General features: G+C 62.8%; 56 protein-coding genes, 1 tRNA gene and 1 pseudogene (1 of these 58 running past the window's edge). 49 read left to right on the plus strand and 9 right to left on the minus strand.

Annotated elements, in window-relative coordinates:
* The 28 genes and pseudogenes from E1809_RS18850 to E1809_RS26810 all read left to right on the plus strand — a co-directional run.
* Positions 1 to 172 (plus strand): annotated as a pseudogene (locus E1809_RS18850) (IS110 family transposase); the annotation flags it as partial.
* A 223-nt stretch (positions 173 to 395) separates the two neighbouring features.
* On the plus strand, positions 396 to 701 hold the full coding sequence (locus E1809_RS18855) for a hypothetical protein (RefSeq protein WP_133205777.1): 306 nt from the start codon (positions 396 to 398) through the stop codon (positions 699 to 701).
* On the plus strand, positions 670 to 2,139 hold the full coding sequence (locus E1809_RS18860; RefSeq protein ID WP_133205778.1) for a terminase: 1,470 nt from the start codon (positions 670 to 672) through the stop codon (positions 2,137 to 2,139). Before E1809_RS18855 ends, E1809_RS18860 begins: the two co-directional genes overlap by 32 nt.
* A gap of 71 nt (positions 2,140 to 2,210) precedes the next feature.
* Entirely contained in the window at positions 2,211 to 3,740 is a 1,530-nt protein-coding gene (locus tag E1809_RS18865; RefSeq protein WP_165962388.1) for a phage portal protein, read from the plus strand.
* A gap of 2 nt (positions 3,741 to 3,742) precedes the next feature.
* Positions 3,743 to 4,537, plus strand: coding sequence for a VG15 protein (locus E1809_RS18870; protein ID WP_133205780.1), 795 nt, complete (start codon positions 3,743 to 3,745; stop codon positions 4,535 to 4,537).
* Between the two features lie 69 nt (positions 4,538 to 4,606).
* Positions 4,607 to 5,233, plus strand: coding sequence for a hypothetical protein (locus E1809_RS18875; protein ID WP_133205781.1), 627 nt, complete (start codon positions 4,607 to 4,609; stop codon positions 5,231 to 5,233).
* 24 nt (positions 5,234 to 5,257) lie between these two features.
* On the plus strand, positions 5,258 to 5,653 hold the full coding sequence (locus E1809_RS18880) for a head decoration protein (protein WP_133205782.1): 396 nt from the start codon (positions 5,258 to 5,260) through the stop codon (positions 5,651 to 5,653).
* Between the two features lie 12 nt (positions 5,654 to 5,665).
* Entirely contained in the window at positions 5,666 to 6,706 is a 1,041-nt protein-coding gene (locus tag E1809_RS18885; RefSeq protein WP_133205783.1) for a major capsid protein, read from the plus strand.
* A 65-nt stretch (positions 6,707 to 6,771) separates the two neighbouring features.
* Positions 6,772 to 7,110 (plus strand): hypothetical protein, encoded by a 339-nt coding sequence (locus E1809_RS18890; RefSeq protein ID WP_133205784.1) that lies wholly within the window; start codon positions 6,772 to 6,774, stop codon positions 7,108 to 7,110.
* A gap of 2 nt (positions 7,111 to 7,112) precedes the next feature.
* Entirely contained in the window at positions 7,113 to 7,505 is a 393-nt protein-coding gene (locus tag E1809_RS18895) for a hypothetical protein (protein WP_133205785.1), read from the plus strand.
* Between the two features lies 1 nt (position 7,506).
* Positions 7,507 to 7,836 (plus strand): hypothetical protein, encoded by a 330-nt coding sequence (locus E1809_RS18900; protein WP_133205786.1) that lies wholly within the window; start codon positions 7,507 to 7,509, stop codon positions 7,834 to 7,836.
* Positions 7,836 to 8,138 carry a hypothetical protein gene (locus E1809_RS18905; RefSeq protein ID WP_133205787.1) on the plus strand — a complete coding sequence of 101 codons (303 nt, stop codon included), beginning with the start codon at positions 7,836 to 7,838 and terminating at the stop codon, positions 8,136 to 8,138. Before E1809_RS18900 ends, E1809_RS18905 begins: the two co-directional genes overlap by 1 nt.
* Positions 8,135 to 8,539 carry a hypothetical protein gene (locus E1809_RS18910; protein ID WP_133205788.1) on the plus strand — a complete coding sequence of 135 codons (405 nt, stop codon included), beginning with the start codon at positions 8,135 to 8,137 and terminating at the stop codon, positions 8,537 to 8,539. The genes E1809_RS18905 and E1809_RS18910 overlap by 4 nt, the downstream gene beginning before the upstream one ends.
* Positions 8,540 to 8,593: 54 nt before the next feature.
* Entirely contained in the window at positions 8,594 to 9,259 is a 666-nt protein-coding gene (locus tag E1809_RS18915; RefSeq protein WP_133205789.1) for a hypothetical protein, read from the plus strand.
* Between the two features lie 84 nt (positions 9,260 to 9,343).
* Positions 9,344 to 9,502 carry a hypothetical protein gene (locus tag E1809_RS26805; RefSeq protein WP_165962389.1) on the plus strand — a complete coding sequence of 53 codons (159 nt, stop codon included), beginning with the start codon at positions 9,344 to 9,346 and terminating at the stop codon, positions 9,500 to 9,502.
* A 30-nt stretch (positions 9,503 to 9,532) separates the two neighbouring features.
* Entirely contained in the window at positions 9,533 to 9,877 is a 345-nt protein-coding gene (locus tag E1809_RS18920; RefSeq protein ID WP_133205790.1) for a hypothetical protein, read from the plus strand.
* Positions 9,878 to 9,927: 50 nt separating this feature from the next.
* Positions 9,928 to 10,326, plus strand: coding sequence for a hypothetical protein (locus E1809_RS18925; protein WP_133205791.1), 399 nt, complete (start codon positions 9,928 to 9,930; stop codon positions 10,324 to 10,326).
* A 20-nt stretch (positions 10,327 to 10,346) separates the two neighbouring features.
* Complete coding sequence (locus E1809_RS18930; RefSeq protein ID WP_133205792.1) at positions 10,347 to 14,330, plus strand: peptidoglycan DD-metalloendopeptidase family protein; 3,984 nt, start codon at positions 10,347 to 10,349, stop codon at positions 14,328 to 14,330.
* A gap of 9 nt (positions 14,331 to 14,339) precedes the next feature.
* A complete protein-coding gene (locus tag E1809_RS18935; protein WP_133205793.1) occupies positions 14,340 to 15,317 on the plus strand; it encodes a hypothetical protein in 978 nt (325 codons plus the stop codon).
* Positions 15,318 to 15,328: 11 nt separating this feature from the next.
* Positions 15,329 to 16,423, plus strand: a complete 1,095-nt coding sequence (locus E1809_RS18940; RefSeq protein ID WP_205754255.1) for a Gp37-like protein — start codon at positions 15,329 to 15,331, stop codon at positions 16,421 to 16,423.
* Positions 16,423 to 17,367, plus strand: a complete 945-nt coding sequence (locus E1809_RS18945) for a hypothetical protein (protein WP_133205795.1) — start codon at positions 16,423 to 16,425, stop codon at positions 17,365 to 17,367. Before E1809_RS18940 ends, E1809_RS18945 begins: the two co-directional genes overlap by 1 nt.
* 5 nt (positions 17,368 to 17,372) lie before the next feature.
* Positions 17,373 to 17,789 (plus strand): hypothetical protein, encoded by a 417-nt coding sequence (locus E1809_RS18950; RefSeq protein WP_133205796.1) that lies wholly within the window; start codon positions 17,373 to 17,375, stop codon positions 17,787 to 17,789.
* Between the two features lie 9 nt (positions 17,790 to 17,798).
* Positions 17,799 to 18,155 (plus strand): hypothetical protein, encoded by a 357-nt coding sequence (locus E1809_RS18955; RefSeq protein WP_133205797.1) that lies wholly within the window; start codon positions 17,799 to 17,801, stop codon positions 18,153 to 18,155.
* Position 18,156: 1 nt separating this feature from the next.
* Complete coding sequence (locus E1809_RS18960) at positions 18,157 to 19,101, plus strand: hypothetical protein (RefSeq protein ID WP_133205798.1); 945 nt, start codon at positions 18,157 to 18,159, stop codon at positions 19,099 to 19,101.
* Positions 19,101 to 19,523 carry a hypothetical protein gene (locus E1809_RS18965; RefSeq protein WP_133205799.1) on the plus strand — a complete coding sequence of 141 codons (423 nt, stop codon included), beginning with the start codon at positions 19,101 to 19,103 and terminating at the stop codon, positions 19,521 to 19,523. Before E1809_RS18960 ends, E1809_RS18965 begins: the two co-directional genes overlap by 1 nt.
* A gap of 18 nt (positions 19,524 to 19,541) precedes the next feature.
* A complete protein-coding gene (locus E1809_RS18970; RefSeq protein WP_133205800.1) occupies positions 19,542 to 20,045 on the plus strand; it encodes a hypothetical protein in 504 nt (167 codons plus the stop codon).
* Positions 20,046 to 20,057: 12 nt separating this feature from the next.
* On the plus strand, positions 20,058 to 21,581 hold the full coding sequence (locus E1809_RS18975) for a hypothetical protein (RefSeq protein ID WP_133205801.1): 1,524 nt from the start codon (positions 20,058 to 20,060) through the stop codon (positions 21,579 to 21,581).
* Positions 21,582 to 21,596: 15 nt separating this feature from the next.
* Positions 21,597 to 21,767 (plus strand): hypothetical protein, encoded by a 171-nt coding sequence (locus E1809_RS26810; RefSeq protein WP_165962390.1) that lies wholly within the window; start codon positions 21,597 to 21,599, stop codon positions 21,765 to 21,767.
* On the opposite strand, the gene E1809_RS18980 is transcribed toward E1809_RS26810, so the two are convergent.
* The 4 genes from E1809_RS18980 to E1809_RS18995 all read right to left on the minus strand — a co-directional run bounded on the left by E1809_RS18980 (position 21,745) and on the right by E1809_RS18995 (position 26,255).
* Positions 21,745 to 23,847: an acyltransferase family protein gene (locus tag E1809_RS18980; RefSeq protein ID WP_165962391.1), complete on the minus strand. Its 2,103-nt coding sequence runs from the start codon at positions 23,845 to 23,847 to the stop codon at positions 21,745 to 21,747. The two genes, E1809_RS26810 and E1809_RS18980, sit on opposite strands and share 23 nt — an antisense overlap.
* A 338-nt stretch (positions 23,848 to 24,185) precedes the next feature.
* Positions 24,186 to 24,893: an SGNH/GDSL hydrolase family protein gene (locus E1809_RS18985; RefSeq protein ID WP_165962392.1), complete on the minus strand. Its 708-nt coding sequence runs from the start codon at positions 24,891 to 24,893 to the stop codon at positions 24,186 to 24,188.
* A 173-nt stretch (positions 24,894 to 25,066) separates the two neighbouring features.
* A complete protein-coding gene (locus E1809_RS18990) occupies positions 25,067 to 25,930 on the minus strand; it encodes an SDH family Clp fold serine proteinase (RefSeq protein ID WP_133205804.1) in 864 nt (287 codons plus the stop codon).
* A 73-nt stretch (positions 25,931 to 26,003) separates the two neighbouring features.
* Positions 26,004 to 26,255 carry a hypothetical protein gene (locus tag E1809_RS18995; protein ID WP_133205805.1) on the minus strand — a complete coding sequence of 84 codons (252 nt, stop codon included), beginning with the start codon at positions 26,253 to 26,255 and terminating at the stop codon, positions 26,004 to 26,006.
* A 512-nt stretch (positions 26,256 to 26,767) separates the two neighbouring features.
* Here E1809_RS18995 and E1809_RS19000 point away from each other — a divergent pair.
* Together E1809_RS19000 and E1809_RS19005 are read left to right on the plus strand one after the other, a co-directional pair.
* Positions 26,768 to 27,241 (plus strand): helix-turn-helix domain-containing protein, encoded by a 474-nt coding sequence (locus E1809_RS19000; RefSeq protein WP_133205806.1) that lies wholly within the window; start codon positions 26,768 to 26,770, stop codon positions 27,239 to 27,241.
* A gap of 360 nt (positions 27,242 to 27,601) precedes the next feature.
* On the plus strand, positions 27,602 to 28,672 hold the full coding sequence (locus tag E1809_RS19005) for a metallophosphoesterase family protein (protein ID WP_133205807.1): 1,071 nt from the start codon (positions 27,602 to 27,604) through the stop codon (positions 28,670 to 28,672).
* A 104-nt stretch (positions 28,673 to 28,776) separates the two neighbouring features.
* On the opposite strand, the gene E1809_RS19010 is transcribed toward E1809_RS19005, so the two are convergent.
* Entirely contained in the window at positions 28,777 to 30,216 is a 1,440-nt protein-coding gene (locus tag E1809_RS19010) for an MFS transporter (protein WP_133205808.1), read from the minus strand.
* Positions 30,213 to 32,393: a RecQ family ATP-dependent DNA helicase gene (locus E1809_RS19015; protein ID WP_133205809.1), complete on the minus strand. Its 2,181-nt coding sequence runs from the start codon at positions 32,391 to 32,393 to the stop codon at positions 30,213 to 30,215. Before E1809_RS19015 ends, E1809_RS19010 begins: the two co-directional genes overlap by 4 nt.
* Before the next feature lie 137 nt (positions 32,394 to 32,530).
* Between E1809_RS19015 and E1809_RS19020 the strand changes: the two genes are divergently transcribed.
* The 4 genes from E1809_RS19020 (at position 32,531) to E1809_RS19035 (ending at position 36,205) form a co-directional block, all read left to right on the plus strand.
* On the plus strand, positions 32,531 to 33,949 hold the full coding sequence (locus E1809_RS19020) for a phosphomannomutase/phosphoglucomutase (protein WP_133205810.1): 1,419 nt from the start codon (positions 32,531 to 32,533) through the stop codon (positions 33,947 to 33,949).
* A 7-nt stretch (positions 33,950 to 33,956) separates the two neighbouring features.
* Positions 33,957 to 34,445: a hypothetical protein gene (locus tag E1809_RS19025; protein ID WP_133205811.1), complete on the plus strand. Its 489-nt coding sequence runs from the start codon at positions 33,957 to 33,959 to the stop codon at positions 34,443 to 34,445.
* Between the two features lie 24 nt (positions 34,446 to 34,469).
* Positions 34,470 to 34,919: an RrF2 family transcriptional regulator gene (locus E1809_RS19030; RefSeq protein WP_133205812.1), complete on the plus strand. Its 450-nt coding sequence runs from the start codon at positions 34,470 to 34,472 to the stop codon at positions 34,917 to 34,919.
* Positions 34,920 to 35,044: 125 nt separating this feature from the next.
* On the plus strand, positions 35,045 to 36,205 hold the full coding sequence (locus E1809_RS19035; RefSeq protein ID WP_133205813.1) for a globin domain-containing protein: 1,161 nt from the start codon (positions 35,045 to 35,047) through the stop codon (positions 36,203 to 36,205).
* Between the two features lie 85 nt (positions 36,206 to 36,290).
* On the opposite strand, the gene E1809_RS19040 is transcribed toward E1809_RS19035, so the two are convergent.
* Complete coding sequence (locus E1809_RS19040; protein WP_133205814.1) at positions 36,291 to 38,117, minus strand: phosphoenolpyruvate carboxykinase (GTP); 1,827 nt, start codon at positions 38,115 to 38,117, stop codon at positions 36,291 to 36,293.
* 282 nt (positions 38,118 to 38,399) lie between these two features.
* Between E1809_RS19040 and E1809_RS19045 the strand changes: the two genes are divergently transcribed.
* Positions 38,400 to 38,473 (plus strand) — tRNA-Arg (locus E1809_RS19045).
* A 239-nt stretch (positions 38,474 to 38,712) separates the two neighbouring features.
* Here E1809_RS19045 and E1809_RS19050 read toward each other — a convergent pair.
* Positions 38,713 to 39,441: a FadR/GntR family transcriptional regulator gene (locus tag E1809_RS19050; protein WP_133205815.1), complete on the minus strand. Its 729-nt coding sequence runs from the start codon at positions 39,439 to 39,441 to the stop codon at positions 38,713 to 38,715.
* Positions 39,442 to 39,702: 261 nt separating this feature from the next.
* Here E1809_RS19050 and E1809_RS19055 point away from each other — a divergent pair, with 261 nt between their 5' ends.
* From E1809_RS19055 to E1809_RS19120, 14 genes are all read left to right on the plus strand, one after another.
* Positions 39,703 to 41,328 (plus strand): ABC transporter substrate-binding protein, encoded by a 1,626-nt coding sequence (locus tag E1809_RS19055; RefSeq protein WP_133205816.1) that lies wholly within the window; start codon positions 39,703 to 39,705, stop codon positions 41,326 to 41,328.
* Positions 41,329 to 41,350: 22 nt separating this feature from the next.
* The gene (locus E1809_RS19060) at positions 41,351 to 42,307 is read left to right on the plus strand and encodes an ABC transporter permease (protein ID WP_133205817.1); all 957 of its coding nucleotides are present in this window, start codon (positions 41,351 to 41,353) and stop codon (positions 42,305 to 42,307) included.
* Between the two features lie 2 nt (positions 42,308 to 42,309).
* Complete coding sequence (locus E1809_RS19065; protein ID WP_133205818.1) at positions 42,310 to 44,430, plus strand: dipeptide/oligopeptide/nickel ABC transporter permease/ATP-binding protein; 2,121 nt, start codon at positions 42,310 to 42,312, stop codon at positions 44,428 to 44,430.
* Complete coding sequence (locus tag E1809_RS19070; protein WP_133205819.1) at positions 44,427 to 45,245, plus strand: ATP-binding cassette domain-containing protein; 819 nt, start codon at positions 44,427 to 44,429, stop codon at positions 45,243 to 45,245. Before E1809_RS19065 ends, E1809_RS19070 begins: the two co-directional genes overlap by 4 nt.
* A 36-nt stretch (positions 45,246 to 45,281) precedes the next feature.
* Positions 45,282 to 46,199 (plus strand): dihydrodipicolinate synthase family protein, encoded by a 918-nt coding sequence (locus tag E1809_RS19075; protein WP_133205820.1) that lies wholly within the window; start codon positions 45,282 to 45,284, stop codon positions 46,197 to 46,199.
* Positions 46,200 to 46,734: 535 nt separating this feature from the next.
* Positions 46,735 to 47,673, plus strand: coding sequence for an ROK family protein (locus E1809_RS19080; protein WP_133205821.1), 939 nt, complete (start codon positions 46,735 to 46,737; stop codon positions 47,671 to 47,673).
* A gap of 44 nt (positions 47,674 to 47,717) precedes the next feature.
* The gene (locus E1809_RS19085) at positions 47,718 to 48,404 is read left to right on the plus strand and encodes an N-acetylmannosamine-6-phosphate 2-epimerase (protein ID WP_133205822.1); all 687 of its coding nucleotides are present in this window, start codon (positions 47,718 to 47,720) and stop codon (positions 48,402 to 48,404) included.
* A 60-nt stretch (positions 48,405 to 48,464) separates the two neighbouring features.
* Complete coding sequence (locus E1809_RS19090) at positions 48,465 to 49,922, plus strand: dihydrolipoyl dehydrogenase family protein (RefSeq protein ID WP_133205856.1); 1,458 nt, start codon at positions 48,465 to 48,467, stop codon at positions 49,920 to 49,922.
* 12 nt (positions 49,923 to 49,934) lie between these two features.
* A complete protein-coding gene (locus E1809_RS19095; protein ID WP_133205823.1) occupies positions 49,935 to 51,575 on the plus strand; it encodes a serine hydrolase in 1,641 nt (546 codons plus the stop codon).
* Between the two features lie 72 nt (positions 51,576 to 51,647).
* On the plus strand, positions 51,648 to 52,337 hold the full coding sequence (locus tag E1809_RS19100; RefSeq protein WP_133205824.1) for an ABC transporter ATP-binding protein: 690 nt from the start codon (positions 51,648 to 51,650) through the stop codon (positions 52,335 to 52,337).
* Complete coding sequence (locus E1809_RS19105) at positions 52,334 to 54,370, plus strand: YhgE/Pip family protein (RefSeq protein ID WP_133205825.1); 2,037 nt, start codon at positions 52,334 to 52,336, stop codon at positions 54,368 to 54,370. Before E1809_RS19100 ends, E1809_RS19105 begins: the two co-directional genes overlap by 4 nt.
* Complete coding sequence (locus E1809_RS19110) at positions 54,367 to 54,990, plus strand: TetR/AcrR family transcriptional regulator (RefSeq protein WP_133205826.1); 624 nt, start codon at positions 54,367 to 54,369, stop codon at positions 54,988 to 54,990. Before E1809_RS19105 ends, E1809_RS19110 begins: the two co-directional genes overlap by 4 nt.
* Before the next feature lie 100 nt (positions 54,991 to 55,090).
* Entirely contained in the window at positions 55,091 to 56,308 is a 1,218-nt protein-coding gene (locus E1809_RS19115; protein ID WP_133205827.1) for a multidrug effflux MFS transporter, read from the plus strand.
* A 77-nt stretch (positions 56,309 to 56,385) separates the two neighbouring features.
* A complete protein-coding gene (locus E1809_RS19120; RefSeq protein WP_235835688.1) occupies positions 56,386 to 57,003 on the plus strand; it encodes a hypothetical protein in 618 nt (205 codons plus the stop codon).
* Here the strand turns inward: E1809_RS19120 and E1809_RS19125 are convergent.
* Positions 56,976 to 57,671: the 3' portion of an EamA family transporter gene (locus E1809_RS19125; protein ID WP_205754259.1), read on the minus strand. The gene runs 267 nt beyond the window's last position; 696 of the gene's 963 nt are visible here — the last part of the coding sequence; its start codon lies off the right edge, out of view — the gene reads right to left on this strand; its stop codon occupies positions 56,976 to 56,978. The genes E1809_RS19120 and E1809_RS19125 overlap by 28 nt on opposite strands.

Here is a 57,671-nt window from a genome sequence, read left to right on the forward strand (position 1 = left end):
GTTCGCGGCGCTGAAAGACCCTGTCTCCCGGGAGTACTACGACCGCAAACGGGCCGAGGGCAAACGGCACAACCAGGCCTTGATCGCCTTGGCCAGACGCCGCTGTGACGTCCTGTTCGCGATGCTGCGCGACGGAGTGCTTTACGAGGCGCCGCAAATCAAAGCGGCCTGACAAAACCCCCACATTAGCCGGCATCCCCGGGACGCCGGTCGATACCCCGCGACCAAAACCCGGACCGACAACCGCCAAGAAAAACTGCTCCCACCCGCTTGACAAAGAACATAGGGACACCCCCCTGCCCCGGAGCTCGCCCCCCGAGGCATAGCGCATTTTCACTCATGGCCCGTTTTCCACAGATGGCTTCACCGCGTTTCGCAGCTTGGAGGTGATCCGCATGGCTGGCAAAAAGCAGCTTTCGCCTGTGCGTCTCGCGACCGCGGACGACGTTCCGGCCCGGGCAATGACCTTGCGGGAGGCAACAGAACACGGGACGCGCCTCGATGAGTTGAAGGCGATGCGCCTGATTCTCGTGACGCACATGGAGAGCGAAAACACGCTCGCCCGCGACTTAGCTGCCCTGACTCGCCAGGTACGGGAGATCTCGAAGGAGATTGACGAGCTCTCTACCTCGGCTGAGGGCGATGACTTGACCAAGGCGGCGGATACTGATGACGAGGCGTTCAACCCCTACGCTGTTTGAGTCTGCCCGGCATGTGATTGTGCCGGAAGGAATCGTCTCGACAGGCTGGCCGGCGGTCCGTGACACTCTTGGCAAGCTTGGCATTACGTTCGATTCCTGGCAGCAGGGCGCATCGCAGCTGATTCTTTCCAAGGACGAACACGGGCTGTATGCGACCACAGTGGGCGGTGTGACGATCAGCATCCCTCGGCAGGTCGGCAAGACGTTCATGATCGGATGGATCGTGTTCGCCCTGTGCATCATCTTCCCGGGTTTGACGGTCGTTTGGACGGCTCACCGGGCGTCCACCGCTGACGAGACTTTCGACGGCATGAAGTCGATGGCAGCGACGCCGACGATGCTCCCGCACATCGACCGGACACCGGACAATGGCAGCGAGCAGAAGATCGAGTTCAAGAACGGCTCTCGGGTTGTTTTCGGTGCGCGTGAGCGCGGGTTTGGGCGCGGCTTCACGAAGCTCGACGTTGTGGTGTTCGATGAGGCGCAGATCCTCACTGAGCGGTCGATTGATGACATGGTCCCGGCGCAGAACGCCTCGCCGAACGCGCTGACGATCATGATTGGCACGCCGCCGAAGCCGGTTGACCCGTCTGAGGTTTTCGAGGATGCCCGCCGGGCAGCGCTGGACGGTGACGCGCCGGACGCGCTCTACATCGAGTTCAGTGCTGACCCTAAAGCGGATCCTGACGATCGGGCTCAGTGGCGCAAGGCGAACCCTTCGTATCCTCACAGGACGAAGGAAGCCGCGATGCTTCGTATGCGCCGGAAACTGTCCCCGGAGTCGTTCATGCGCGAGGCGATGGGCGTGTGGGACGAGATTGCCAGTCGGAAGCACGCATTTACGCGCTCCAAATGGAACGACCTGGCAATCGATAACCCCGATCCGGACTGGCAAGTTGCGTCATTTGGCGTGGACATGAATCCGGAGCGCACGAAGGTATCGATCGGGGTTTCGATGTTCCCTGACGATGGCGGTGTCCATCTCGAGTTGGCGGCCGATGCCCCGTTCGATGAGGCCGGAACGATGGCCCTTGTGGACTGGTTGTGGGAGCGCGCAAGGCGACGGATTCCGGTTGTCATTGACGCCTATTCTCCCGCCCGCGACCTTCTCGAGGCTCATCTGAAGAAGAAGGGCATGAAGGTCTTCATCCTGGGCGCGCAGGAATACACGCAGGCTTGCGCTGGACTCCACGAAGCCGTCGAGAAACACCCTGCCGTCACGCACTTCGGGCAGGAGCAACTTGATGAGTCGATCCTTCACACAGTGTTTGACCAGATCAAGAACCGTCCCGGGTCTTTCAAGTGGGACAAGGACAGTTTGGAAGCTGACCTGGCCCCGACCGTGGCCGTTACTTGCGCTCACTACGGTTCCCAAAAATTCGCTCGTCGCCGCTCTGAGCGTTCCGAAAGGAAGCCTCGCGGCGCGATTGTCGCTTAGGTGGTGATGGCTTGGCCGTCAGGGTTATGAATCGCGAGCTCACCTCCGATGAGTCCTCAGCATTTAGTCGAATGTTGAAGACGGTTCGTCAGAAGGCGAACCGTAATCGGCTTCGTGATGACTATGTGGAGGCGAAGAAGAAGCTCGAGAAGATCGGTTTTTCGATCCCGGAGAACATGAAGGATTTCCAGAATGTGATCGGGTGGGCGCACAAGGCTGTGAAGGTTCCGGCGTCCCGGATCCGGCCGGATGGCTTCATTCTTCCGAACGGCTCGAGCATGCTTGACGATCTTCATGACACGGTTGACGGCCACGTGGCCGTGCTGGAGCGCATGGCCATTGAGGCGTCTCTCCAGAATTCGGCGGCGTTTGTTTTCACGACTCCAGGCGATCCCGACCTCGGCGAACCTGACGTCGTCGTGACGGCCAGGACGGCTCTTGAGGCGACTGCCGAGATTGATCCCAGGACGTGGCGGGTCACGGCGGCGCTCGAAGTTGTTTCCCAGTCGGTGGTCTTGCTGTACAAGCCGGGGATGACGCTACAGGTCGAGCGGGCTGACGGTGGTTGGCGGGTTACGCGCGAGTCCAACGGCATCCCAGACAAGGTTCCGTGCGTGCCGTACGTCTGGGGCCGTTCCCTGAAGCGACCCTTCGGCCGTTCAAGAGTCACTCGACCGCTGATGGGGTACATCGACTCTGGCGTCAGGACGATGCTTCGGCAGGAAGTCACTGCGGAGTTCTATTCGGCCCCGCAGCGGGCGCTGCTTGGCGCTGATGAGTCGCATTTCACCGATGCTCAGGGCAATCGCATTTCCCCGTTGAAGGCTCTACTTGGCGGTATCTGGGCGCTCCCCGATGTGTGGGACGAGGATGAGGGCAAGCTTGTCCGTCCGAGCATCCAGCAACTCGCTCAGGCGTCCATGCAGCCGCATTCGGAGATGCTCCGGACTATCGGGCTGATGGTGTCGAGCGAGACGACGATTCCGGTTGGCTATCTTGGCATCATCCACGATAATCCGTCGTCGGCGGATGCGATCCTCGCTTCGGAGTCCGACCTGGTTGCGATGGTTGAAGACGAGCTGGCAAGCATCAACCTGTCCCGTGTGGATCTGGCCCGGAACATTCTTGCTGTCAAGAACGGCGAGTGGACGCCGGCCATGGAAAGGGATCTGCGCGGGCTGAAGTCTCGGTTCCTTGACCCGGGCACTCCAACCATGGCCGCGAAGGCTGATGCTGGGGTGAAGTTCGCTGGTGCGTTCCCTGACGGTGACCCGGAAGTGGCCATGGAGATCTACGGCCTGGACCGGTCCCAGATCGAGCGGATGAATATCTACCGCGCCAAGCAGGCCGCAGGGTCGAGGTTGGACACCCTGCTGGCGGCCGCTAAGTCGTCGGCTGCTCCGGTGTTTAGCGACGGTTCGACTGTATCTGGTCCGGTGGATGAGCAGTTGAAGTCGGCGCAGGTCATGAAGGCCCAGGCTGATGCGCTCGGCAGCCTTCGGCGTGCTGGTGTTGATGCTGCTGATGCCGCGGCCAAGGCCGGTCTGAACGGGGTGAAGTTCATTCCGGGTAACCCGATCACGATCCGTGAGGGCGCGTAGCTGTGGTTGATCCCGCTGAGATTGACCGGTATCGGCTGGTGACGTCGGAGCTTTCGAAAAGGGTGACAGCCGAGTTAGCCGCCTATTTCGCTGCGCTTGACCTGTCGCGCCCTGAGGCTGTCCGGGATGCTCTTCTGGAGTTCTTGCCCCATCTGGTTGCCGAGTACGGGCAGGTGGCCGATGTCTTGGCCATGGACTGGTACGAGGAGCTGCGGGGCGCGTCGGGTGCGGTCGGTCGTTTCTCGGCGACTGCGGCGCCGTCGTCCGTGACGGCTGAGCGCGTGCAGAAGAAGATCCGATTCCTGTCTGACCAGCTTTGGACACCTGATCCGTCGTCGATCTTGGGCTCTCTGAAGCTGGCCACGGACAAGTATGTGAAGCAGCACGGCCGGGACACGGTCGCTTGGAACGCCGAGCGTGAGGGCGTCCGGTGGGCGCGTGTGCCGACTGGTGCCAAGACTTGCAGTTGGTGCCTGGTGCTAGCCTCGCGCGATGCTGTCTACTCTTCGAAGCAATCGGCTGGCGACAGGCGCGGCACTGGTAAGGGCGACGCCTTTCACGGCGACTGCAACTGCGCAGTTGTCCGCATAGGCAAGGCGTCCGACTACCCGCCCGGATACCTCCCGGACAACTACTACAGCATGTACTCCGACGCGCTCAATGCTGACGATCCTGAGATCGCAGCATTCCTTGCATCGTTGCCAGCCGACGACAAAAACAAGCAGCTGAAGGCTGCAGCGTTCGCGATGCGCCGCAAGTTCCCGGATGTCGTCAACGACGGTGTCCACACCCACTAGGTTCCCTTCCGTGCGATGCGGGCAGGGTCGTTCGCCGTGCGATGCGGCACTCACTAAGGAGCTTTCCCAATGAAGACTCGGGTTCACCATGACATCGATCTTTTCGCCCCGGGCGGCCTGACGGCCCTGTTTGAATTCCACCGGAAGACCTTCGGGGATGCAGTAATGGAGGACGGCGCTGACGGCGCGCAGTCGAACGACGGCGGCAATGCCGGCCAGCAAAACGGAGACAAGGGCGGCCAGTCAAACGCGGACGGCGATAAGCCGCTCGGTGAAGCTGGCATCAAGGCACTGACCACTGAGCGCGATGCTCGGAAAGCTGCCGAGAAGCGCGCTTCCGAAGCTGAAGCTGCGCTCCAGAAGATCGAGGACGCAAAGCTCTCTGACATCGATAAGGCCAACAAGGAACGGGACGCCACGGCCGCCGAGAACGCGACGCTCAAGGCAACCAACGCGCGTCTCGCCGCACTGGCCAAGCATCCGGTTCCGGAGGAATACCAAGACCTGGTGACCGGCACTGACGAGGCAAGCTACCTCGCGTCGGCAAAGAAGATCTCCGAGCTTCACGCCAAGGCCGAAGGGAAAGCTTCGAAGCCTGACCCTGTTCCGGGTTCTGGCACGGGCGACCGAAAAGGCGTTTCTGGCCGTGACGCTGGCCTGGAGCAGGCCCGCAAGCGCGGCTTCATCAAAGACTGACCAACTCAAGCTTAGGAGCTTACGATGACCGACATTTCGGTTAGCAAGTCCACTTACGCTGTCGAGAACCTTTCGTGGATGCTCGACGAAGGCGGTTACGAGGCTGAGGGCATCACGCTCGACATTTCGACCTTTACCGCCGGCACGCACTACCCCAACGGGTTCATCCCGTCCGGCACTGCGATCGGCAAGATCACCGCGACGGGACTTTACGGCCCGTACGACGACACGGCTGTTGACGGCCGCGCAGTCGCCCGGGGGTTCACCGCCCGCTACACCAAGGTTCCTAACCCCGCGAACACCGCGATCGACGCTGGCTCGGCGCTGCGTTTTGCGGGTGTCGTCAAGGAATCCAAGCTGCCCATCACCATTGACGCCGCGGGCAAGGTTGACCTTGCCTCGTGGATCCGGTTCGTCTAAGGAGGCCCCAACATGGCTATTGTTTTCGACGGTCCGGTAACCCCGGACGCCCTCACCGCGTTTGTACGTGAGGTTCCAAGCCCGGCGAACTACGTGCTTGACCAGATCCTGCCCAACCGTCTGCTCAACAAGAACACTGTTGACCTGACCGAGCTGACCCGCACCAACCGCGCCGCAAAGTTCCGTTCGTTCGATGGCCGGATTCACCGTTCGCAGCGTGACAGCCTGACCACTTCGCAGGTCAAGCTGCCCCCGCTGTCTTCGATGAACGGCGTTGGCGAGCAGGAGACGCTCGACCTTGAGGCTGCCCGACACAATGGTGGCTCCAACGTTGCGCTGATCGACCAGATCTACGACGACGCCACGAATCTTACGGGCGAAGTGCTCACCCGTATGGAACTCGCACGCGGCGACGTCCTGGGCGACGGCAAGTTCACTCTGACCGCGGAGAACGGGCTGACCCTCGAGGCTGATTTCGGCGTCCCCGCTGAACACATCGTCTCCACGGCAACCGCATGGTCCAACACGGCGACCGCCACGGTCATCATGGACATCACCGCTTGGGTCGATGTCTACGTGGCAACGAACGGCCGCCGTCCGTCTGGCATCGCGCTGTCCAATAAGGTGCTCGGCTATATGCTGCGAAACGCGGAGGTCCGGCAGCTTGCCGCGACGCTGGCTGGCGCCCCGGGCATCGTCACCCGCGCCGCGCTTGATTCGGTGCTGGATGCATTCGGCCTCCCGCCGATCAAGCACGTGTACGACACCAAGGTTGACGTGGACGGTACGACCACCCGCGTTCTTCCCGAGGACAAGATCCTCTTCATCCCCGACACTGGCGAGCTTGGGTTCACCGCATGGGGCGTCTCCGCGACCGCCCTGAAGCTGGTCAACTCCAACGCGGTCGACTTCTCCTTCGAGCAGGCGCCCGGCATCGTTGGCGTCGTCGATCAGAAGGACAGCCCGCCGTACCGCGAGGACACCTTCGTGGACGCAGTCGGCATGCCCGTCTTGCAGAACCCGAAGCTGCTGCTCGTGGCGGACGTCTACTAAGCAAACTGCGGCCAGGCGGCGTGGATTTTGTCCACGCCGCTTGGTCCCGAGTTGAGAGGATTCTCATGAGCAAGTTTTCTGCCCGCGTCGCTGTCCATAGCGAAGACGGGTCCACTACGTGGTTCAACCCCGGAGACGAAGTGCCAGATTGGGCCGAACATATCGTCGGCAAGCACTGCCTTGAACCGGAAGTCGAGCCCGACGTCCCTGACTTCACCGCTGATGCCGCTGAAGTCAGGGAGGGTGATTCGGAAGACGCTGACAAGGGCGCCGCCGAGAGTGAAGACGAACCCGAGGGCGAAGGCGACGCTGCCGCAAGCGACGACGTCGACACCGATTCGAAGACCGACGTCCCTGACTTCACCGCACCCGCTGCCCGCCGCGGCCGTCCCCGGAAGTCCTAGTCATGGCCGCCGACTACGCGACTCTTGCGGATCTTCAGGAGCACTGGTCGGCGCTGCCGGCGGAGAAGGAAACCGAGGCTCAGCAGAAGCTGCATGAAGCGTCCGTTGAGGTCCGGGCCTTGTACTCGGACCTTGACGGCCGCATCGTCTCGGGTTCGATCGACGCGGATGTGCCGCGCCTTGTGGTTTGCCGCATGGTGAAGCGGGCCTTGGAGCCGAAGGATGATAACGCGCCGCCGGCTGGGATGGAGTCGTTCCAGTTCGGTGCCGGTCCTTTCTCGATGGGCGGCAAGATGGTCAACCCTGACGGCAGCCTGTACCTGACCGCTGCTGACAAGAGGCTTCTGGCCAAGTCGAAGCGGCGCCAGGCATGGACGATCCAACCGGGAGGCTGACATGGGCATTGTGGGCATGTTCCCGAAGGCGTGGCGTACGGACGTCGTCGTGCTTCGTGGCGGCGGCCGGGATGCCAAGGGCAACCCTTTGCCGACGTCGGAGATCCCGGTGACAGATTGCTTGGTCGGCCCGCGGGCAACTGCCGAGCCGCTGGACAGGTCTGACGTCGTTGATAGCACGGCGGCGCTGTACCGGGACAACGGGTTCACGTTCCTCTCAACGGATCGCGTTCGCGTCCCTGAGGGTACGCGCATGGCCGGGGAATGGTCGATTGACGGGCTGCCCGGTGAATGGCCGTATGGCGTCGAAGTCGGACTAAGGAGGGCCTGATGGGGCTGCAACGCGTTCCGGGTTCGAGGTCCTACCGTGCCGATGATGCCGGCCTAAGGGATTTTGGCACGTCCGCGAAGGTGGGCGAGGCGACTTTGGCGGCTGCGAAGCGGTTGGCGGGCAATGCTGAGGCGGTGGGTAGCGGAACGTATGAGGCGGCGCCCGCGACGGTCACGGCCGGTTGGGGCAATGAGACTCGCGCCGGGGCCGTGGTCCGTGAGAAGTCGCCGTCCTACAAGGACGCCCGCGATTCGATCCTGCACCGGGTGATTGAGGCGATGCGGGCTGGGGTGACGCGGTGATCGATGGTCTTGTGTTCCCGGACGCGCGCGAGTGCTTCAACGACCTTATCGATGGCACGCAGCATCTCGGCGTGACCGTCCGGGCAGTCTGGCACTTGTCGGTGGACAAGTACGGCGCGCTGCAGGGCCCGTTCCCGCTTGTGCTGATCTATTCGGGTGACGGCACAGAGGGTCACGTCGATCGTGTGGACCGGGTAACGCTCGAGTGCTATGCGCCTGGTACGCAGGCCGTGAACGTCCTTGAGTCGATCAAGACGTTCATCTGCGGCACGGACATTGAGACGGCTCATGGCTTCCTTGACGAGATCAAGCCTGATCAGGTTCCGAAGGATGTCCCGTACCAGTCCGACACGCTGAACAAGGCTTTTGCGACGTTCATGATGACGTCGCGGCCTCTCTGACCCCTACCGGGGAACCAAACAATTCCTAGCCCTTGAAAGGGGTCTATTTTCGTCATGCCTACATTCGATTCCATTCGTCAGGAAGCGGACGAGCGCGCGCTCATTCGCAAGATTCAGAAGGCGGTCGGCTTTATCGCTCCGGCGGACGTCGACCTTCCGGAAACACTCTTCGGCGTCGGCGGCGCCCTCATCGATCTCAAGGCCCTCGGCTGGATGCCCATTGGCATTGTGACCAAGGACGGCTATGAGTTCGGCCGCGATGTGTCCAAGGAGGACGTCGAAGCGCTCGGCTATGCGTCGGCTGTCCGTTCGGATACCACGGCGGTGGCCCGGTCGATCAAGATGACGCCGCTGGAAACCGGCCGCAAGCACATGCAGGAGCTCGTCAACGGCACTGACCTTTCGGCGGTGACACAGGCCGCGAACGGCGAGATCGTCTTTGACGAGCCAGACCTTCCTGCCGACAAGGAATACCGTCTGCTGGTCATCGGCTCCGATGGCCCGGCCGCGGCGAACTGGATCCTCGGCCGCGGTTATGGGCGGGTAAAGCTGGTCGCTACGGACTCCGAGAAGTGGGGTTCCGGTGACCCGGTCCAGCAGCCCTTGACCTTCGACGTCTACACGGACAGCGAGATTGGCTCTCCGGTCCGCAAGTACATGGGCGGCACCGCTGCACTGGCCAACAAGACGATCCTGGGCTTCGCCCAGGCCACTCCGTAATGACTGCGGGCCGCGCCATTTTTCCGGGTGGTGGTGGCGCGGCCTGCTTCCACTCACCACCCGGCCCTTTCTTAGGAGACCAGCATGCCCCGTTTCGTTTCCAAGGACGGCAAGCACACCGTCGAAACTTCCGTCGCTACCGAAGCTGCTGAGCTTCGCCGCGACGGCTACACCGAACAGAAGGCAAAGACGGCCGCGGTCCGTGAGACCGACGCCGAGAACGCCGCAAAGCCCACCAAGTAAATCCAACCACCATCACCCGGAGGTAACACCATGGCTTCTGACAAGCCGATTGTCCATCTGTCCCTTTCCGCGCTTGAGGCTGAGGTTTCGAAGCCGGAACCGTTTGTTCTCGCGCTGTCTGGCGGGAAGCGCATCACGTTCCCTGACCTTTTCGACATGCCGGCGGATGAGGCGACCGAGTTCTTCGAGGACTTGGAACGCACCAAGCAGACCGACTTTTCGTTCCTCGAGAAGTGGCTGCCGAAGAAGGACTTTGAGGCGTACAAGGCCGAGAAGATCTCGCTTCGCGTCCACGCCGCGCTGATTCAGAGGGTCCTTGACTACTACGAGCAGACGGTCGGGAAGCCGGGGGAAGGGCGCGCCTCCGCGAGCTGATCACCCGCTACCGCCCGGAGATCCGCGCCGATTTGCTCAGTGAGTATGGCGTGGATCTCGCGGAGTGGTATGCGGCGCGGCGGTGGGTGGCATTGCTGGAGTTGATCGACATGCTGCCCACCGCTTGCAGGCTCAACGAGGCGATTGCCAACGACCCGGAGATGGCAGCGCATCTGGCGCAGCAGCGGCTTGCCCGCAAGGACGACGACGCTGATCCCTGGTCGCCGCCGCTTTCGGAGTACGACCTGAACGTCACGCTGCTGCGGGAGATCCTTCACGCGGTCAAGGGCTTGCGCCAGGTCAGCATCGCGGCGGCAGGCGGCAAGCCTGGGCATGAGGAACCGTTCCCGGCTCCCCGAACAGAAATCGATCGCGCCTTTGAGGCCGCGGAAAAGGCGTGGGCGCAGACGCTCGTCCAGCAGTTCGGATTCTCCCCGGGGGACGTCTGACAACTTCATAGGAGGTCCTTGTGCCTGTCATCGGTGTAGCCGAAATCCTTGTTTCCCCAGTGTTCAAGGACCTCCAGAAGAAGGTTGGGCGGGAGCTCGACGGCGTCGGCGAGTCGGCTGGCGCTAGCGCTGGCAAGGGCTTCGGTTCGAAGATGGTCGGTGCCGTCGGCGGGTTCCTGTCCGGAACCATGAAGGCTGCCGGTATCGCTGGCGGGCTGACCGTTGGCGGGGCCTTTGGTGTCGCCCTGGCCAAGGGCTTCGGTCGCTTGCAGGCCATCGAGGACGCCAAGGCCAAGCTATCGGGGCTGGGGCACTCGGCGGAAACCGTGCAGGGCATCATGAACGACGCGATGGCGGCCGTGAAGGGTACCGCGTTCGGACTTGATGAAGCCGCGACCGTGGCCGCCGGCGCCGTCGCCGCAGGCGTGCAGCCGGGCAAGGAGCTCGAGCGGACCCTGAAGTTGACCGGAGACGCTGCGACCATCGCCGGGGTCGGCATGGGCGAAATGGGCGCGATCTTCAACAAGGTCGCTTCCTCGAACAAGATCCAGGGTGACGTGATTGCCCAGCTGAACGATGCGGGTATCCCGATCGTGCAGCTGCTCGGCAAGGAGCTCGGCAAGACCGCCGATGAAACCCTGAAACTTGCCTCTGACGGCAAGATCAATTTTGAGACTTTCCAGCGGGCCATGGAGAAGGGTCTTGGCGGGGCCGCGCTGAAGTCGGGTGAAACCTTGCGTGGCGCCTTCAAGAACACGATGGCCTCTGTCGGCCGTATCGGCGCGAATCTGCTGTCCGGTGTTTACCCGAAAATCCGGGAATTCTTCTCGAACGCCATCCAATGGCTGCAACCGCTTGAGGCCGGGGCGAAGATCGCTGGCGCGGCCATCGGCGACTTCCTGGATAAGGGGCTAACCGGCGCGAAGGCGATTTGGGATCTCGTCGTCGGCGGGGATTTCACTGGCAAATTCCGCGAGATCTTCCACGTCGAGGAAGATTCCAAGCTGATCGACGTCATCTTCAAGATCCGCGAGGGTGCGCAGGGCCTATATGACCTGATCGTCGGCGGTGACTACACGGGGAAGCTCCGGAAAGCGTTCGGCTGGGAAGAGGATTCCAAGCTCGTCGGATTCATCCTGACCGTCCGGGACACGGTACTGAAGATTCCTGACGCCCTTGGCAAGGTCATCTCGACGGGGGCCGACGTCGCCAAATTCCTGTGGGACATGCGCGCGCCAATCGGAATCATCGCCGGCCTAATCGCTTTTACGCTCATTCCGCACTGGATTGCGCTCGGTGTGGAGGCGATCGCATCCTCGGTCAAGCAGGCGCAGGCGTGGGCCACATCCAAGGGCGCCGCCGTCAAGGGCGCCTTCACGCATTCGTGGGCCGTGACGGTCATGGTTGCCGGCTGGATTTCCCTGGCCGCGGCCGCCGTCAATTCCGCCGCGATTACGGCCGCTATCTGGCTTATGTATCAGTGGGACTCGGTAAAGGCTGTGGCGGCAATGCTTGTCGCGAAGGCTTCGATCGTTGGCAGTTGGATTGCCATGGCCGCCCAGGCCACCGTGCAGGCTGTCAAGATGGCCGCGGCGTGGGTTATCGCGCTTGGTCCAGTTGGTTGGGCGATTGGCATCATCGCGGCGCTCGTGGCCGGATTCGTATGGGCCTACAACAACATCGGTTGGTTCCGTGACGGCGTCGATGCTGCAATGCGCTGGATCTCGKATGCCGTTTCGGTGGCTTTCCAATGGGTCCAGGGCGTCATCGCCGCAGTGGTCGACTGGTTCACAGGCACAGCTGTTCCGGCGTGGCAGTCCGCGATTCAGGCGGTCGGAGATTTCTTCGGCTACCTGTGGACGGATTGGATTAAACCGGCCCTTGACGGGATTGCCGCTGCGGTTACGTGGGTTTACGAGTCGATTATCAAACCGATTTTCGACGGAATTGTTACTGCCGTCGGTGTCGCTGGCGCGATTTTCGGTTGGTTGTATACGAATATCCTGAAACCCGTTTTCGATAGCACGGCTGTTGTGCTCGGCGGTTTTTATCTGCTGTTCCGCGGCATTTTTCAGGTCATCGTCTCGGTAATCAAAAACATTATCGTCCCGCTGATCCAGTGGTGGTGGAACACGATTTTCGTTCCGGCTTTCGTCGGAATGGGTCGGGCCGTTGCGGATTGGTGGAACGGCGCCGTCTCGATTTTCAATTCGTTCGTCGGGTTCATCCGTGACACGCTCGCCACGGCCGTGAACTGGCTGTACGACTCGGTCATCAAGCCGGTGTTCGATGCGATCGGTTCGGCCATCAACTGGGTCTGGGTGAACGTCATCAAGGCGACCTTCGATTCGTGGGTCTGGATCTTCACGAAGGTCGTTCCCGATGCGCTGAACTGGCTCTACGCGAACGCTGTGCAGCCGGTCTTCACCGCTATCGGGGACGCGGTCAATTGGGTGTGGCTGAATGTTCTGAAACCCGTTTTCGATACCTGGGTCTGGGTGTTCACGAAAGTCATCCCTGATGCGGCGAACTGGCTGTATGCGAACGCGATCAAACCTGTTTTTGATGCGATTGGCACTGCAGCTAATTGGGTATGGCTGAACGTCATCAAACCGGTGTTTGACACGTGGGTTTGGTTCTTCACGAAAGTCATCCCCGACGCAGCGAACTGGCTCTACCAGAACGCAATCAAGCCCGTCTTCGACGGAATTGGAAGCGCGATCAAGTGGACCTGGGACAACGTCATCAAACCCGTTTTCGATTTCCTGTCGAAGGCGATCAACGAGGACATCCCGAAAGCCTTCCAAACGGGCGTGGATGCCATCAAGAAAATCTGGGACACGATTCTGGATATCGCGAAGGCACCCGTGAAATTCGTCGTCAACACGGTCATCAATGATGGCCTGATCGGCGCATTCAACACGGTTGCCGGCATCCTCCCGGGCGTGGACAAGCTGCCCCGAGTGGCACTGCCGGACGGGTTCGCCCGCGGCGGTGTACTGCCCGGCCGTTCGTCCTGGCGGAACGGTGATGACCAGCTAGTGCCCATGCGTAAGGGCGAGGGCGTCTACGTGTCCGAGGTTATGCAGGACCCGTTCGAGCGTGCGCGTCTGTACTTCATGAACAAGGCCGCGATCATGGGCCGGAAGGCATCCGAAGCGCGCGCGATGTTCGGTGATGGTTTCGCGAAGGGCGGCATCGTCAACCCGCTCCGCTCGATGGTGGAAACGCAGGGGTACAACCGGGTCCACAAGGGCATTGACCTTGCGGCTTCGGAGGGCACTCCGGTGTTCGCCACGGAAGGCGGCCGGGTCAGCTGGTCCGGCCCTGGCGTCATGGCGCCGGGCGTGTGGGGCGGCAATGAAATCCACATCGACGGCGGGTCCGGCATTCAGACGTGGTTCGCTCACATGTCCTCAATGGCCGTGAAGGTCGGCGAGATGGTGCGCGGCGGGCAGCAGATCGGTTTGTCCGGCAACACCGGCATCACGTCCGGGCCTCACCTGCACTTCGGGACGTTCGCGGGCGGCTGGCCGAACGACATCGACCCGCACGGCTACCTTGGCGGTGCCGGGTTGCCGTCGGGCGGCGGCTTCAACCCGCTCGCCGGGATCATCGATGGGCTGTTGTCGCAGTTCAAGCAGGCGTTCCCGGCCGCGGGCATCATGGCGGACATTGCCATCGGCATCGGCAAGAAGCTGTTCAACACGGTCTCGGACGTCATCACAGGCGGCGGCAAGGGCTCAGCAGTTGGCGACCCTGCCTTGTATGACCTCGGTGGGATTCTTCCGCCAGGTGTTTCGCAGGTGGTCAACCGTACGGGCAAGCCGGAGGCGATCTTGAACCCGCAGCAGTGGGACGACATTCACCGGTTGGCGCTGCGGCGTGACGCTGGCGGCCGCGGTGACGTGTACTTCAACGGCCCAGTCGGTTGGGATCCGGATGAGGTCGCGAACCGTATCGAGACGAAGCGGCGGGATACTTTCTCCGCTTTCGGCATTTAGGAGGCACCCTTGGGGATTGCTTACGCGGCACCCTACCTTCCGCCGCCGCCCCCGGTGAGTCCATGGCGTGGCGTGAAGCTGACATGGACGGGCTGGGACGACAGTGAATGGGAGCTCACGAACCCGGCTTCAGGTTTGTTCCTGAAGCCGGGCGTGCGCGGCCTTGGCCTGCCCGAGTATGAGCGGCAGTCGAGCGAGTCCCCGGCGGTCGCTGGTTCCCGGCATCTGGGGACGACGACGAAGGACCGGACGGTGTTCTGGCCGCTGTACCTGTACTCGGATGCTGGATCGGCCGAGTACATGGCCCGTGACCGTGCATTCTGGGACAGCCTGGACACGGACGCTGAGGGCACGTGGACGGCGCTGCTCCCGGATGGGACGAAGCGTTTCCTCCGGTGCCGGCTGATCAGCGCTGAAGACGAATGGACACATGACCCTGTGCAACGGGGTTGGGCGGCGTACGCGATCATCCTGCTCGCCGACAGCACTTACTGGCTGGGTGAGACGGTCAAGCGCTCGTGGGCGAAGGAAGACCTCCGGAACTACTACGTGACCGAGGCCGACCGGACAACCTACGGTTACGCCCCGGACGTGATCCACTACCTTTCGCCCGGCGGCTCGCTGGACTCGGCAACGTTCTCGAACGACGGCGACGTGCCCAGCTATCCGGTGTGGACGGTGGTCGGCCCGGTCACTGCTGTGTCGTTCGGGGTCGCAGGCAAGAACATCATTGTCCCGTTCGAGATCCCGGCCGGGTACGCAGTGCAGATCGACACTAACCCGGTTGACGGGCAGGTCCTCTGGTACGGGCATTGGGACGACGTCGCGAAGGTCATCACGGACCCGGTTGACCGGACGACGGACCTTGACCCGACGTCAGCGTTTGTTCCGATTCCTCGAGGGCAGGACCGGCCGTTGAGCTTCACGATGACCGGCACGGGGGCGATTGAAGTGGCCGTGACGAACAAGTATCGGAGGGCTACCTGATGGCGTCCGATATGCCGTACGAAATCCTGGTCTACAAAGGCTGGGAGTTCAAGGGCTGGGTCGGCCGACCGCTCGATCTGAAGCCGACGATCCGGCACAACCTGAAGTCGACGGCCACGTTCGACATCGACGCTGACCATCTACGCGCCGCGGACCTCATGGAACCGGGCGCCAGGGTGAAGATCTACCGGCACGGCGAATACCAAATGTCCGGCCCGGTGCGCCTCGTGGGCGGCGACTTCAGCCAGGCGGCGAAGTTGACGTTCTCGGTTGAGGACGATTTCCGGATCCTGAACAACTGGTTGGCGTGGCCGAAACCGACGGCGCCGCTCACCGGACAGGACGTCGAGTACCGGACCATCACGGGCCCGGCCGAGACTGTCGTGAAGACGGTCATGGCCGAGGCCGCTGCGAGGCTCGGATTCCCGCTGACCGTGGCGCCGTCGCTCGGCCGGGGCGCGTCCGGGACGTACACGTTCCGATTCCACCCCGCCTACGACCGACTGTTCCCGGCCGTGGATCAGGCTGGCATCGGCGTGACGGTCCGGCAAGAAGGCGCCGGGCTGCTGCTGGACTGCTACACGCCCCGCGTCTACGCACACCACCTCTCAGCGGAGAGCGGAACCCTGATCGGCGGCACGTACTCGCTGGCCGCCCCGAACGCGACAAGGGTTGTTGTCGGCGGGCAAGGCGAGGGCGTCGCGCGCGAGTTCAAGGGCTTCTCCGACGGCGCCCGGGAATCGGACTGGACAGACATCATCGAGGTCTTCCAAGACGCCCGGGATTCATCGGTGGGCGACGTCTACGCGACCCGGGCCGCCGAGACGCTGGCCGACGGCGCAGCACTTGCCGGGCTGTCCCTCGAACTGTCCGAGACGAAGCACTTCCGCTACGGCGGATCCGGTTTGCGAGTCGGTGACTGGGTGACGGCGAACATCCGCGGCCAGCTCTACACCGACGTCCTGCGCGAGGCCCAACTGTCCTGGGACAAGGGCGGCGACAAGGCAACGCCGGTCATTGGTGAGCGCAAGGACGATTCCGACGCGAAGTTGGCAAAGAGTATCCGCGCCCTGAAGCGCGACAACACAGACAGGATGACCCGCTGATGGCACTGACGAGCGTCTATTACGACGGCCCGGTCACGGAGACGGACCGGGCCGCGAACCGAGGCAGTGATCCGGACTACCTCGTGTATGGGGTCGATGACTTCAAGGTCACGGCTCATCCGTCGATCCCGTACGCGGTGCTGGTGAAGGCCGGCCGGGCCGAGGGATTCGGCGTCACGGACACGGCTGCGATTGATCAGGTCGTGAACTGCGATGCTCTCCCGTCCGGAACGCGCTGGGATTTGATCGTTGTGCGGCGCAACTGGCAGCCGTTGGGCGGGGGCCCGTCCACGCTGGCCGCGATCTCGGTTGGCGCTGATCCGACGATTCCCGGCGCCCCGACTCGCAAGGTCGGCCCGGGTGTGGAGGATGACCAGCCTATCGCTTTGGTGAAGTGGCAGGGCGGCACTTCCGCTCCGGTGCAGTTCATCGATCTTCGGATGTGGGCCGGGAATGGCGGCCTGTTCGCCAAGGACAACCTGGTCCGGACCTTCATGAACAAGATCGGGACGGTCATCAACATTGCCGGGGCGATCTGGTCGTACCAGCTTGGCGCGAACGACGTCCCGGGCTGGGTCAAGCTTGGCGAGATCGGCAAGGTCGAGCTCTTCGGCGTCGGGACGGCCGTCTTCGGGACGCCGCCGCCCGGGACTTCCTTCCTTGAGCAGGAGGGAACGATCGTGCAGAAGACGAACGACGTCGGCGCTCAACGGCTGGTGTGGCCTGTCCCGTTCCCGAATGGGCTTCAAAGCCTTCGGTTGGACTCCGGGGACAGCTTCGGTAATGGCCGCGGCGTGGTCATCGCCCCGGCTGGCGGCAGCGGCGACTACGGAACCGCGGGCTGGGGCGACAAGCAAAGCGTCGTCTATGAGGTCGTGGACGCGGCCGGGAACCTGCTGAAAAACAAAACCGTCCGGATCAGCTGGTCGGCGAAGGGATGGTGACGGCCGTGAAGAACCGTCTCATGAATCTGTGGCTCAAGGTCCAAGAGCCGCGGGCGCTGTCAGCGATCTACTTCTTTGCCTACCAAGTCGTGGCCGTCGCCGGAGCGGCAGTGATCATTGACCCGCCGCATTCCATTCAAAGCGGAATCGGCGCGGTTCTGATGTTCTCGTGGGCCGGCCTGCTGGTGTTCGGCGGAATCCTTGGGGCGCTGACAACGCTGCCCGGCATTTGGTGGCTGGAACGGGCAGCGGCCCTGGCGTGCATGTTCGCGATCGTCATCTACGGCGTTGTCGTCATCTCATTGCCGCTGACTCAAGTGAGCGTCCGTGTCCTATCCATTTGCTTCGTCATCTTCGCCATCCTCGCCTTCGCTGTCCGTCTCGTGAAAATAAGGCATTCCGCCTACGACCCTGAACAGTAGAGGCGGCCCATGGACTCCACACAACAGTTCGTCTTGGCGCTGCTGAGTATCGGCGGCGGCATGGCCACGCTGGAAATCATCAAGGGCCTGATCAAGCTCGCGAATGGCACGGCCGGCCGGGAACGCATCCGAAACGTCACTTTGAAGGATCAGCGAAACGAAGCCTGGGCGGACGCCGAGAAGGAACGCACCCGGGCCGACCGCATGCAGGCGCGCGCTGACCGTGAAGCCCGCAATCGTAACCGACTGGCCGATTATGCGTCCTCGCTCCGGAGGGACTGCACAGAGCACGGCATGGACCTCGACAAACTCCGGGCATGGCCTGTTCTTGAGGCCGAACCCGTGCAAGACGAAGAAAGGGGATGACATGGTCGCTCCCATTACCGAGGATCTGATGCGCGGCATCGGCGCCCGGCTTGCTGGGACGTACGTGGATCTTGACGGCGGCGCCGGTAACCAGTGCTGGGATTCCGCGATGTGGATCAACGAGAAGTTCTTCGGGCTTCCGAGGATCAACACGTGGAACCCGCCTGGTAAGGCCGGTCGCTGGCCGGGCTGGGCAGGGAACCTCGTTGACTGCTTCCCGCAGTCAGACTCGATCGGCGCGGCCTATCAACTGCTGCCACCGGGTACGCCGGGCCTGCCCGGCGACACGGTCGTTTGGGGAACTGACAACCAGCTTTGGTACCCGAAAACACACGTTGCCACGCTCGTCTCTGACGGCGGCAACGGCTGGGGCTATTTCCTGTCCCAGAACTCTTCAATGGCGCGCCCGGACCTGCCGGGGTACAGCCCGGACAGCACGGGCCCCGTCATCTTCCAAACACTGCCCTTCGCTGGCTGCATCGGCATCATCCGGCCACGGACCACTGGCGGCTCGGGCTCCATCAATTTCGACAGCATCACCACTACCTCAGCAGAAGAGGACGACATGGCACTCACAGATGAACAACTCACCAGGCTCGCCAACGTTGTTGCCGACACCATCATGACCCGGCCGATCACGCAGCCCAACGGCGTGGTCACCAACCTGAAGTCCGTTGTGTCCGAATTCAGGGGGCACGTTACCGACACGATCCCGGCGAGCATCCTGAACCGTGAGATTCCCCGCGGCGGCACGATGGGCGGCAAGACGAGCCTCGGCGCGATGGTCGGCTGGAACGACGAGCACGTCATCCAGACGATCGCCGCCGTCGCAGCATCCGCGGCGAATGACAGCGCAAGCATCGACCAAATCAAGGAAGCGGTCAAGCAGGCCGTCAGCGAGTCCGTCGTGAAGGTGGACGTTCACATTGAAGGAGCAGCCAACTAATGGGCACTCATCTCGCCATCCCCGCCAGCACGCAGGAGAAGAACCCGCGGTCGGCGGTTCTCCGCACGGTCCTCGCTGCCGTCATCGCGTTGTTCCCGCTGCTGAACCTCGTTCTGGCGGTTGTCATCGACCAGCTAAAGCCTTACCAAGTGAACCTGCCCGGATGGGTGTTCTTGTGGCTAAACGGAGCCCTCGCCGTCGTCACCGTCATTACCGCACTGGCGACACGCATCCTCGCCATTCCCGGCGTCAATGATTGGCTCCGTAAGTATGCCCCGGCTTTCGCGCCCGAAGACAAGATCACGGTTCCTACCTCTGTCGCTTCGACCTCTGCAATCGCTACCGGCCCGGGATCATCCATTCAGTCCGAGGCTGTGGCAAATACGCCGGTCAATCCGACGCCGCCGGCCGCCGACAACTAACAGGAAGGGGCAGCCCGCATGACTGATTACCCGTACGACATGGACCTTGTCGTTGACCCGCTCAACCCGGCCAACGTCGTGGCCAACGGGCAGGTGTTCATCTATGACCCATCCGACACGGCCGGGACAACGCCGATCGCGCTGAAGGATCCGTCCGGACTGCCCCTCCCGAACCCTCTGACGTCGAACTCGCACGGGTTCCTACCTCCGCGCTCGGCGACAATCCCGCAAGTCATGTGGAAGTCCGGCGGATTCATCGGGTATTTCAACTCATACAAGGGCCTGCGGAATGAAGCTGTCGCGGCACGGACGGCAGCAGAGACTGCGCAGAACGGCGCAGCGACGGCGGCCGCCAACGCGGCCACTGCTGCTGCAGCAGCCGAAGTAGCAGCGGCAGCAGCCAAGGCTGGATGGGTCGCTATTGACCCACTTGAGCCAGATGTCTTGATCTTCACCACCAACACGGATGGATCAGTTGTCGTTGACCCGTCTGACGCTGACGCACTGATCATTTCTACCTAAGGAGGCGCCGGCATGGCTTCTCAGAAAGTACCTACGCTAGACGGCAGCGGAAAAGTCCGTGACAAGCACCTCCCAGACCGGCTTGGTGCGCCGTCGCTTTCGGCGACATTCATTCCCTTCTGGCGGCCGAACACCGACTACGCGGCGGCGGCGCGCGTCATCAATCCGAACGGCGACGTCGTTACCGCAAAGACTGACCACAACTCGGGCGAGAGCTATGCCGCATCAAAATGGAACTTGAGCTCAAGCTACCCGAATGTGGTCACCAGCGGCACCGGGGTTTACATGGTGAACGACCCAACCGGTACGCACAAACCCACCCCCATTTTTGGCGACGCCGGAAGCATGGGCTTCGCGGGTACGGGCGCTCCTGCTGGCATCGCTGGCGGCCTCGGATGGTACAAGAAGTTCGGTTCATCCTCCCCAGGGGCTCCGGTCCTCAAGACCACTCAGGGCTTGTTCGGGAATACGCTCTACTATGGCCCAACAACCGATGACAGCGCCGAGGGTGGCTCATCCTCTACGTTCCTAAAGGACGACGGCAATATCGGTTGGGCGCAGACCAAGCCGGTGATTAGCTGGGAAGCGAACACTCGGGTAGAGGGTTCGGTTCAGGCGATGGGCGGCGACATGGCACCCGTCGGAGGCATGGGAGCTCGCCTCAATGTCCTGGGTGCTGCTCACGTCGCCTCGGGTTTCGGTTTCAAAACATCGGTCCAGAACGATCTGGGCGCGACGGGAACGATCGACAAATACGTTGCCTACTGGCAGCAGGTCCCTTCTGGCGCTGCCAATGCCTACGGCTTGTACGTAGCGGACGCAGCCAATTCCGAGAGTCAGGTGAGCGTTGGGCGCTCGGCTGGAACAGCGTTCAAAGCCAAGTACGGCGGCGACGCCGATGGCTCCACCTCGCTGGTTCAAATCGGCCAGCCAACCACAGCTTTGGCGACCGTTGCGAGTGGGCCGTACACGCTGACCACTAGTCCGCAGAACCTCACCGTCAATGCGGGCGCGACCCTTGCCGCGGGCGGCGGTACGTTCATTTTGGACTCGGCATCCCGCACCATTGTCTCCTACACGTCGTTCTCGGGCACCACCATCACCGGGGCGACCGTCGCCAGCGGCTCCGCCACGGCGACTACTGGGCAAGCGCTACTTGACCCGTCTACGCCGAACACGACGGCGCTGCGCATCAACGCCCAGAAGGGGCAAGCAAAGAACCTCACGGAGTGGTTTGACTCTGGCAGTAACTTGCGCGTCCGCGTCAATGCTCAGGGAAACCTTGTCACGCAGGGAACGAGCTTCTTTGCTGCCAACGGCAGCGCGACCACGCTCGCATCAATGAACGGCGCCACTGGAGCTGTTACCCCTGGCTCGACTGCTGGCCTCGGTTCAGCGATCTATTCCGGCAACGGCGCACCGAACATCGCGGCTTCCGTTTCTGGTGACTACTACTACCGCAAAGACACGCCTTTGGTTCCCAACCAGCGAATTTATGTCGCTACGGCTGCCAACACGTGGACCGCAATCGCCTAAAGAAAGGATCCCCCAATGGACCCCCTCGTTATCCTTGCCCTACTCTGCGATATGCGCCAACAGAGCGCTGTGCTGCACCAGCAGAACGAAGAGTTGCGCCAGCTTGTCGCACATCGAGACCGCGAGATTGACCAGTTGCGCCTGCAATTGCTGCCGGAATCAGCTAAAGAATCGCTTGTACCTTGAGCGTTTCCTGAACGGCCCCCGCGATGTGATGACCATAGTCCTGGGTCATGTGGTTGCGGTCGAGTTTCGTCGGAATCGATCCGACGAAGCTCGGACAGCGCCCGTTCGAGTCACAGAACCACGGGCGGGAATCCACCCATGTGCCGCCGAGAGATACGGCTACGGCCTGTTCAGTCTGGGCGATGGATTGCCACTGACTGGTTACGGTGCTTACGCAGGAATCCGGCTTGCTGACTTTGGTGTAGCACTCGCCAATGTTCACCTCAGCTGGGGGAGCGGACAAGTAGACGATTTTTCCTGTCGCGCCCTTGATGCGGTTAGCGATACCAGCCGCGCTCTTGGCCCACTCGTCAGGTGTCATTGGCGTGTTGCTGCCGTTGACGGCGCGGGGCAGGTAGTTGTTGGCGATGATGACCATGTCAGGGTGCTGAGCATTGATCGCAGCAACTGCTTGTTCGTTGCGGGCCGTGCATTTGTCGGTGATCGAGCCAGTAGCGATCAGGTCCGCGGCGAACACGCACCCGAAAGTGGCGTAGCCCTTGATCTTCCAATCACCTCCAGCGTTCACGATGTCCCGCAGTACTCCGGTGTATGTCGCGGCGATGGAGTCACCAACGATGAAGGCCGTCTTAGTCGCCCCAGGCTGGCCCCATGTGCACGCAGCATCGTTGACCGGGCCGGAACCGCCGCAGCTCTTGATATCCGGTGATGCTTCCTGCGATGCAATGGCCTGATCCATCGTCGGGTTCAATGCAGGCCAGTCGGTCGCGGCGAGAGCGGTTGTGATCTGGGCTTGGAGGGCGGTCACGGCGGGGCCGTACTTCGGACCGTCCGCTGCTGCCGTAGCCGCTGGCTTGGGTGCCGCTACAGGGGTGCTCTGAGTCGATGTGGTTCTTGCCAGAGCCGCCCCACTCACGGTCAATGCAGCCACTGCGAGCAGGGAAAGGGCCTTGTACTTGTAGCCTGGGGAAACAATGCGCTCTTTCTTGCGGCGGGAGCGGTTCAGCGTGGTCAACCACGAGTTCGTGCGAATTGGATCTTCAACGAGCTCGTACGAGAAGTACGACATGATGAGGATCGCGGCTGCCGCTCCCGGGTAGAAGTATGGGCTGTCGCCAAATATCGCAGCACCGATAACAATGATCGGGAAGTGCCACAGGTACAGCGAATAAGAGATGTCGCCAAGGTAACGGCTGATCGGGTTAGTCAGGACGGACAGCCCACGGTGGCGACTCGTGCCGGTCCCGGCAGCGATGACAACGGCAGCCGAGACGACGGGAAGCGCGGCGCCCGGGGCCGGGAAGTTCACGCCGGCCTCAGTGACGAACAGCGCAGCGACCATGCCAGCGATGCCAATCCATGCGAGGACTGGGCGCAGCTTTCCAGGGATCGTGGTGAAGAACGGGGCAGCAATCGCCAGCCCCGCGCCGACAGCCAGTTCCCAGCCTCGGGAGAACGTCGAGAAGTAGGCGGTTGCTGGGCTGTTTGCCGTCTCATGCAGTGCCCACGCGAACGAGCCGAGGGCTATAACCCCGATCGCGATTCCGGTCACGGTTCGCGTTGCGCCGCCCTGAGCCTTACGCCGTCCGAAAACCACAAGCACGGCAGCCATGACGGCTGGCCAGACGAAGTAATACTGCTCTTCCACGGCCAGGGACCAGAAGTGCTGTAGCGGCGACACAGGCCCATCGGCTTGGAAGTAGTCGGTACCGATGGCGGCAAACCGCCAGTTCGCACTGAACAGGAACGCGCTCAGGCCGTCCCAAAGCGTGGACATGAACCGCGTGCTGCTGAAAGTCGCATAGGCAACGGCAACGGTTGTGATAAGCACGAGTACCGCGGCTGGCATGATGCGGTTGATGCGGCGCTTGTAGAAGCCCCAGAAGGAAATCCCGCCCGTCCGTTCATACTCCCGCAGGAGTGACGCGGTGATCACGAAACCGGAGATGACGAAGAAGATGTCCACGCCGACGAAGCCGCCCTTGGGCCAGCTCAGCAGATGGTCGAGGATCACGGCGATGACAGCGAAGGCGCGAAGGCCCTGAATGTCAGGACGTTGTCCAACTTTCCCTGTTCGCACTCCGCTCCGCTTGAATCGCGATCCGATTACGGGCAGGCGTTCGAGTAGTGAAGACAAAGATTTCCCCCATTATTGAGACCTGAGACTGAGCAGATTCTACCTGTCAGGTGTCGTAATCCTGCATTTCGATGGCTAGATCAAATCTCCCATTGCGCAGTGTTTTCGTGCAGCGGGAACCTTATCGGATTCCGTTTCCCGTTCTCGTCATACTCCGGATATTCCGCTGGCTTGTTTGTTTCGGGCAGTAGGGTGTTGGATGAAGTTCCCTCGCTGTCCCCCGGCGAGGGAACTTTTCGTGTTTAACGAAATCAGGGCTTTGGTGGTTCGCTCGAAGGCAGCTAGGGCGTGAGGGCGGCGACAATACGCCGAGCGATCTCGGTATGACCGGCATCGTTTGGGTGATTGCCGTCCGCAGCGTCCGGGTAACCTGAGCTGCCCTTCACGGCGACCATGGCCGGGTTCTCGCGAATGTCACCGATCTTCACGAAGCGACCACCGCGGGCCTCGCAGGCGGACTCGATCACAGAGTCAAAACCCATCGTCGTTCCGAACTGCCACGTCCCGACGCAGACGAGGACGGGCTTCGTCGCGTTCAAAGAGTCCAGGAGCGCGGCATAATCGGTACCAAACTTGCCGATGTCAGTTTTGTTCACATCGTTGGTTCCAAGCTCAACGATTACGAGGCCTGGCGAAGCGGGCGGCGTTGACATCGCTGCTACGGTGGCGGTGTTTGCGCCAGCTTTGTACACGGCTGTTGCGTCAACGGGGCCGCCCTTCTGTAGCGCCTGCACGACACGCGGCCGGAACGCCTGAGGCTGGGTCGTTGCGTTCCAGCCGTCTGTCAGCGAGTCGCCGATGAAATAAACTGACAGACTCCCATTGGCGCGGCCCTTCGCCAACGGATCGACCGGCGGCGATTGTGGCGTGAGCGTCTTATTCGCGTCATACGCCTGCTGCACCTTCTCGGAAACAGGCGGCGGCGTCTGAGCGCACCCAGAAAGGGCGAGAGCAGCAACGGCGGCAGTGATCAGGGCAAGGCGTTTCAAGGAATCCCCCAAAGAGTCAGATGGCCTAATAATACCCGCACGTGAGTGACAGTCGGAGACGAACACAGGTCGTCAGCAAGACACGACGCCAGCCCGGTCGTGCAAATAAAGAAGCCCCGGGCCTAGACCAAAGTCTGGACCCGGGGCTTCTACCTAATCAATCGGGCAGGTCGTTACTGCTGACCGTTCCACTGTTTCACCCAGCGGGAATTGTTGGATCCCCAAATAATCTTGGTGACCGGAGTCTGTTCCATGAGGATCGTCATCCGGTGGTATGCCGTCAGGACCGCGTCTTGCAGCACAGGGTCAGCTTCCAGCCGTGTCACCTTTAGGCCTTGTTCTTCGGCTTCTTCGAAGCCGATCCTCTTCCCGTGACTCTTATGCGTGGCAGCATCGTTGAAGTGCTGTGCCACTTCCGTTCCCTTGGCCTTGGGATCGGACTCGCCCTTGAACATGTAGCGCGAAAGCCAGTCGCCAACAATCTGTTCAGAGTAATCCAGCGCAGACTGGGCTTCATGAAGCACAGACGGCCCCAGGACAGCATTCACCGGAGCCCATGCATGAGCAAGGACCGGATTCTTCTGGATCTCATCCTGTGCAACTTGAAACTGCTCCACTATTGAGCGCGCCGAGTGGCTCCGCCCGGCGGAGAACTGCATCTGCGGGTCGATCGGACCAAGCTGTCCGTGCTTTGCCATGGTTATGTGATCAGACGCGAGGCTAATCATCGTTCCGGCGGACATAGCGAACGCCGGCACTACAACTTCAAAATCAGCGTACATGTGGCGAAGATAAGCAACGATGCTCTCTGCCGCATTGGTCACGCCGCCGGGCGTGTGGAGGATCAGCGTCAGACCCTTGCTGCGGTCGAAGCCGCTGATCGTGCTCATAAAGCCGTTGATGTCTTCATGAGTGATGATCAGGAATTCTTGTGGCACCTGCATCTTTTGCAGGAAGGCTGAACCATAAAATATTACGTTCCGATCGCCCTTCAACGCCGCAACATGCTGGAGAGACCGCGTGAAGCCGTCGATCATCCAAGCGTTCTTGTCTGCGACATCTTGGATGCTATCTAGCTCATCAACGAGTGCGTTCCAATTCGCCAAAGCCCTACCTACCGAAGGAGAGAGTCAGGGGCGCTGGCTTTGGCGCGAAGAACTCGGGAAAAATGGAGGTCTGCGAAAACGGCGATGCTTGCCTCACCAGCTCGGCGTACTCCGCGAACTTGCTTGTCTCTATTTCTTGCACATCCTCAAGGTTTTTGAGGTCGCCAAAATCACTCATCATAGTGCCCTTTTCTCCTGAAGCGCTTCGCGCGCTCTGTACCGTGATGATAGCCGACTTTGCTATGAGCTCAAGCACTCATCGACTTCTTGTGTCCGGTCGATCTGGGCCTGACAGGCCAGAATTCTGCCTAACGCACCCTGCGATCGATCTGCCGCCGCCTTACGCCAGTTGCTGGCACCCAGGAGTCTCGGTGGCCATCGTAATACTCTTCCGGCCACGGGATCTGCACAAGGACGTGGGCGCGCGTCCATGCGAGCGCGAAACCCGGCACCTCGTGCACGGCACCGTCGGTATACGTGAGCCGTACCCATACCGCCGGTGAGTTCGCCGGCGTGAACTTCCGCGACATGTCGACGTCGGACTCAGGCACCACGAGCGGCGGCACCCGCTGACTACGGATAGGCTCCATCAGCCGATCGTCCCATCAGGCACAGACAAAGAGGCCGCCACCCGGAGAATGGGGGAAACTCGGGATGACGGCGCTCGCTCAAAGGTACCGGCACGGATGATGCCGAACCCGGGATTTTTACGAAACCTTTACGGGCAAACCCGTCCGCGACCCCGGCAGCTAGTGGAGGATCGACGGCATGACTATGCAGAAACTCGCCTACACGCTCGAGGAAGCAGCGATGCAATGCGGATGCAGTGCTAGTACGCTCGCGTCCCAGATGGCCGATGGCAAGCTAATGGCCAGGTATGCAAACGGAGAACTGCTCATCCGGCACGAAGACCTTGCCAAATGGCTTCAAGGACTTCCGACTGGGGCTAGCGACGGCCCTGCATCCCCGAATGCCCGAATCGGTAAGAAGGAAGTCATCTCAAAATCGGAACGACCCCGGCCAGTCTTCCGAACCCCTGAAGAGGTCGCCCCAGAGCTGGGGATGAGCAAGACGGAACTCCGACGTTACTGTCGGGAGTCCGGAATCAACACCCGGCTAAGCAGCAACCGCATCATGCTCAGCCAGGACGACGTCGAACGATTGATGGAATGGGTAAGGACGCGGGGCGAAAGTGTGGGGGCGTGGGACGAAGAGGATTCTGAGCCGGATGCGTTTGCCTAGCCCTACTCCCCCAAACAGTCCCCCCACTGGGGGGATGACCAATCGAACTCCCCCCAATCAAGCGGTTTTTGCGGGTTCGATAATCCGGGCCAAAAACCCTTGCTTCCCTTTATTCATGCGGTATTATCGCCGTTGTAGCCGTTCTGGAAATGGGGTTCAAATCCCCCCGTCTCCGCGTTTTGGCCCCGGTCCTCGGACCGGGGCCTTCTTGCGTTTTGGCCGCGGCTCGCTCCCATGGGGCCCGCCCGCGGGGCTCCCGCCTACTGGCGCGAATTCATGTTGATGACTCTCGGAATTTATTTCACCCCCATACCCTCGTTGCGGTATCCGACCAAAAACGAGGGGAATTCCATGCGGTCAATGTCCAAATTCGCAATCGCGACAGCGGGGGCGGTCCTGCTGTCAGCAACCTTGCTGACCTCGCCGGCACTCGCGGCCGGAGACAACCAGGGCGGTGGGCAGTCCTCCAACGGCAACGGGCATGTTGGCAACACCGACAGCTTCAGCTTTGGAGTCATCGGCGACGTTCCCTACGGCGACGCCGAAATCCAAGCGTTCCCTTCCTACATCCAGGATCTGAACGCGCACAAGGAATTGAGTTTCGTAGCGCACGTCGGCGATATCAAAAACGGATCGTCAAAGTGCACGGACGAATACTTCAACGCCATTAAGCAGAATTTCGACAGTTTCACTTTGCCGTTGGTTTACACCCCGGGTGACAACGAATGGACCGACTGCCACCGGCCGAACAACGGAGCATATAACCCGCTGGAAAGGCTCGCCAAGGTACGCGAGGTGTTCTTCCCGAAGCCCGGATTCACGCTTGGAGCGCCCATGAAGGTGAAGTCACAGGTCCAGGAAGGTTTCCCCGAGAACGTCACTTTCCGAAAGCATCAGGTAGCCTTCACGGCCGTCAACATCCCTGGAAGCAACAACTCGACGCTGCCGTGGACAGGCCTGGGCCAGACCCAGCCCACTGCCGCCCAACTGGATGAAGTGCAAAAGCGGACCGATGCTGATATCCAGGAATTGAAAGATACTTTCCGAAAGGCACGCAACAACGGCGACCGGGCCGTCGTCGTGATGACTCAAGCGGACATGTTCGACCCCACAATCGCAGCTCCATCCCAGGCGGATTTTGGCGCATTCAAGCCCTTGGTCCAGACCCTGATCGAGGAATCGAATGCCTTCGGCGGACCCGTCTACCTGATCAACGGCGACAGCCACGTCTTCAACGAGGACTACCCCCTCGCCGCTGGCTCACCCTGGCTGTCCTTCTACGGTCAGTCCACCGCGGTGAAGAACCTGACGCGCGTCACGGTTGACGGATCGAATAATGCCAAGGACTGGCTCAAAGTCACGGTGAATCCGGAAGGCTCGGCCAACGTGATGTCGTTCGACCGGGTGCCGTTCACGCACCCGGCTTCGTAAGCTCGCGCCGAGGTCGGCTCGTTCCGGGTCGCGACGTAGGCTCGTTTCGCAGGTGCCGGAATCTCCACGGGCGGAGGTTCCGGCACCTGCGCTGTTTCCTGGCCCTATCCCTCGCTTTTCGCCGGATTTGTGACAACCCGGCGGCTGACTTCGGCCCCGGCATGGCGGTGGAGGGTGAGGCTGTCCACCGTGCTCAGGAGCATCGCAACCGCCATGGCAAGGAAGGCTCCGCGATAGGCGGACGACTGACCGCCGCCGAAGAGGGCTACATGATCAAAGAGCCGAAGGAAAAGCGCGCCCACGGCAATCCCGCCGCCAGCTGCCAATTGCACCAAGGTGGCCGAAACTGCGTTCGCTGACGGGAGTTCAGCCGGAACGATATCCGCGTACTGCACAGACGCATACGCCGAGAATCCGATCGATCGGAAGGCGCCACTCGCCAGCAGCAGGGCAAAAATCAGGGGCTCCGGAGTTGTTGCGCTAAGCATGCCGCACGCAGCAAAAGTAGCCGCGGAAGCCAAAGACGCGAAGACGAGGACGGCTTTAAACCCGAACCGCCGGATGATGGGCGTAGTAGCCGGCTTGATGCCGATGTTGCCGATGAAGACAGCGGCCACCATGGCACCGGATTTGAGGGGATCCCACCCGAAGCCGTCTTGGAACAGGAGGGGCAGCAAAAACGGCACGGAACTGATCGTCAACCGATAGACGAATCCGCCCGTCGACGTCGCACGGAAGGTGCGCGTCGCGAACACCCTGAGGTCGAAGAGCGGGGCCCTGGCCTTGAGCAGCCACCAGCTCGCGCCGGCCAGGGCCAAAGCCCCGGCCACCAAAATAAGAGTCGGGACAACACCTGAACCGTGTCCGCCGATTCCTTCCAAACCCACCACTAGGGAACCGACGCCAAAGGTTGTCAGTGTGAGACCGACCCAGTCAAGTCGCCTGGCTGCATCAGCGCCGGCGCGTGGAACGAGCTTCAGGGCTGCCAAGAAAGCGGCAACTCCCAGCGGCACGTTGACAAGAAAGATCCAGTGCCAGGAAAGGTACGTCGTGAAGGCTCCGCCGACCAAAGGCGCAAGGACCGGGGCCAGCAAACCGGGCCAAACAAGGAACGCAGTTGCCCGCAGGAGTTCCGACTTCGGCGTGCCCCGCAGCACTACGAGGGTTCCGACGGGCACCATCATTGCCCCGCCGACCCCTTGGGCTACCCGGCTTAGCGTCAACAGCGTAAGGTCCGGGCTGACGGCGCACAGCAAGGACGCCACAGTGAACACGGCGATCGCCAAACAGAAGATTCGCCGCGCCCCAAAACGTTCCGCGAGCCAACTGCTCAACGGAATTCCCATTGCCACGGTCACCAAGTACGCGGTCATGGTGATGTTGACATCCGCCGAGGCCACCCTGAAGTCCGCAGCGATGCTCGGGATGGCCGTGGTAAGGACGGTGCCATCCAGGAATTCCATGAAGAAAGTGGCCGCAACAAGCAACGCCAGGCGAGGCTGCCACCGGGACTCGGGCTGATCCACCAACTGTGCTCCGCTCATGCCGCTTGACCAAGGACGAGGGGCAGCACCCAGCCCGCTCCGGATTGCCTGAGGGCGCGCCCTGCCACTGTCATAGTCCATCGGCTGTCTGCCAGGTCATCGACGAGAAGAACACCCTGCCCGCCAATCGACGCAAGGTTCTGTTTCAGCTCAGGGTCCACTACGAGCCTGTCCCACACGCCAGCGAGCCGGTAGGCACTGTTGCCACCCCGGCTTCCCGTGGGTCCCCCGTGTTGGAGCTGAAGCGGACCAAGATAGGGCATGCGCCCAATGGAAGCGATTCCGCGAGCCAGGGAGTCCACAAGAACCGGCTTGTCTCGCGACGGAATGCTCACCACGGCCACAGGACGTCCTTGTCCGCTCCAACCAGCGGACCTACCGTCCCCGGCTGACCATTCGCGCAAAACCTGTACGCAGGCCTGAAGCATGGCGGGGTCGACTTCGCGGTCCCCAGCACCTGCAGCGAAGACCTCGCGGAGCGCGCCGCCCCACCCAAGATCTGTCAGTCGGGCGAGGACACGTCCTTCAGCCAGCAACTCGTCGAGCTTGATCTTCCCTTTGACTGGCACGCCAAGCCTGTCCATCCCACTGGGCCATTGCAACCGCGGCTCGAGGACAACACCCGCGCGCCGGAGAGTCTGGCCCGCCGCGTCGGCCGCGGCAGCAGCAACGTCCGCTGGAAACCACTGCCCCGCGCAATTGTCACAGCGGCCACAGGCCCGGGCAGACTCGTCGTCGAGGACGGCTGTGATGTATTCCATCCGACACCCGGCGGTGTCCTCGTAGATCACCATGGAGTCTTGCTCGTTCATGCGGGCCTCGGCAATCCGGGCATAACGTTCGGCATCGTAGGTCCATGGCTGTCCGGTGGACTTCCACCCTCCACCCACTCGCTCTACAGCTCCATCAACCGCAAGGACTTTCAAGAGAAGTTCCAGCGGCGTCCGGCGAAGATCCACCCGGGCCTCCAGCGCCACCGTGGACAAAGCGGAGCCAGCCTCAGCGAGGACCTGGAGGACCGTGCCCGCCTTTTCCTCCGAGGGCATGGACGCCGTAGCGAAATACTGCCAAATCTCGCGGTCCTCCGTGCCGGGCAGAAGGAGGACGTCGGCGTTGGCCGCGCCACGGCCAGCGCGGCCCACTTGCTGGTAGTAAGCCACGGGCGATGACGGCGCACCGAGGTGGATGACGAAGCCCAGATCCGGTTTGTCGAACCCCATGCCCAGCGCAGAGGTGGCAACCAGCGCCTTCACCTGGTTGTCCTTGAGGAGTTGCTCGGCCCGTTCACGATCCCCCGGATCAGTGCGGCCGGTATAGGACAGAACATTGTGGCCCGCCTCTGACAGCAATCGCGCGGTATCTTCCGCAGCAGACACGGTCAGGGTGTAAATGATCCCGCTGCCAGGCATGTCAGCCAAATGGGTCAGCAGCCAGCCAAGACGATCCCGCGAATCCGCAAGATTCAGTACCCCGAGCCGGAGCGATTCGCGGCCAAGGGCACCGCGAATGGTCAGCACGCCAGTGCCAAGCTGCTCCTCGATGTCATGGACAACGCGGGAGTTAGCCGTGGCCGTGGTTGCGAGAACCGGGACAGCCTGCGGCAGCTGTTCGATGAGATCGGCGATTCGGCGATAGTCCGGGCGGAAGTCATGACCCCAGTCCGAAATACAGTGTGCCTCGTCAATCACCAAAAGGCCGGTACGGCGAATGAGCTCCGGAAGCTGGTGCTCCCGAAACGAGGGATTGGTGAGGCGCTCCGGCGAAACCAACAGGACATCCACCTTGTCAGCGGCAAGTTGTGCCCTGACGTCGTCCCACTCGAGCTGGTTGGCCGAATTGATGGCGACGGCCCGCACGCCGGCGCGTGCGGCTGCCGCCACTTGGTCCCGCATGAGGGCGAGAAGCGGGGAGACGATAAGGGTAGGTCCCGCTCCGCGCCTCCTCAGCAACAAAGACGAAACGAAGTAGACTGCCGACTTCCCCCAGCCTGTCCGCTGAACCACCAAGGCACGCCGCCCTGCGTCGACGAGGGCCTCGATCGCTTCATACTGCCCTTCGTGAAACTGCGCCTCCGGGTTTCCCACCAATTCCCTAAGGACTTCAAGGGCTTGCCCTTGCGTGGTGGACTGCTCCGTTATCAGAGCTGCTGGGAAGGCTGCATGCGGGGTGTTGGGCATGGACTCAGTATTCCAGCACCGGCAGACAGCCAGAACCCGGGACTTCATCTATGTGGACAATTCCGTGTGGCCAAGGGTTTTCCACATAGCCGGGCCTTGGCGTAGTGCGGGTGCCGCCCCACAGTAAGATTGAGCCCGTGACTAGCGAGCAGAACAAGACATTTGACCTCTCGGCTTCTTTCAAGGCCTATGACGTTCGGGGGATCGTCGGCGAATCCATCACGGCCCCCATCGTCGAATCCGTCGGCGCTGCGTTCGTCGACGTCCTCGGCCTCGCGGGCGAGACAGTATTGGTGGGCGGAGATATGCGTCCGTCCTCCCCTGAATTCACCCATGCTTTCGCCGATGGCGCCGCCCGCCGCGGTGCGAATGTCCAACTCCTTGGCCTCATTTCCACGGACGAGCTCTACTACGCCTGCGGCGCCCTCAATGCAGCGGGTGCCACATTCACCGCGAGCCACAACCCGGCCGAATACAACGGCATCAAGATGTCCAAGGCCGGTGCACAGCCAATTTCCTCCGAGACTGGCCTCAAGGACATCCAGGCGCTCGCGGAGAGTTACCTCGACGAGGGCACCATCCCGGCCGCCGCTGTCCAAGGAACCATCGGCGCCCGTGACGTCCTCAAGGACTACTCCGAGTACCTGCGCAGTCTCGTCGACCTCAAGGGTTCCCGCCCCCTGAAGGTAGTGGTGGACGCCGGCAATGGCATGGCCGGCCTGACCACTCCAGCAGTCCTTGGGGACGAACTGCTTCCTGCCCTTCCGTTCGAGATTGTCCCCTTGTACTTCGAATTGGATGGTTCTTTCCCGAACCACCCCGCCAATCCCCTCGAGCCCGAAAACCTGCGCGACCTGCAGGCCGCGGTCGTCGAGCACGGTGCCGATATCGGCCTGGCCTTCGACGGGGACGCGGACCGGTGCTTCGTCATCGACGAGAAGGGCGAACCCGTTTCGCCATCTGCCATCACGGGCATGGTGGCACGTCGGGAAATATCCCGCGCCCGCGCCGCAGGCGAAGAAACGCCTGTCATCATCCACAACCTGCTGACCTCGCGCGCTGTTCCTGAACTCGTCGCCGAGGATGGGGGCCGCGCTGTCCGGACCCGCGTTGGCCACTCCTTCATCAAGGCAGTCATGGCCGAAGAAGGCGCCGTGTTCGGCGGAGAACATTCGGCCCACTTCTACTTCCGCGATTTCTGGAACGCAGACACCGGCATGCTCGCAGCCATGCACGTACTCGCAGCGCTTGGTGAGCAGGACGGCCCGCTGTCCGAGCTCGGCCGCCAATACGAGCCCTATGTTTCCTCCGGTGAAATCAATTCCGAAATCGAAGACAAGGCCGGTGCGATTGAGCGTGTGCAGGCCGACTTCGCCGGCGAAGACATCGACGTTGACACCATGGACGGAAGCACTTTCACGGCACGGGACGGTGGCTGGTGGTTCAACCTTCGCCCCTCCAACACCGAGCCGTTCCTGCGCTTGAATGCCGAGGCCAAGGATGTAGCCACCATGGAAAAGATCCGGGACCGCGTCCTGGCATTGGTTCGGGCTTAGCCCACGGATGGCAGGCGTGAGTTGGCGCGATTCTGTTCCTGAAGAATCTGCGAATGATCTCGAGACCTTGCTGGGATCCGGCATTGGCACGGCCCGCGAGCACCTTGAACAGCACGGTGGCTTCCTCCCGTTCGCCCTGACCGTCCTGAACGACGGCGAGGTGCGGCTCTTAATGGTTGCCCCCGACACATCGGATGCGGTCGACTCCACAACCCCCACCGCGGAAACAGCGTCCGAGGCCGAATTTGACGCGGATGCCATGTTGAACGACCTCACCGAGCTGCTGCGCCAGAACCGCGAGGAATGCCGGGCGGCAGCCTTGGTCTGCGATATCACATTGCCGGAGGAAGGGTCCGATGCCATCCACGTCGCGGCCGAACACAAGGATGGATCGGTTTTCGCCGCGCTCCTCCCTTATCGGCCGAGGCCAGGCTCTCAGTGGGAGTTCGGCGACCTTACGGCGGACACCAACAAGGCCGTGGTCTGGGTGGGCTAGACTAACCCCCTTATCCTTGATGGCATGAAGATCAACGCCTTCTCGGATGTCAGCCTGCGTGCGCTCTTGGTCTTGTCCTCCGCGCCGGCAGGTGAACTCCTGACCACCCAGAACATCGCCGACGCCGTGGGCACTCCGTACCACCACGTCAGCAAGGCTATTGTTCGACTTCGGGAACTAGGCTTGATCGACGTCGAACGCGGCCGCAACGGCGGGTCCAGGCTGAGCGCGGCCGGAAAGAAAGCCACCGTCGGCCAGATCCTGCGCAACTTGGATACCCGATCCGACCCCGCGGAATGCCAGTCTGCAAACGGCGATTGCCCGCTCATCGCGGAGTGCGGACTTCGCAGCGCCTTGGCCCGCGCGCGCGAAGCCTTCTATCAGGAACTCGACGGCGTCGTAGTCTCCTCTTTGCCAAGGCTCCGGCAAATGACGCCCGTCTTCCAAGCCATCGGGTTACGTCCCGGTTTGTAACATCTTCGTCGACTGGCAAAAACTTTCTACAGAGTGTAGAAATGACGTATAGATACTTGCATTCCAAATACAAGTATTGATTCCGGTCCGCAGGTAACCAACGGGCCACTACGACAGGAGTACCTATGCTCTCGGACAAGTCCTTCCCCGTCATCGAGGCCACGCTGCCGCTCGTCGGCTCCAGGATCGGCGACATCACCCCCAAGTTCTACGCCCGCCTCTTCGCCGCGCACCCCGAACTGCTCGACGGCCTCTTCAGCCGCTCGAACCAGCGCTCCGGCGACCAGCAGCAGGCCCTCGCCGGGAGCATCGCCGCGTTTGCGAGCCACTTGGTGAACAACCCCGGGACCTTGCCCGAGACCGTTCTGTCCCGCATCGCGCACCGCCACGCTTCACTCGGCATCACCGAGCCGCAGTACCAAGTGGTCTACGAACACCTCTTCGCCGCTATTGCCGAGGACTTGGCCGAAGTCATTACCCCCGAAATCGCCGAAGCCTGGACCGAGGTTTACTGGCTCATGGCAGACGCCTTGATCAAGCTCGAAAAAGGACTTTACGCAGCCCAGGCGAACGGCAAGATGTGGACTCCCTGGAGGGTCGCGGCGAAAACTCCAGCCGGCATCGGCTCCATGACCTTCACCTTGGCACCCGCGGACGACACTCCGGTCACAGAAGCACTGCCCGGCCAGTACGTCAGCGTCAAGGTCACCCTCCCGGACGGCTTGCGCCAGGTCCGCCAATACTCGCTTTCCGGCGACGCCGGCACCCGCCGCAGCTTCACCACCAAGATCGACGACGGCGGCGAGGTCTCCCCGGTGCTTCACAACACCGTGCAGGTCGGCGACATCCTTGAAATTTCCAACCCCTACGGCGAAATCGTCCTCAAGGAAGGCAACAACCCGGTCATCCTTGCCTCCGCCGGCATCGGCTGCACGCCTACCGCATCAATCCTGCGCTCACTCGCCGAAACCGGAACGGACCGCCAGGTGCTTGTCCTTCACGCCGAGAGCACCCTGGACAGCTGGGCCCTGCGCAGCCAGATGACGGACGACGTCGAACGCTTGGACGGCGCGGAACTCCAGCTCTGGCTGGAGGAACCGCAGTCCGGTTCCAAAGCAGGGTTCATGTCGCTTCGCGAAGTGGACCTGCCCGCCGACGCCTCGCTCTACTTGTGCGGACCTCTCCCGTTCATGAAGCACATCCGCAATGAGGCCATCAACGCCGGAATCCCGGCCACGAAGATCCACTACGAAGTCTTCGGCCCGGACATCTGGCTGGCTAACTAATACAGCCCGTACGACGACGGTCCCGCACCCTTTCGCAAAAAGGTGCGGGACCGTCGTCGTACTTTAACCCTAGAGGCCTGGTGGTCTAGGCCAGGCGGGCCTTCAGCCCTTCAAGCTCGGCCAGCAAAGCGGCCGGGATGGACTCGCCGAACTTTGCGTACCATTCCTCGATGGACGCCAGTTCGGTCTCCCACTCGGCGGCGTCGACGCGGACTGCGGCTTCCACCTCGGCGGGCGTCATGTCGAGGCCCTCGAGGTCGATCGACTCACCGGTCGGAACAAATCCGATGGGGGTCTCGACGGCGTCGGCCTTGCCTTCGAGGCGCTCGATAGCCCACTTGAGGACGCGGGAGTTGTCGCCGAAACCGGGCCACGCAAAGCCACCCTCAGCCGTGCGGCGGAACCAGTTGACCAGGAAAATCTTGGGCAGCTTGGCCGGGTTGGCCTTCGCCGACAGGTTGACCCAGTGGTTCAGGTAGTCGCCTGCGTCGTAGCCGATGAACGGCAGCATGGCCATGGGGTCGCGACGCACAACGCCGACGGCGCCGGCTGCAGCAGCGGTGGTTTCGGAGGAGAGCGTGGAGCCCATGAAGATGCCGTTGGACCAGTCGCGGGCCTCGGTAACCAGCGGGATGGTGGTCTTGCGGCGACCGCCGAACAGGATCGCGGAAAGTTCCACGCCTTCCGGGCTGAAGTACTCTTCGGCCAGCATGTCGATCTGGTCGATCGGGGTGCAGAAGCGGGAGTTCGGGTGCGCGGCCGGCTTGCCGGACTCGGGGGTCCACTCGTTGCCCTGCCAGTCGGTCAGGTGCGCCGGCGTTTCCTCGGTCATGCCTTCCCACCAGACGCCGCCGTCGTCGGTCAGCGCGACGTTGGTGAAGATGCTGTTGCCCTTGGCGATGGCGCGCATCGCGTTCGGGTTGGTGCCCCAACCGGTACCCGGTGCGACGCCGAACAGGCCGGCTTCAGGGTTGACGGCCCGGAGTTCGCCTTCCTTGCCGAAGCGCATCCACGTGATGTCGTCGCCGAGGGTCTCGACCTTCCAGCCCTTGATGGTGGGATCAAGGAGGGCCAGGTTGGTCTTGCCGCAAGCCGAGGGGAACGCCGCGGAGACGTAGTAGGTCTTCTGCTCGGGCGAGGTCAGCTTGAGGATGAGCATGTGCTCTGCCAGCCAACCTTCGTCGCGCGCCATGACGGATGCGATGCGCAGCGCGTAGCACTTCTTGCCCAGGAGCGCGTTGCCGCCGTAGCCCGAACCGAAGGACCAGATGGAACGCTCTTCCGGGAAATGCACGATCCACTTGTCCGGGTTGCACGGCCAAGCCACATCTTCCTGGCCTGCTTCGAGCGGTGCGCCGAGGGAGTGCAGGGCGGGAACGAAGAACGCGTCAGTCTGGGTAATGCGGTCCAGGACGTCGCTGCCGATGCGGGCCATGATGCGCATCGAGGCAACGACGTAGGCGGAGTCGGTAATCTCGACGCCGAACTTGGGATCCTCGGCATCCAGGTGGCCCATGACGAACGGGATGACGTACATGGTGCGGCCGCGCATCGAACCGGCGAAGAGCCCGCGAAGCTTCTTCTTCATCTCGGCCGGAGCCATCCAGTTGTTGGTGAAGCCGGCGTCGTGCTCTTTCTCGGAGCAGATGAAAGTCTGCTCTTCGACGCGGGCAACGTCCGCGGGGTCGGAGAACGCCGCGAAGGAATTCGGGAACGTCTCCGGGTTCAGCCGCTTCAGCGTTCCCGCCTCAACGAGCTCGTCAGTCAGCTTCTTGTTTTCTGCTTCGCTGCCGTCAACCCAGTGGATGCGGTCCGGCTGTGTCAGCTCGGCTACTTCCTCGACCCAGGCCAAGAGGCGTGCGTGCGTAGTAGGTGCCTTCTCAAGCAACGGCAGTCGCGCCAGATCGCCCATCGTAGTTCCCTTCCTCGGGTTCAGTGGTGTGTCCTAAATGCTAGGGGTCGCGGAGTAGACCAATCTGGGTTGGGACGTGGGATCTCTAGACCATTTCTGAGCAAAACCGCTAAAAATCAAGGATCTTGTGCAGAGCGGCGCCAAATTTAGTGACCAAGGTCACATAGACCGGTATAGTTAGGGAGATTACATCCCGTCGATTTGGCAGGGGCGGGGATCTCGCGTAAAGTTTATTGAGGTTCGAGGGGGAACGAGTTTGGAACTCTCGAGAATCGCCAAGATGCGCCCATAGCTCAGCTGGATAGAGCGTCTGTCTACGGAACAGAAGGTCAGGGGTTCGAATCCCTTTGGGCGCACAAAATGAAAGACCCGCACCGACTTGGTGCGGGTCTTTTTTCGTTAAGTTTCGGAGTTGGCGGGGTTATCGGGGAGGGGTTATAGGACAAAACGGGCGCGGACCAAGCCCGCTCCTGACCCTGTTTGGCCCGGCCAAGACCCCAAAAGCCGGCGAGTCCCCGTGTCGCAGAGGCCTATCAAATCCAAAGAGGGTCAGGACCACGCCCGCGACAAGGCAACACCCAAGGCAAACACCCGCTCAGCTCGCGACGGCCTCGCTGATCCGGCGGCGGATTCCGTCGAAGTGGCGGTTGAGCAGCTCGGAGGCCGAGGGTTTGTCGCCCGCGGCGACGGCGGTGTAGATCTTTCGGTGCATGGCCGCGGTGGCTACCAGGTCCTCGTTGGCGGAGCCGATTTCCACGTGGATCTTCCGGTAAACCTTCCAGAAAACGCCCATGAGGTTGATGAGGAGTTCGTTGTTCAAGGGTTCGAACAGGCGACGGTGGAACTCGGCATCGGCCGCCACGAAGTTCTCGCCCTCGCCGGCAAGCTCTTCCATTTGCTTGACGCATTCCTCGATGGAGACGAGCTGCTCGGCCGTCATGACGTCCATGGATGAGCCGATCAGGCCGGATTCGAGGGCTTGGCGCACGTCTACGAGCTGCAAAGCCTCAAGGCCCTGGTGGCGGAGGGACAAGCGGCCGCGGAACGTCAAGCCGTCGGCGAGCGCATCGAAGTTGCTGGGTGCGACGAACATGCCGAATCCATGGCGGATCTCGATTACGCCCAGCGCCTGCAGCACCTTGAGGGATTCGCGAAGGGTATTGCGTCCCACTCCCAAGGCCACGGAGAGTTCGTTTTCGGTGGGCAGCGGGTCCCCGGCTTCGAGCTCGCGCTCGAGGATCAGTTCCATAATGTCCGATTGGAGGGCCCTGAGCCGGGCCTGTGCGCTGAACCGCGCCTGCGGTACGACACCGGAAGTGGTCATGGCTCTCCTTGCAACGTGCGGTGTTAATGTTGTGGTGAGCCTACGCCCACCGCGCTTAGTCTGCTTCGCAACATACAATATCGGATGTCCCATCTCCCAGATAGATGCTGGCGCCGATTTTACGTAAACCGCTCAGGACGGGCGGCCCACGCAACCCATATCTCGCTTGACGACTCCATGTGACCACCCTTACAGTTCTTTTACGAGCATCGGATGTCCTACGTCCGATAACCTGGAAACTTGAATGGTGAGGCATCTCTTATGAGCAACACGATTAACAAACTGCCGCTGGTCAATGACGCCAGCCGCCGCAACTTCCTCAAACTGAGCGGAGCAGTGGGCGCTGCGGCAGCATTCACTGCCAGCCTTTCCGCCTGCGGTGGACCTGCCGCGACCAGCACCAGCGGAGCGAGCAACACGGCGTCCGTGAACAAGGACCTCACCATTGAAGCCGGCATCTCCTACGCCCTTTCCACCGGCTTCGACCCCCTCACGTCCTCGGGCGCCACCCCCTTGGCTGCCAACCTGCACGTCTTCGAAGGACTCGTGGAGCTGCACCCGGCCACCCGCGAGCCGTACAACGCCTTGGCGGCCAGCGACCCCAAGAAGGTCAACGACACCACGTACCAAGTGACCATCCGGGACGGCGCCAAGTTCCATAACGGCTCCCCCGTCACCACGGATGACGTGGTCTACTCCTTCACCAGGGTGATGGATCCGGCCAACAAGTCGTTGTTCTCGCAATTCATTCCGTTCATCAAAGACGTCAAGGCCGTGGACGCGAAGACCGTGGAGTTCGCCTTGAAGTACCCGTTCCCGGGCTTCGGACCGCGAATCTCCGTGGTCAAGGTGGTCCCGAAGGCCCTGGCTTCGACGGACCAGAAGGGATTCGATGCGAAGCCCGTGGGTTCCGGCCCTTACAAGTTGGTCTCGGCGGCCAAGGACGACAAGATCGTCTTCGAGGCCTTCGCCGACTACAACGGCCCGAAGCCCGCCCTCGCGAAGGGCATGACCTGGCTGCTGCTTTCCGACGCCGCTGCCCGCGTCACGGCTGCCCAGTCCGGCCGTGTCCAGGCGATCGAAGACGTCCCCTACCTGGACATGGATGGCCTCAAGTCCAAGACACGGGTTGAATCCGTTCAGTCGTTCGGGCACTTGTTCCTGATGTTCAACTGTGCCAAAGCACCGTTCGACAACAAGCTGGTCCGCCAGGCCCTCCACTATGGGCTGGACAAGGACGCGATCATCAAGAAGGCCCTGTTTGGCAACGCCAAGGCCGCGTCGTCGTACTTCCAAGAAGGCCACCCGGACTACGTCAAAGCCAAGAATGTCTACGGCTACGACGCCCAGAAAGCCGCAGACCTCCTCAAGCAGGCGGGTGTAAGCAACCTGGAGTTCGAGCTCCTCACCACGGATACCGCGTGGGTCAAGGACGTCGCTCCGCTGATGCTCGAGTCCTGGAACAAGATCCCGGGCGTGAAAGTCACGGCAAAGAACCTCCAGTCCGGCGCTTTGTACTCCGACAGGGTCGGCAAGGCCGATTTCACCGTAGTCGCGGCCCCCGGCGATCCTTCCGTTTTCGGAAACGACGCCGATCTGCTCTTGAGCTGGTTCTACTCCGGCCCCACGTGGATGGCCAAGCGCGCGTACTGGACCACTCCGGAAAGCACCACCCTTCAGAACCTCATGGACAAGGGCTCACAGGCCGCACCGGCCGAGGCCAAGCAGATCACCGGCCAGATTGTCGACCTCGTTTCCGAGGAACTCCCGCTGTACCCGATCTTCCACCGCCAGCTCCCCAGTGCATGGGACGAAAAGAAACTTTCAGGTTTCAAGCCGCTGCCCACCACGGGCCTGTCCTTCATCGGCGTCGGCCGCACAGCCTAGCCCGGAGAACACGGAGAACACATTGGTCATGATATTGCGCCTGCTCGGGCGCAGGCTCGCGGCATTGCCCTTGATGATCCTGGGCATCACGCTGCTGGTCTTCCTCGTCCTTCAAGCTGCCCCGGGCGACCAAGCAAGCTCGGCCCTCGGGGATGCCGCGAGCGAGGAAGCCAAGCAGCAGTACCGCCAGGAAAACGGACTGAACGATCCCCTTTTCATCCAGTACTTCCGCTTCCTCGGCAGGCTCCTCCACTTGGACCTCGGGGTCACCACTCCGCCGTCCAAATCGGTAGCGGCGATGATCGCTTCGGCGTTCCCGCTGACACTTGAGCTGACCTTCCTCGGCGTGATCATCGCCGTCGTCCTCTCCCTGGTGTTCGGCATCATCGGTGCGCTCTACCGGGACAAATGGCCGGACCAGCTCGTCCGGATCTTCTCCATCGCCGCCATCGCGACCCCGTCGTTCTGGCTAGGCATCCTGCTCATCCAATGGTTCGCGCTCGGCGACAACCCGATGTTCCCCTCGGGCGGCATCGCGACGCCGGAATCCGGCTTCGGCGGTTGGCTCAACTCCATGGCGCTGCCGGCCCTCGCGCTCGGCATCCCGGTCTCCGCGTCACTGATCCGCGTGGTCCGCACTTCCATGGTCGAAGAGCTGGACCGCGACTACGTCCGGACAGCCATCGGCAATGGCGTCCCCTACCGCGAGGTGGTTTCCCGGAACGTCCTCCGCAACGCGCTCGTCACTCCGGTGACCGTGCTGGGACTCCGCGTCGGCTACCTCCTGGGTGGCGCCGTCGTGATTGAAATGATTTTCGCCCTTCCGGGAATGGGCCAGTTGATCCTCAACGGCATCACCAACCTGGACGTCAACCTGGTCCAGGGCGTGGTCCTCACCATCTCGGTCACGTTTGTCCTGGTGAACATCGTGGTGGACCTCCTGTACTTGCTTATCAACCCCCGAATCAGGACGGTATAGCCATGCGCAGCAAACTTGCTGAACGGCTCAGCGCCCCGGGCCTCCGCTTCAAATCCCTTCCGTGGGGATCTCGCTTTGCCCTGTTGTTCCTCGTTCTCATTGGACTGGCGGCGATCTTCGCACCTGTGATCGCACCGCACGATCCCTTGGAAACCTTCATTCCGGCACAGGCGCCGGACTCCGACCACTTCTTCGGCACCGACCGCCTTGGCCGCGATGTGTTCTCCCGCCTGCTTTACGGCTCGCAGTCCTCCCTCATGATCGGCCTTGGTGCCGTGGGGCTCGCGATCGTCCTTGGCGCCGTGCTCGGCTCGCTCGCCGCGACCTCCAGCAAGGCAGTCAACGAGGTCATCATGCGCGTCATGGACATCCTGATGGCGTTCCCCGGCATCGCCCTCGCGGCAGTGTTGCTGGCCGCGTTCGGCAACTCGGTTCCCACCATCATTGTCGCGATCGCGATCATCTACACCCCGCAGCTCGCCCGGGTGGTCCGCGCAAACGTGCTCTCCCAATACGGCGAAGACTACGTCCGCGCCGAACGGGTCATGGGTGCCGGCCGCGCGTACATCCTGCTCAAGCACATCGTCCGCAACACCGCCGCCCCGGTCCTCGTTTTCGCCACAGTCATGGTGGCCGACGCCATCATCCTCGAAGCCTCGCTGTCCTTCCTGGGAGCGGGCGTGCAGGATCCCGCGCCGTCGTGGGGCAACGTCATCTCCTACGGCCGCAACCTGGTCCTGTCCGGAGGCTGGTGGGCCACCACGTTCGCCGGCCTCACCATCCTGCTGACCGTCCTGGCGCTCAACATCCTCGCCGAAGGCCTCACCGACGCCATGGTGAACCCCAAGCTGCGCAAGGCACCGATCGTGAAGGACGACGACGGCTCAGCCGCTGTTGTGGCGGGCGCCGCGGTGGCGGGCGCCGCCGTCGACACCGAAATCGCGACGTCGGTGGCCCAGCCTTCCGTCGTGGAACAGCACGAGCTCGACGGCGTCCGGCCCGCCAGCGGCGACGCGCCCACCGAGTATTCAACACTGGTACTGGACGAGCCGCAGGGTCCAAATTCCTTGCTCGACCGTGAATTGGCGCTGCTCGCATCCATCGAAGCAAAACGCACGGACCGACTACCCCAGGTCCCGGCGAGCGCCCGCAACGTGCTGGAAGTCAGGAACTTGTCCATCCGTTTCCCCGGCCGTTTCGGCAGTACGGCGATCGTGGACAACGTCTCCTTCACCGTCCGCGAAGGCGAAACCATGGGCCTCGTGGGCGAGTCCGGTTGCGGCAAGTCCATCACGTCCCTGGCCATCATGGGCCTCCTGCCCAAGACCGCCGAAATCACCGGATCCATCATGTTCGACGGCAAGGAACTCCTCGATTCGAGGTCCAAGCACAGCAACCCCAAGGCGTACCAGGGCGTCCGCGGCGAACAAATCGCCATGGTCTACCAGGACGCGTTGAGCTCGCTCAATCCGTCCATGAAGATCAAGGAGCAAATGACCCAGCTGACCAAGCGCGGCGGCCGCAAGACACCCGCCGAACTGCTCGAAATGGTCAAACTGGATCCCGTCCGCACCCTCGCCAGCTACCCGCACGAACTCTCCGGCGGCCAACGGCAAAGGGTCCTCATCGCCATGGCGCTCTCCCGGTCGCCCAAGATCGTGGTGGCCGACGAACCCACCACCGCCCTGGACGTCACCGTCCAGAAGCAAGTGGTGGAGCTGCTCAACGAACTGCGCGAACAGCTCGGATTCGCCATGGTCTTCGTCAGCCACGACCTCGCACTGGTAGCCTCCCTGGCCCACCGGATCACGGTGATGTACGCCGGACAAGTCGTGGAATCCGCGCAAGCATCCCAGCTCCTGCAGAACCCGCGCCACGAGTACACGCGCGGCCTGCTGGGCGCCGTCCTTTCCATCGAGGCCGACGCCGCCCGGCTCCACCAGATCCCCGGCACCGTTCCGTCCCCTCGCGACTTCGCCGCCGGCGACCGTTTTGCGGCGCGCTCGTTGAGGCCCGACGCCGACCCGAACCAACAATTGGTCCTCACCGCCGTCGACCCCTCGGGTAACGGCGCCGGAAGCGACCACTACTGGGCGAGCCACCTGAAGGAGGACGCAAAGTGACTGATTCCCGACGGGACCTCCCGGGCACGCCGGTCATCGAACTCAAGGACGTCAAGGTCTACCACCGCGCCCGCACCGGCGGCCTGTTCCGGCCCAACATCGTCAAAGCGGTCAACGGCGTGGACTTCAGCATCAGCCGCGGCGAAACCGTGGGCATCGTCGGCGAGTCCGGCTGCGGGAAGTCCACCCTCGCGTCCGTCCTCGTGGGACTGCAAGCGCCGACGTCGGGCCAAGTGCTGTTCCACGGGAAACCTGCCATCAAACGCAATGCCCGCATGCGGAAGGAATTCGGCCGGGCCGTGTCCGTCGTGTTTCAGGACCCGTCGACGGCCCTCAACCCGCGCATGACCATCGAGGACATCCTTACCGATCCCCTGCAGGTCCACGGCATCGGCACCGCGGCGTCCCGCTCGTCCAAAGTGAAGGAACTGCTGGCACTCGTCGGTTTGCCGCAATCGGCAGCCGAGGTAACGCCGTCGCACGTTTCCGGCGGCCAGCGCCAGCGCGTGGCGATCGCCCGGGCCCTCGCGCTCGAACCGGACATCATCGTGGCGGACGAGCCGACCTCGGCCCTCGACGTCTCCGTCCGGGCCCAAGTCCTCAACCTCCTGTCCGACCTGAAAACCCAACTGAATCTCGGCATGGTGTTCATCTCTCACGACATCCAGACCGTCCGCTACGTCTCCGACCGCATCTGCGTCATGTACTTCGGACAAATCGTGGAAGAAGGCCCTGCCGCCCAAGTGTTCGACAACCCCGGCAACGACTACACCAAGAAGCTGCTCGGCGCCGCGCCCAGCCTGCTCCAGACCTAAGTTTTTCCCTTCCAGATCCAAACAACGGAGATTTCTGTGTCTACTCAGTTCCAGGGCGTCATCCCCCCGGTCATCACTCCCCGCCACACCGACGGCCGCATCGACACCACGTCCCTGAAGAACGTCACCCAACACCTGCTCGACGGCGGCGTGACAGGCCTTTTCGTGCTGGGCTCCTCCGGCGAAGTCCCCTACATGACCAACGAAGAACGCGAACTCGTAGTCACGACGGTCGCCGACGCCAACGCCGGCGCGGTGCCGCTCATCGTCGGAGCCAACGAACAAACCACCAACCGTGTCATCGAAGAAGCCAAGAAGGTCATCGACCTCGGAGCCGATGCGATCGTGGTCACCTCGATGTACTACGCCATCGGCAACGTCCAGGAAACCGACACCCACTTCCGCAGCATCCACGCCGCCGTCGACAAGCCGATCTTCGCCTACGACGTCCCCGTCCGCACCCACTTCAAACTCCCCGCCGACCTCCTCGCCCGCCTCGGCCGCGACGGCGTCATCACAGGCGTCAAAGACTCCTCCGGCGACGACGTCTCCTTCCGCCAACTCCTCCTCGCAGCCAAGGACATCCCCGACTTCGACATCTTCACAGGCCACGAAGTCGTCGTGGACGGAGCCCTCCTCGGCGGCGCCCAGGGCGTAGTCCCCGGCCTCGGCAACGTAGACCCCGCCGGCTACCGCCGCCTCTACGACGCCGCCCAAGCCGGAGACTGGACCACCGCCGCCGCCGAACAGGACCGCCTCGCCGACCTCTTCGAGATCGTCTACACCCCTAAAGGCCGCGTCTCCGGCGGCGCAGCAGGACTGGGCGCCTTCAAGACCGCCCTCCAACTCATGGGCGTCATCGAATCCAACACCATGAGCGCCCCGATGCCCTCCCTGAACCCCGAAGAAACGGAAGCGATCCGCGCGATCCTGAAGCGGAACGGCCTGGTTTAGCTACCTCGCGTTAGGCGCCTTGGTTGGGTTGCCGTGGAGGGGTCGTTCAGCGGGTCGCCTTGGTTGGGTTGCCGTGGCCGGGTCGTGTCACAGGACCAGTTTTGCCGTCCCTTAGACACCTCCCGCCATGCAGCTCCGGTCGCTGGGCGACCTGCACAGCATTCTGGTCGGCGATGCGGGACTACACAAAACCGTCCCTGCGACCCTCGGCTCGGAATGTCACCTTGCGGATCGGGAGCCCCTTCGGGTCGGTCAGTCGGCGCGGCGGCCGTTCGCGGACGTCGGAAAACCGCGCCCGCGGTGACCCGACCGCAAAAGTGCCGAGTGGGTTGTTTTGCGTAGGCCCGCATCGCCGACCAGAGCCGCATGGACGTCGCTCAGCGACGGGAATGCGGCGTCGGGAGGTGTCTAAGTGCCGGCAAAATGACCCGCCCGGCACGCCGCGACCACAACTAACCTAGCCAGAAACGAACCGCAGCATGGACGAAATCTGGCCACACGTACCGCAGCAAGCGAACGACTTGGAGGACAAAGCGTGATGCACGTGATTGGTGTTGATCTTGGGGGGACCAAGACTGCGGCCGGGGTTGTTTCGGGGGCCGGGGAAGTGTTGTTTGAGGAGCGGATACCTACGCTGAGTCGGGAGGGTGGACACTCCATTGTTGCGGCGACAGCCGAGCTCGTGGGGCGTCTCCTGCGTCGGGCGGCGGGTGAGGGTATCGACGTCGGGCGTGTTGGCGTGGGGTCGGCCGGGGTGATCGATGCCGTGAACGGGACGGTGGTCTCGGCGACCGACGCGATCCTGGGGTGGGCTGGGACGGAGTTGGCTTCGGGGTTGGCCGATCGGCTGGGGTTGGACCGGGCGGCGGTCCGGGTGGTCAACGATGTGCATGCCCACGGCTTGGGTGAGGCGTGGCTCGGGGCTGCTGCGGGGTCGTCGAGTTCGCTTTTGGTGGCGTTCGGGACTGGCGTGGGCGGGAGCTTCGTGGTGGATGGTGCGCCTGTGCTGGGGCATCGCTTTGTGGGCGGGCATGTGGGGCATTTCGCGTCGCCGTATGCGTATCACGAGGGGAAAGCCCTGCCTTGCGTGTGCGGGGGTTCGGGCCACGTGGAGGCGATCGCTTCGGGCCCGGCCATCCGGGAGGCGTTCATCCGTTTCGGGGGTTCGGCCGACGTCCCGGACACCCGTGCGGTATTCGCCTTGGCGCACGACGGCGATGCTGCCGCCCTCAAGGCTGTCGGCGTTGGGGCGGGCGCGGCCGGGCAGGCGATCGGCGGGCTCATCAACATCCTCGATCCTGAGACGGTAGTGGTGTCCGGCGGATTGGCGGACTCCGGCGATTTCTGGTGGACGCCCATGGAGTGGGCGCTGCGCCGCGAACTCATGGCCCCTCTCGCCGACATCCCTGTGCGCCGCGCAGCCTTAGGCAACTCCGCGGCCATTGTGGGCGCGGCCAAGCTCGTCCTGAACTAATCTACGAACCCCCAACCACGCACAGACACTGCAGGAGATAACCCGTGATTCTGACCCCCGAGGGACTGGATGCCCTCCATTCACAATTGATCGTGTCCTGCCAGGCGTACCCCGGCGAGCCGATGCGCGATCCTCGGACGACCGGCCAGGTGGCGGCGTCGGCGGTGATCGGGGGTGCCGCGGCGGTGCGGGTCCAAGGCCTCGCGGATGTCCAGTTCACCCGTTCGGCGGTGGAGGTTCCGGTGATCGGGCTCTGGAAGGACGGGCACGACGGCGTCTTCATCACCCCCACGCTGCGGCACGCCCTGGCTGTCGCGAATGCCGGCGCTCATATTGTGGCGATCGACGGCACGCGGCGGCCGCGGCCCGATTCCTTGACCCTCAAGCAGACGGTGAGCGGAATCCGCGCCGAATCGCATGCGCTGGTCATGGCCGATTGCGGCTCCTTTGCGGATGCCGTGGCCGCCGTCGAAGCCGGAGCGGACCTGATCGGCACCACACTTGCCGGATACACCGATGAGCGTCCCAAGACCGCCGGCCCGGACCTTGGGCTCCTGGCCGAGATCGCGGGCGCCGGGCTGGGAAAGCCGGTCGTCGCCGAAGGCCGGATCCATACTCCCGCCCAGGCGCGCCAAGCCCTCGACGCCGGTGCGTTCGCCGTCGTCGTTGGAACGGCCATCACGCACCCGGCCAGTATCACCGGCTGGTTCAAGGACGCGTTGGAGAACTGAAACGTATTTCCCCTGATTCGGGCGATGGTGCAGGCGTAGGCTTCTCCCATGGCTGAGGATATGGCTGACAATAACGTCCGGGAATTCGATGTCATTGTGATCGGCGCTGGAGCCGTGGGGGAAAACGTCGCGGACAGGGTGGTCCGGGGTGGGCTGACAGCGGCCATTGTGGAGGCGGAACTCGTCGGCGGCGAATGTTCCTATTGGGCCTGCATCCCCTCCAAGGCGCTCTTGCGGCCGGGAACAGCCCTGCACACGGCCCAGTCCGTGCCGGGCGCCGCCGATTCCGTCACGAAGGTCCTGGATCCGGTTCCGGTCTTTAAGAACCGCGACTACTTCACCAACAAGTGGCAGGACGACTCCGCCGTGGAGTGGCTCGACAGCGCGGGAATCGAACTCGTGCGGGGCCGCGCCCACATCACGGGACCGCGCGAAGTCCATGTAGACGGCAAGGACGGTACAAGCTATTCGCTCAAGGCCCACCACGCAGTGGTGGTGGCCACGGGTTCCACCCCCGTCATCCCGCCCATCGAAGGCCTGCGCTCCGTCCCTTACTGGACAACCCGCGGCGCTACGTCCGCGAAGCACGTTCCGGGTCGGTTGGTGGTGCTGGGAGGCGGCGTTGCCGGCGTCGAAATCGCCCAGGCGTTCGCGAGGCTCGGTTCGAAAGTGACCATCATTGCCCGCGGCCGCCTGCTGAGCTCTTTCCACGAAGAGGCCGCTTCGCTCGTAGCGGCGGGGCTTCGAGCGGACGGCATCCATCTCCGCCTCGGTACGGACGTCGCGAGCGTCGAGCACAAAGACCGTTCCTTCAACGTCACGCTGGGAGACGGAACAGTCGTGTCCTGCGACGAGCTTTTGGTGACCACGGGCCGCCGTCCTTCCCTGGACAACCTGGGCCTCGAGAACGTGGGGCTCGACGCCGAGGACGGCAAGCACTTGCGCCTCACCACGGATCCGAGCGGCTTGGTCGAGGGGGCCGCGAGCGACGGAACGAGCGGGCTCTGGCTCTATGCTTCGGGCGACGCCGCGGGCGCGGCCTTCCTCACCCATCAAGGCAAGTACGAGGCCAGGGCCACGGGTGACGCGATCGTGGCGAGGGCGAAGGGAACGCTGCACGGGACGCCGAAACCGTGGAGTTCCTTGGCCAAGACGGCAGACGAGTATGCGATCCCCAGCGTGGTGTTCACGGATCCTGAAGTGGCGAGCGTCGGGTGGAGCTTCAAGCAGGCGGTTGAGAAGGGCATCAACGCGAGCTCGGTGGAGCTCCCCATCAACGTCTCCGGTTCCCAATTGCATTCGGAGAACTACCGTGGCTGGGCTCAGCTTGTAGTGGACGAGGACCGGAAGGTTGTGGTGGGAGCTACCTTTGCCGGTCCGGGCGTGTCCGAGTTGCTGCATGGCGCCACCATCGCGATCGTCGGCCAGGTCCCCCTGGACAGGCTGTGGCATGCGGTGCCATCATTCCCCACGATCAGTGAAGTTTGGCTGCGGTTACTGGAAAAGTACGGACTGTGAAGGTGAGGGTTCATGGAAGTCACCCCGGATAGGCGCGCACTACTCAAAACGATCGGGCTCGGGGCGGCCGGCGTAGCCAGCGTCTCGCTCTTGACATCCTGTACCGGCGGCGTAGCTGCACAGTCGTCGTCAGCCCAGCCGTCGCCATCGTTGCTTCCAGCCCCTCCTGGGCAAATCGAACCGCTCCTGGACCACGCGAAAGTCACGAGCGCCTTGGACCAGCTCGACGGTTTGGTCAACGATTCGATGGAAAAGACCGGGCTGCCGGGAATGGCGGTGGCAGTGGTCTACCAGGACGAAGTGGTGTATTCGAAAGGCTTTGGCGTCCGGGAGGTCGGGAAGCCGGACAAGATCGGTCCGGACACCGTGTTCAAGCTCGCGTCTGTATCCAAGCCCCTGGCGTCGACCGTGGTGGCGGGGGTCGTGGGACGCAAGCTCATCCAGTGGACCGACCCCGTCATCAAATACGACACGGGTTTTGCACTCAAAGACGATTACGTCACGAAGAACGCCAGTTTCGCCGACCTCTTGTCGCACCGGAGCGGACTGAAAACGGCGTCCGGTGATCTTCTGGAAGACCTCGGATTCGACCGCACCTACATCCTGGGGCACATCAACCAGGAGCCACTGGATACCTTCCGGGCCAGTTACAACTACAGCAATTTCGGCTACACGGCCGGCGGGGAGGCAGCAGCCAAAGCCATGAAGATGTCCTGGGAGGACCTCGCCGACGCCGTCTTGTTCAAGCCGCTTGGCATGTCGGCGAGCAGCTACCGCAACGCGGACTACGAGAAAGCCTCGGACAAAGCGATCATCCACGTACCGGTCGGAAACAAGCAGTGGGCAGCGAAATACCATCGCGACGCCGATTCCGAGGCCCCGGCCGGCGGAGCGAGTTCCACCATACGGGACCTGGCCCAATGGCTCCGGCTGCAGCTCGGCGGCGGCACCTACGAGAGCAGGCCCGTGATAGATCCAGCGGCGCTGCAGGAAACCCATGTTCCACAGTCGATTTCCGGACCTGCGTCTGCTCCGGCCGCCCGTTCGCGCTTCTACGGGCTGGGATGGAACGTCTCCTACGACGACCAAGCCCGCGTTCAATTGGGACATTCCGGCGCTTTCAATCTTGGCACTGCGACCTCCGTTGCCATGTTGCCCGGCGAACAGCTCGCCATTGTTGCCCTGACCAACGGACGCCCCCAGGGCATTCCCGAGGCGATAACGGCAGGTTTCCTGGACGCGGTGCAACACGGAAAGCCCACGGTCGATTGGCTCTCCTTCACCGCGGATGTTTTCCACAAGCTCGATGAGTCCGAGAAGCCAAAGGTCGACTACACCAAGGCTCCAGCCAACCCGGCTCCGGCCAAATCCAACGAAAACTACACGGGCACGTATGACAACCCCTACTACGGCCCGCTCGTGGTTCTCGACAGTGACGGAAAACTGGCCATGAAGATGGGACCGGCCGACAACCCCACTACGTTCCCGCTGACCCATTTCGACGGCGACACCTTCAGCTTCGAATCCATCGGTGAGAACGCCAATGGATTGGCCGGCGCCTTGTTCGCAGCAAGCAAGGACGGCACATCGCCAAGCGTCACCCTGGATTTTTATGACCGGACGGGGCTGGGTACCTTCACACGGGCCTCATAACGAGGCTATTTGAACTGACCGGTCAGTTCAGTTACGATTGGAGCAGACAACAGTTCTGCGAAAGGTCCAATTGTGCTGTCCGCACAGCAACTCCAGATCAACGGCCGCCGGGACCCGCTCCTCCCTCCCACTTCCTTGCAAACCAAACGGGGAGAGCTCCTCCTCGTTACCGGTGACGGCCAGGACCAGCGCACGGCCCTAGCGTTGGCCCTCAGCGGCCGGATGAAACCGAGCAACGGCACGGTGAGCTGGGATGATTCCGCCAAGACCAAGAAGGTCCGATCCGCGAGCGCCTTGGTCGACTCTCCGGGCGTCAACGAGCCAGAACAGCACCTGAGCGTCCGGGACCTGGTCACCGAAGACCTCGCGCTCATCCCCCGCCGCTACCGCGGAGCCCTCCTCAGCACGCCCTGGCTCAAGGTCAACCGCTTCGAAGACATCGCCGGCTTGTGGGTCGAGCAGCTTCCCGCCCGCCGTCGGCTCGAGCTGTTGACCACGCTGGCCCTCGCGGATCCCTCCCTCGACCTCCTGGTGCTCGATTCACCGGATCGTCACAGCGCGGAACCTGCGGACTGGCTCCCGCGGCTTGAGCAGTTGGCGTACGACGCCGGGCGGCCGCTCGCCGTCGTCGCGGTGGTTTCGTCCCTCCCGGACGGATGGGACGGCCCGTACGCCGAGATCGGCAATGCGGCGGAACGCGACGAACCTGCTGAACCCAGCACAGAAGACCTCTCCGAAACCCTGCAAAGGACCGTAAAGTGACCGTTCTGCGGCTGGCCCGCTCCGAACTCAAGCGCATGACCGGCGGCCTCCTGCCGAAGCTGACCATCATCGCCCTGACGATGGTCCCTTTGCTGTATGGCGCCGTGTACCTGTACGCGAACTGGGATCCTTACGGCAACCTCAACCAGATCGACGCCGCATTGGTGGTCGAGGACACGGGAGCCCAGCCGGCCAACGGACCCGAACTGCAGGCAGGCAAGAAGGTGGCCGACAGCCTGGTGGAAGCCCATGTCTTCAATTGGCAGCGGGTAGCCACCACGGCCGAAGCGGACGCAGGCGTGGAATCGGGCAAGTACGCCTTTGCCTTGAAGATCCCGAAGGATTTCTCCGCGAACCTCGTTTCCCCGGGAAGCTTCGACGCCGCCAACCAGGCAATGCTCAACGTCACTACGAACGACGCCAACAACTACCTCCTGAGCACCATCGTGGACAAGCTCACCACGGCCGTTCACTCCACCGTAGCCAAGGAGGTTGGCGAGGAAACCGCCAACCAGCTCCTCACGGGCTTTGGCACCATCCACGCTTCGATCGTCAAAGCCTCTGACGGCGCGGCGCAGTTGGCTGACGGCGTCGGGAAACTCGGCGACGGCGCAGCCACCCTCCACGATGGCACCGCCAAGCTCAGCAGCGGCGCCAACGACCTTCTCTCGGGCCAAGGCAAACTCCGTGACGGCGCCACCCAGCTGAACAGCGGTGCCGGGCAACTCAGCGCGGGACTCGCCGAGCTGAAGGGCAAGACCGCTTCGCTGCCGTCGGACACCCAGAAGCTCGCCGACGGCGCAGCTCAAGTAGCCGCCGGAAACGCCCAGCTGAACACGAAAGTCCAGGACGTCGTCGGGCAGCTTTCAGCGCTCGACGCCGGTGCCCGCGACCGCGTGGCAGCCTCGATGGCGCGTCTCGTCTCAGGCGGGATCATCACCCAGGACCAGGCCAATAAGATCCTGGCCGACTTCGATTCCGCCGCGGCGTCCAGCGCGGTCACTGACGCGAAGTCGAAGATCGCTTCGGATGCCGCCCAGGTCCAGCAGCTTTCCGATGGGTCGGCCGCGGTGAGTGCCGGTGCCGCGAAACTCGCGGCGGCCACGCCAACGCTCACGGGCGCCATCGGCCAGGCGTCGGCCGGGGCGGATCAGCTCAGTTCGGGCGCTTCGGCGTTGGCGGCGGGCGAACAGTCCGCAGTGAACGGCACCGCTGCCCTCGCGGACGGAGCGGCAAAACTCGACGACGGCGCGGCGCAGCTAGCGAGCGGCGCGTCGAGTGCCGCGGACGGATCGCGCACGCTGGCGAGTGAACTCGCCAAGGGCGCCGGCCAGGTCCCCAACCCGAACGGTGCCCAAAAGAGCTCCGTCTCGAAAGTGATGGCCGATCCCGTGGCCGTCAACAACGTTTCGCAAGCCAAGGCGGGATCCTACGGCGCGGGCCTGGCACCGTTCTTCCTGACGCTTGCCCTCTGGATCGGCGTGTTCATGCTGGTCCAGGCCATGCGCCCCATCACGCAGCGGGCTTTGGCATCAAATGCGCCGTCGTGGAAGATCGCGGTGGGCGGCTGGCTCCCGTTCTTCGCGGTGTCCGTGCTGCAGGCCAGCGTGCTTACCCTGGTGGTGAACCTCGGCCTGGGCCTCCACCCGGCGCACCCCGTGGCCATGTGGCTGTTCATGCTCGCGGCCGCCATGGCGTTCACGGCCCTCATCCAAGGAATCGTGGCCCTGCTGGGGACTCCCGGTAAGTTCGTTGTTCTGATCCTGCTGGTCTTGCAACTGGTTTCCTCCGGCGGCACGTTCCCCTGGCAGACCACCCCGATGCCCTTGCATGTGGTCCACCAAATCATGCCCATGGGATATGTGGTCACCGGCATGCGTCACTTGATCTACGGCGGCGAGCTGTCGATGATCTGGCCGACTGTCCTGGGCCTGCTTGGCTACACTGTGCTGGGGGCGGCGCTTTCCACGCTGGCCGTCCGCAAGAACAAGTTCTGGACCCTCAAGACCCTGAAGCCGGAGATCGCGGTATGAGCATGAACGACCCCGGACTCACCGAAAAGAAGCTGCGCCCGGCCCGGACGAACGCCACCAAGCAACGGCTCTTCGAGGCCTCCATGGAGCTCATCGGCGTGCGCGGCGCAAGCGGCGTCACGGTGGACGAGATCGCGGCCGCCGCCGGGGTCTCCAAAGGCACGGTCTATTACAACTTCGGCAGCAAGTCCGATCTCATCGCCCAATTGCTGCGGCACGGCGTCGACATCATGCTGGACCGCCTGCGGACCATCGAGGGGTTGCACGAGGATCCGCTCGAGGCCATGGAAGCGATGCTCGGCCAGGCCATGGAATTCATGGACGACTACCCTTCCTTCGCGCGCCTTTGGGTCAGCGAGAACTGGCGGACTCCCAGCGAGTGGGGAACCCTGTTCGTGGAACTCCGCAGCGAGCTGTTGGGCGTGATCGGCGCGGCGATCGGGAAGGTGGCGGCCGCGTACCCCGTGGACGCCGGGATTTCGCGCGGCAGCCTCGAAGCCGCGATGTTCGGAGCGATTTTCGTGGTGGGCCTGGACCGCCAGACGTACAACCCGGAACGCAGCCGCGAACAAGGCGTCGCGGCCATCATGACCATCATGCGCGGTTACGTAGTGCGATGAAGGAGGTACCGGCAGTACCCGGATAAGCAGGGCCCTCGCTGCGGAAGGCCCGCCGGGTTCTCATTGGAGGTGAACCCACACCCCTCCCGAAGGAGACCCCATGACTGCCGTCAGCACGACGTCGCCCGCGAAGGAAAGGACGGTCGGCCGCCCGCTGGCGGTTGTCCTTGGCCTCCTGACGATTTTCGGGCCCATTTCCATGGACCTGTATTTGCCGGTCCTTCCGGCGTTGACGGCGGAACTCAAGAGTGCGACGTCGTCCGCCCAGTTGACCATCACAGCTTGCCTGCTTGGGCTCGCAATCGGCCAATTGATCGCGGGCCCGCTCTCGGACCGCTTCGGCCGGCGGTTGCCGCTGCTCATCGGGGTCCTGGCGTACACGGCCATGTCGGTTTTGTGCGCCATCAGCCCCTCGATCGAAGCACTGATCGCCGCGAGGTTTGTCCAAGGGTTGGCGGGCGCAGTGGGCATCGTGATCGCCCAGGCAGCGGGCCGCGACGTGTATTCGGGCGGCAAGCTGTTGCGCTACTACGGCCACTTGACCGTGCTGGGCGGATTGGCCGCGATCGTGGGTCCCGTGATCGGCGGCCAATTGGCCGCGGTGACGGACTGGCGCGGAGTGTTCCTGTTCCTTGCCGCCGTCGGCGTGGCCATCCTCGTGGCTTGCCTGGTGATTTTCCGCGAGACCTTGCCACAGGAACGCCGCGCCACCGGCGGCCTGGTCCATACGCTCCGCGACTTCCGCCGACTGGTTGGTGACCGCGTGTTCGTCGGCGCGGTCCTCATCACGGGATTCACCTACTCCGCGATCTTCGCCTACCTCAGCGGAGCTACCTACATCCTCCAGGGCATGTACGGCCTCACCCCGCAGCAATATTCGTTCGCCTTCGGCCTTAATTCCTTGGGCTTCATGACCTTCGGTTTCATTTCCGGACGTTTGACCGAAGCCTGGTCCGAACGCCGAACCCTCACCGCCGGCCTGGCCCTCACCGTGTGCGGAGCCCTCGGACTGCTGGCCACTGCGCTCCTGCACCTGCCCTTGATCGCGATCATCATTTCCCTGTTCACCATGGTCAGCGGCGCGGCCGTCACCAGTCCTCCTGCCACCTCCCTCGCACTGAAGGGCTACCCGGACATCGCCGGAACCGCCTCCTCGCTCCTCGGACTTGCCCGCTTCGCTTTCGGCGGCATCGCGGCGCCGTTGGTTGGCATTGCCGGTGCGGAAAACCCTGTTCCATTCGGCATCGTCGCCTTCGTTTCGACTGCCGCCGCGGCCGTTTGCTTGACCTTGGTGGTGCGACGCCGGAGCCGGCGCTGACGCCGATGCGGTAACGGTATGGCAACTGCGGTGCCTCCTGGCGTGGCGACACCGTCCGGTCGGGAATGATTAGTCCCATGCGTCAGATGGGGAACAGTGGAAAGCTCGCGATCATCGCTGCCGTAGTGTCCGCCGGCCTGTTGGTCCTGTTGGCCATCACGCTTGAAGAATCCGTGATGTACATGTTACTGGCCGTCTTGGCGATCGGCTACTTGGCGTGCATCGCCGAAGTCTTCGTTCGCCGCCGCTACCTCATGATGGTGCTCGGCGCCGTCGCGTCTACCCTGTTCGTAGCCTTCGGAATCGCGTTCCTGCGCATGTGGGGCCTCGCGTTCAACCAGGACGAGAATTCCATGGGCAGTGCGGTGAGCACCAAGGATTCGGACATCTACTTCTACCTCGCCGTGGTGGCGGGCTGCAGTGCATTGCTGGTGCTGTTCCTTGGCGCAGTCTGGCCGTCCCGCCGGGCTGTCGCCAAGAAGCGCCCGACGCCGGCCTCCCGCCCTGCCGCTCGTCCGGCCGCCCGCGGGGGCCAGCGACCGGCGTCGAACGCGCCCCGCACTGTCCAACGCCCGGTCCCCCGGGCCAATCAGGCAACCGTCCAACGCCCCACCCAGCGGAAACCCGCCCCCGCAGCCAAGCGTCCGACGTCGGGATCGCCGTCCAGTCAGCGCAAGGCCGCGCCCAAGCGCTGATCTTTCGCTTTCTTCGGCGCCTCTTTCCCCGATGCCGGCGCGGGCGGGACAGCGCGCCGCTGCAACACCGCGGTTGCGACGCCGCCCAGCAGGAGCAGCCCGCCCGCCAGTTCCGCCGTCGTCGGGACCTCCGAGATAAGCAGCCACGCCGCGGTCATCCCGACTACCGGGACCAACAGCGTGAAGGGCACCACCGCGGAGCTGGGGTAGAGGCTCAGCAGCCGGTTCCAGATGCCGTAACCGATAAGCGAGGCGAATACCGCCGTGTAAAGCGCGCTCAGGATGGTGGCCGGCTGCAGGTTCGAGAGGGTTCCCACGACGGCGGCTGGCCCGTCGACGATGAGCGACAAGCCGGCCAGCGGAATGGGGACCACAGCGCCCGACCAGACCACGAGCCCCAGGCCGGAAGCCGCTTTCGCCTTGCGGACGATGACGTTGCCCACGGCCCAGGACAAGGCCGCAGCAAGCACAATCATGAGCGGCACCACCGGCGCGACCAGGCTGCGTCCCACGGCCACAAGGGCGAGACCGGCAACGCCCAGCACCACTCCCGTGAGTTGGCGCTTGCTGGGCCGCTCCCCGAGGAATCGCGCCGCGAGCAGCACGGTGAGGAGCACTTGCGCCTGGAGCACTAGCGAGGCGAGCCCGGCCGGCATGCCAAGCGCCAT

Origin of the sequence: Arthrobacter terricola (genome assembly GCF_004354015.1) — a bacterium.
Taxonomy (GTDB): Bacteria; Actinomycetota; Actinomycetes; order Actinomycetales; family Micrococcaceae; genus Arthrobacter; species Arthrobacter terricola.

What these genes read in the sequence shown, in the direction of transcription:
- E1809_RS18865 (WP_165962388.1), top strand. Translation starts at nt 2,211, where the DNA reads ATGTTGAAGACGGTTCGTCAGAAGGCGAACCGTAATCGGCTTCGTGAT.
- E1809_RS18890 (WP_133205784.1), top strand. Translation starts at nt 6,772, where the DNA reads ATGAGCAAGTTTTCTGCCCGCGTCGCTGTCCATAGCGAAGACGGGTCC.
- E1809_RS19040 (WP_133205814.1), bottom strand. Translation starts at nt 38,117, where the DNA reads ATGGGCGATCTGGCGCGACTGCCGTTGCTTGAGAAGGCACCTACTACG.
- E1809_RS19115 (WP_133205827.1), top strand. Translation starts at nt 55,091, where the DNA reads ATGACTGCCGTCAGCACGACGTCGCCCGCGAAGGAAAGGACGGTCGGC.
- E1809_RS18975 (WP_133205801.1), top strand. Translation starts at nt 20,058, where the DNA reads ATGGCTTCTCAGAAAGTACCTACGCTAGACGGCAGCGGAAAAGTCCGT.
- E1809_RS18880 (WP_133205782.1), top strand. Translation starts at nt 5,258, where the DNA reads ATGACCGACATTTCGGTTAGCAAGTCCACTTACGCTGTCGAGAACCTT.
- E1809_RS18860 (WP_133205778.1), top strand. Translation starts at nt 670, where the DNA reads ATGACGAGGCGTTCAACCCCTACGCTGTTTGAGTCTGCCCGGCATGTG.
- E1809_RS26810 (WP_165962390.1), top strand. Translation starts at nt 21,597, where the DNA reads ATGGACCCCCTCGTTATCCTTGCCCTACTCTGCGATATGCGCCAACAG.
- E1809_RS19090 (WP_133205856.1), top strand. Translation starts at nt 48,465, where the DNA reads ATGGCTGACAATAACGTCCGGGAATTCGATGTCATTGTGATCGGCGCT.
- E1809_RS19030 (WP_133205812.1), top strand. Translation starts at nt 34,470, where the DNA reads ATGAAGATCAACGCCTTCTCGGATGTCAGCCTGCGTGCGCTCTTGGTC.
- E1809_RS18960 (WP_133205798.1), top strand. Translation starts at nt 18,157, where the DNA reads ATGGTCGCTCCCATTACCGAGGATCTGATGCGCGGCATCGGCGCCCGG.
- E1809_RS19110 (WP_133205826.1), top strand. Translation starts at nt 54,367, where the DNA reads ATGAGCATGAACGACCCCGGACTCACCGAAAAGAAGCTGCGCCCGGCC.
- E1809_RS19035 (WP_133205813.1), top strand. Translation starts at nt 35,045, where the DNA reads ATGCTCTCGGACAAGTCCTTCCCCGTCATCGAGGCCACGCTGCCGCTC.
- E1809_RS18955 (WP_133205797.1), top strand. Translation starts at nt 17,799, where the DNA reads ATGGACTCCACACAACAGTTCGTCTTGGCGCTGCTGAGTATCGGCGGC.
- E1809_RS18895 (WP_133205785.1), top strand. Translation starts at nt 7,113, where the DNA reads ATGGCCGCCGACTACGCGACTCTTGCGGATCTTCAGGAGCACTGGTCG.
- E1809_RS19010 (WP_133205808.1), bottom strand. Translation starts at nt 30,216, where the DNA reads ATGAGCGGAGCACAGTTGGTGGATCAGCCCGAGTCCCGGTGGCAGCCT.
- E1809_RS18920 (WP_133205790.1), top strand. Translation starts at nt 9,533, where the DNA reads ATGGCTTCTGACAAGCCGATTGTCCATCTGTCCCTTTCCGCGCTTGAG.
- E1809_RS18905 (WP_133205787.1), top strand. Translation starts at nt 7,836, where the DNA reads ATGGGGCTGCAACGCGTTCCGGGTTCGAGGTCCTACCGTGCCGATGAT.
- E1809_RS18875 (WP_133205781.1), top strand. Translation starts at nt 4,607, where the DNA reads ATGAAGACTCGGGTTCACCATGACATCGATCTTTTCGCCCCGGGCGGC.
- E1809_RS19025 (WP_133205811.1), top strand. Translation starts at nt 33,957, where the DNA reads ATGGCAGGCGTGAGTTGGCGCGATTCTGTTCCTGAAGAATCTGCGAAT.
- E1809_RS18940 (WP_205754255.1), top strand. Translation starts at nt 15,329, where the DNA reads ATGCCGTACGAAATCCTGGTCTACAAAGGCTGGGAGTTCAAGGGCTGG.
- E1809_RS18945 (WP_133205795.1), top strand. Translation starts at nt 16,423, where the DNA reads ATGGCACTGACGAGCGTCTATTACGACGGCCCGGTCACGGAGACGGAC.
- E1809_RS26805 (WP_165962389.1), top strand. Translation starts at nt 9,344, where the DNA reads ATGCCCCGTTTCGTTTCCAAGGACGGCAAGCACACCGTCGAAACTTCC.
- E1809_RS18855 (WP_133205777.1), top strand. Translation starts at nt 396, where the DNA reads ATGGCTGGCAAAAAGCAGCTTTCGCCTGTGCGTCTCGCGACCGCGGAC.
- E1809_RS18990 (WP_133205804.1), bottom strand. Translation starts at nt 25,930, where the DNA reads ATGATCGACGGCTTCACGCGGTCTCTCCAGCATGTTGCGGCGTTGAAG.
- E1809_RS19065 (WP_133205818.1), top strand. Translation starts at nt 42,310, where the DNA reads ATGCGCAGCAAACTTGCTGAACGGCTCAGCGCCCCGGGCCTCCGCTTC.
- E1809_RS18970 (WP_133205800.1), top strand. Translation starts at nt 19,542, where the DNA reads ATGACTGATTACCCGTACGACATGGACCTTGTCGTTGACCCGCTCAAC.
- E1809_RS18885 (WP_133205783.1), top strand. Translation starts at nt 5,666, where the DNA reads ATGGCTATTGTTTTCGACGGTCCGGTAACCCCGGACGCCCTCACCGCG.
- E1809_RS18915 (WP_133205789.1), top strand. Translation starts at nt 8,594, where the DNA reads ATGCCTACATTCGATTCCATTCGTCAGGAAGCGGACGAGCGCGCGCTC.
- E1809_RS19005 (WP_133205807.1), top strand. Translation starts at nt 27,602, where the DNA reads ATGTCCAAATTCGCAATCGCGACAGCGGGGGCGGTCCTGCTGTCAGCA.
- E1809_RS19050 (WP_133205815.1), bottom strand. Translation starts at nt 39,441, where the DNA reads ATGACCACTTCCGGTGTCGTACCGCAGGCGCGGTTCAGCGCACAGGCC.
- E1809_RS19055 (WP_133205816.1), top strand. Translation starts at nt 39,703, where the DNA reads ATGAGCAACACGATTAACAAACTGCCGCTGGTCAATGACGCCAGCCGC.
- E1809_RS19095 (WP_133205823.1), top strand. Translation starts at nt 49,935, where the DNA reads ATGGAAGTCACCCCGGATAGGCGCGCACTACTCAAAACGATCGGGCTC.
- E1809_RS18900 (WP_133205786.1), top strand. Translation starts at nt 7,507, where the DNA reads ATGGGCATTGTGGGCATGTTCCCGAAGGCGTGGCGTACGGACGTCGTC.
- E1809_RS19120 (WP_235835688.1), top strand. Translation starts at nt 56,386, where the DNA reads ATGCGTCAGATGGGGAACAGTGGAAAGCTCGCGATCATCGCTGCCGTA.
- E1809_RS19000 (WP_133205806.1), top strand. Translation starts at nt 26,768, where the DNA reads ATGACTATGCAGAAACTCGCCTACACGCTCGAGGAAGCAGCGATGCAA.
- E1809_RS18965 (WP_133205799.1), top strand. Translation starts at nt 19,101, where the DNA reads ATGGGCACTCATCTCGCCATCCCCGCCAGCACGCAGGAGAAGAACCCG.
- E1809_RS19015 (WP_133205809.1), bottom strand. Translation starts at nt 32,393, where the DNA reads ATGCCCAACACCCCGCATGCAGCCTTCCCAGCAGCTCTGATAACGGAG.